Raw genomic sequence first — 57399 nt, 5'->3', positions numbered from 1 at the left:
CAGTGAGGCCTTCCGCGGCATCGAATCGCTGCTCATGAGCGGTGCCCGCCGCAACGCCTGGACGGCCGTCCTGGAGGACCGCCGCAGGGCCAAGGACCGGGTGGAAACCGAACACGTGCTGGAGGCCGCGGCGACTCGGACCCCGCAGGCCACGTAAACTTCGCCTTATGGCGAGGAAGTCAAACGCAGAGACTGCTGCGAACCCCGGGCGACTGAAGCAGATCGCCCTGACCTACAAGATGACGCGCAAGGCCGATCCGATGGTCGGTCTCATCGTCGCGGGCGTGGGAATCGTCACCTTCGGTGTCTTCCTTGCGATCGGCTTCCTGATCGGCCACCCGGTCTACCTGGGCATCCTGGGCTTCCTGGTGGCGTTCCTCGCGATGGCGATCGTCTTCGGACGGCGGGCCGAGCGGGCTGCCTTCGGGCAGATGGAGGGACAGCCGGGCGCTGCCGCGGCTGTACTGGACAACGTGGGACGGGGCTGGACGACCACCCCGGCCGTCGCGATGAACCGGAACCAGGACATCGTCCACCGGGCCGTCGGCAAGGCGGGCGTGGTCCTGATCGCCGAGGGCAACCCGAACCGGGTGAAGGCCCTGCTCGCGGCCGAGAAGAAGAAGCTGGCCCGGATCATGCCCGACGTCCCGGTCCACGACTTCATCGTGGGCGAGGGCGAGGGCGAGGTGCCCCTGAAGAAGGTCCGCACGACGCTGCTGAAGCTGCCGCGCGTCCTGGCGGGTCCCCAGATCACCGCGGTCAACGACAAGCTGCGGGCCATGGGCGACCTCATGAGCAACATGCCCATCCCGAAGGGCCCGGTCCCCGGGCGCGGCATGCGCGGCCAGCGCCCGCGCTGACCGCACGTATACGAAAAGGGAGCGCCCCGCGAGCCGACGGCTCGCGGGGCGCTCCCTTTTCGTGTCGCTTTCGTATCGCGTCCCGCGGTTCAGATCCGGACCTGGACCGCGCCCGAGAGCCGGTCGTGCAGTCCGCGGCCGTCCCGGTCCCAGACCAGCGCCGGGATGAGCAGGGCCAGCAGCACCGTACGGAGCACCACGCGGAGGAAGCCGAGACGGCCGCCGTTCTGCGAGATCACCCGGAGGCCGAGCATCCGCTTGCCAGGGGTGAAGCCCACCGTGCCCACGGTCAGGATGGCCAGGGCCACGAAGAGCCCCAGCGTCCAGTTGCCCGCCGAGGTCAGGTCGCCATGGGTGATCAGCCCGTATGCGATCAGCTGGCAGCCGATCCAGTCGATGGCCACCGCGCCGAGCCGGCGCCCGAAACGGGCCACGGACCCGGGCCCCGACTGCGGCAGGCCGAGCTGCTGGCCCGGATAGCCGAAGTCGACCCCCATGTCCTCGGCGGCCGCGCGGGGGCCGGAGAGCCAGGAACCGATTGCTTGCCTGTTGTCCACTCCACCACGGTACCGGTGCTCCTCCACGGGACCTGGACGGGACCCTGGTTAACTTGTGCGAAACAAATGGGTCATGCTTGGGAAATCCCGTCTGCTTATGGTCGGGTCAGCGTGCGGCACCGCACTGACGCACCACGAGCTATAAAGCCCGTCCCTGCCCCGGGGACCGGGAGTAGGAGGAGTTGGATGTTCAAGAACGCCGACGAAGTGAAGCAGTACATCGAGGAGAACGACGTCAAGTTCGTTGACGTCCGCTTCTGCGACCTGCCTGGTGTGATGCAGCACTTCACCATCCCGGCGCGAGCGTTCGACCCGGCGGAGGAGCTCGCCTTCGACGGTTCCTCGATCCGCGGCTTCCAGGCGATCCACGAGTCCGACATGGCGCTGCGCGCCGACATCACCACCGCGCGCCTGGACCCGTTCCGCAAGGACAAGACGCTCAACATCAACTTCTTCATCCACGACCCGATCACGGGTGAGGCCTACAGCCGCGACCCGCGCAACATCGCCAAGAAGGCCGAGGCCTACCTCGCCTCGACCGGCATCGCCGACACCGCGTTCTTCGGCCCCGAGGCCGAGTTCTACGTGTTCGACAGCGTGCGCTTCGCCACCTCGGCCAACGAGGGCTTCTACCACATCGACTCCGAGGCCGGCGCCTGGAACACCGGTTCCGAGGAGAACAACCGCGGCTACAAGGTCCGCTACAAGGGCGGTTACTTCCCGGTCGCCCCGGTCGACCACTTCGCCGACCTGCGCGCCGAGATCTCCCTGGAGCTGGACGCCCAGGGCCTCCAGGTCGAGCGCCAGCACCACGAGGTCGGCACCGGTGGCCAGGCCGAGATCAACTACAAGTTCAACACGCTGCTCGCCGCGGCCGACGACCTGATGCTCTTCAAGTACATCGTGAAGAACGTCGCCTGGCGCAACGGCAAGACCGCGACCTTCATGCCGAAGCCGATCTTCGGTGACAACGGCTCGGGCATGCACGTCCACCAGTCGCTGTGGCAGGGCGGCGAGCCGCTCTTCTACGACGAGGCCGGCTACGCGGGCCTGTCGGACACCGCCCGCTACTACATCGGCGGCATCCTCAAGCACGCCCCGTCGCTGCTCGCCTTCACCAACCCGACGGTGAACTCGTACCACCGCCTGGTGCCGGGCTTCGAGGCGCCGGTCAACATGGTGTACTCGCAGCGCAACCGCTCCGCCGCCATGCGCATCCCGATCACGGGCTCGAACCCGAAGGCCAAGCGCGTCGAGTTCCGCGCGCCGGACCCGTCCTCGAACCCGTACCTCGCCTTCTCGGCGCTGCTCCTCGCGGGCCTCGACGGCATCAAGAACAAGATCGAGCCGATGGAGCCGATCGACAAGGACCTCTACGAGCTCTCCCCGGACGAGCACGCGAACGTCCCGCAGGTCCCGACCAGCCTGGAGGACGTCCTCAAGGCCCTGGAGGAGGACCACGAGTACCTCCTCGCCGGCGGTGTCTTCACCCCGGACCTGATCGAGACCTGGATCGACTACAAGCGCACGCACGAGATCGCCCCGATCGCGCAGCGTCCGCACCCGCACGAGTTCGAGCTCTACTTCGACCTGTAAGAAGTCGGGCCCGCGAAGTCGGGAACGTGCCTGATGGAAGGCCCCCCGCCGCTCTCTCGGAGAGCGGCGGGGGGCCTTCTGCTTTTGACAGGTCGCCCGACCGGGGTAACGGTTGATTTGGGACCTAAAAGCCCCGTAAGCCCGATAAGCGAGACATGTTCGGAGGTGCATCATGATGCGCCGTAGGATCATCGGCGCCGTCGTCGCGGGCGGTGCTGGACTCACTCTGGCTCTGCTGCCCCTGAGCAGCGCGTCCGCCCACGACCACGACGGGAACTGGAACCGTTCGAGTCACTCCCGCTGGGTCAACCACTGGGACGATGACGACGACTGCGGCAACGGCAGCTGGCGTCACCACGGCAACTGGAGCGACCACGACTGGGGCCGCTGGGACAACGTCAACTGGGACGACTGGGGAGGCTGGCGCTGAACCCGCCGTACCCCTTCCCCCTTCCGGTGCCCCTGCCCCGCGCTCAGCGGAGCAGGGGCATCGCGCCGGTCAGCTCGCGCAGGCAGCGCACCGCGAGGTCGGCGGGGGAGCCCGGGCCCGAGACCGGGGCGTCGCCGGCGGACCACAGTTCCAGCGCGACGCGGATCGCGTCGGTGGCGGCCGCGGACACCAGGCGTACGGACATCTCGTCGGCCTCCGGACCCGCGAGCCGGGCCACCACCGGCACCAGGCGCTCCTCGGACTCCTGGTTCACCCGGTACCAGACGGCGCGCAGGGCCTCGTCCGTGGCGGCCGCGCGCAGCAGCCCGCGGGTGACCTCCAGGCCCTCCTCGACGGCCTTGGAGTCGCTCAGGGCGCGGGTCACGGCCCGCTCCAGGGCCTGCGCCAGGGGAGTGGCGGGGTCCTCCTCGGCGAGCAGGGCGCGCCAGGCGTCGCCGCCGCCCGCGAGCAGCGGGGCCACGGCCTCCTGCTTGTTGCGGAAGTAACGGTAGAACGTGCGCAGGGCGACCCCCGCCCGGTGGGCGATGTCCTCGGCGGTGGTGCCGTCGGGGCCGTGCGCCGCGAAGAGCTCGCAGGCGGCCCGGGCGATGTCGAGCTGGGTGGCGGCCTTGCGGCGCTCGGTCAGCGACTGGGTTCCGGGGCCGCTCTGGGGGGAGTACGGACGGGGAGATCTCACGGGTGAAGCGTACCGCCAGTCAGATCAGATGGATGCATTACGTGACAGGCTGGCAAAACGTGCCACCACCTCGGTACGCTCGCCCCATGAACCGTTACGAAGGACGTCGCGTCCTCATCACCGGCGGCGGCTCCGGCATCGGCCAGGCCACCGTGCACCGCATTCTCTCCGAGGGCGGCCGCGTCCACACCGTCGACGTGAACGAGGCCGGCCTCAAGGCCACCGCCGACCGGGCGGCCGCCGACGGCCACGCCGGCCGGCTGACCACCGCCGTACTGGACATATCCGACGAGGCCTCGGTCCGGACGGGCGTCGCCGCCGCCGTCGACGCCCTCGGCGGCATCGACGTGCTGGTCAACGCGGCGGGCATCCTGCGCTCCGCGCACACCCACCAGACCACGCTCGACTTCTGGAACAAGGTCATCGCGGTCAACCTGACCGGCACCTTCCTGATGATCCGCGAGTCCCTCCCCGCCCTGCTGGCGGGCGACCAGCCGGTCGTCGTGAACTTCAGCTCCACCTCGGCGAGCTTCGCGCACCCCTACATGTCCGCCTACGCGGCCAGCAAGGGCGGCATCCAGTCCATGACCCACGCCCTGGCCGCCGAGTACAGCAAGCAGGGCCTGCGCTTCGTCTCCGTCGCCCCCGGCTCCATCGAGAGCGGCATGACCACCGGCACCGGCCCCGGCCTGCCCGAGGACACCGACTGGTCCCTCTTCGCCAAGCTGGCCCCCGCCCTCGGCCAGGGCTTCGCCGGCCCGCAGACCGTGGCCGGCGTCGTCGCGATGCTGGGCTCCGAGGACGGCGCCTTCATCACCGGCACCGAGATCCGCATCGACGGCGGCACCCACTACTGACGGGCCTCACCCCCCGAAGCGGTCCCACAGCCGGGGGAAGCGCTCCGCCAGCACGGCTTCGTCCTCGAAGTCCAGCGGGGTGCCCTCCGGCTCCTCCGCCTGCAACGGGATCCCCAGGTCCGGGGCCACCGCCCCGGTCAGCTGCTCGTACGCCTCATCGGCCGCGTACCCCAGCTCCTCCCCGTCCCCGTCGATCTCCTCGTCGAACTCGCCCAGCAGCTCGGCCAGCTGGTCCGGATCGTGCACCCCGCCCTCGAAGACCTCCCGGCCCTGCCCGATCAGCCAGCACCGGAAGTAGTCGAACGCGTCGTCGCTGGCCCCGCCGAGCAGCACCCACGCCGCCCCCCACAGGTCCCAGGTGTACGCCCGGTTGTACCGGGACTCGAAATGCCGGGCGAAGTCCAGGACGGAGTCGGGATCCAGCTGCGTCAGCCGCTCCACGAGCAGCTCCGCATGTTCCTCGGGGTCGCCCTCGGCGGCCTCACGGGTACGGTCGACGATCTCCCAGAACTCCGTCTCGTCCATCACGCGATCCAGCATCACGGCTCCACCCCCGCGCCGCCACCGCGCATACGGCCAAAGGCCGGTGCCCGATCCCCCGCCCGGCCGCATACTCGAACCCGACGGGTGCGGGATCGGGAGGGGTGCGGATGCAGGGGGAACTGATCGACGGCCGCTACCGGCTGGAGGAGCCGCTGGGCGGGGGCGGCATGGGCGAGGTCTGGAGCGCCCTCGACACGCGGATGCTGCGGCCGGTCGCCGCCAAACTCGTCCACGCCGTTCCGGGCATGGACACCACCCAGGTCGAACACCGCTTCATGCACGAGGTGCGCTCGGCGGCCGCCCTCCCGCACCGGCACACGGTGACCGTCCACGACTGCGGCGAGGCCCTGCTCGCGGGCCGCCGGTACCTCTACCTGGTGATGGAACGCATCGACGGCGAGACCCTCGCGAAGCTGGTCAGCGGGGCCACGCCCGTGCCCTGGTACGACGTCGCGAACTGGGGCGGCCAGATCGCCACCGCCCTGTCCGCCGCCCACCGGCTCGGCATCGTCCACCGGGACATCAAGCCGCAGAACGTGATGCTCACCTCCGCCGGCGTGATCAAGGTCCTGGACTTCGGGCTCGCCAAGTTCCTCGGCGAGACGCTGCGCGTCGCGGACCTCACCGTCACCGGTACCGCCATGGGCACCTTCGCCTACATGTCCCCCGAACAGTGCCGGGGGGACTCCGGCATCGACCACCGGGCCGACCTCTACAGCCTGGGCTGCCTCCTGTACGAGGGCCTCACCGGCCACCCGCCCTTCACCAACGCCGCCCCCCACGCCCTGCTCTACCAGCAGGTGCACGAACAGCCCCGCCCGCTCCCCGCGGGCCGGGCCCCGGCCGGCCTCACCGACCTGGTGATGCACCTCCTGGCCAAGGACCCGGCACACCGCCCGCCCGACGCGGCCACCGTCGTACGCGAGCTGGACCGCCTCCTGGCCGCGTACCGACAGCCCCCGCAGCAGCCGCCCGGCGTACCGGGCGGCGGGGACGGCGCGGCGGAGGTGGCCCTGCTGCGCGCCGAGGCCGAACGGGAGATCGCTGAACTGCGGGAGCGGGCCGAACGCGACGTCCGGGCCGTCCGGGCCGAGGCCCAGCAGGACGCCCGGGCCAAGCGTGAGGAGGCCGACGCCCTCTTCGTGGAGACCCGGAACAAGGCGGCCCAGGCCGCCTCGTACTTCGAGACCAACCTGGCCAAGCGCCGCGAGCAGTCCGAGCGCGACCTGGCCGCGCGCCAGCAGAAGGCCGAGAAGCGCCTGGCCGAGATCGAGCACCGCGCCGAGCAACTGCGCCTGGAAGCCGAGAAGCTTCGTAACGACGCCGAGCGCCGGGCCCGGAGGACGGTGGAGATCGCGCAGTGCCAGGCCGAGGACATCGTCGCCGGTGCCAACGCCAAGGCCGACCACGTCCGCACCGAGTCCGAGCGCGAACTGGTGGCGCTCACCCACCGCCGCGACTCCATCAACGCGCAGCTGATCTACGTCCGCGAGATGCTGGCGAAGCTCGTCGGTGAGGCGGTGGCGGCCGGCCGGTTGCCGGAGGAAGGGATCCCGAAGCAGCAGAGCACATGAGGCGGCCCGCCCCCCAAGGGACGGGCCGCCTCACGGTCGGACGGGCTCGGGCCTACAGGCCGTAGCGCTCCCGGGCCTCCTTGACGGCGGACGCCGGGACCTCGCCGCGGCGGGCGAGCTGGGCCAGCGCGGCCACCACGATGGACTGCGCGTCGACGCCGAAGTGGCGGCGTGCGCCCTCGCGGGTGTCGGAGAGGCCGAAGCCGTCCGTGCCCAGCGAGGTGTAGTCCTGCGGGACCCACTGGCTGATCTGGTCCGGAACCTGACGCATCCAGTCGGAGACCGCCAGGACCGGGCCCGGGGCACCCTCCAGCACACGGGTGACGTACGGGGTGCGCTCCTCGCCGCGCAGCAGCGCCTCGTCGCACTCCAGCGCGTCGCGGCGCAGCTCGCCCCACGAGGTGGCGGACCACACGTCGGCGGCCACGTTCCAGTCGGCGGCGAGCAGCTGCTGCGCCTCCAGGACCCAGTGGATCGCCGTACCCGAGGCCATGAGCTGGATCTTCGGGGCGTCGGCGGCCGGGGCGGCCTCCAGGGCGGCGGCCGTGTTGAAGCGGTACAGGCCCTTGAGGATGCCCTCCTCCACGCCCTCGGGCATGGCCGGCTGGACCTTCGGCTCGTTGTAGACCGTCAGGTAGTAGAAGACGTCCTCGGGCTGCTCGCCGTACATCCGGCGCAGACCGTCCTTGACGATCACCGCGATCTCGTACGCGAAGGCCGGGTCGTAGTTGAGCGACGCCGGGTTCGTGGACGCGATCAGGTGCGAGTGGCCGTCCGCGTGCTGCAGGCCCTCACCGGTCAGCGTGGTGCGGCCGGCCGTGGCACCGACGATGAAGCCCTTGCCGAGCTGGTCGGCGAGCTGCCACATCTGGTCGGCGGTGCGCTGCCAGCCGAACATCGAGTAGAAGATGTAGAACGGGATCATCGGCTCGCCGTGCGTCGCGTACGACGTGCAGGCGGCGATGAAGTCGGCCATGGCGCCGGCCTCGGTGATCCCCTCGTTGAGGATCTGGCCGTCCTTGGCTTCCTTGTAGTACATCAGCTGGTCGCGGTCGACCGGCTCGTACGTCTGGCCCAGCGGCGAGTAGATGCCGGCCGACGGGAAGAGGGACTCCATACCGAAGGTACGGGCCTCGTCGGGGACGATCGGCACCCAGCGCTTGCCGGTCTCCTTGTCCCGCATCAGGTCCTTGACGAGGCGGACGAAGGCCATGGTGGTGGCCATCTCCTGCTTGCCGGAGCCCTTGATGAGCGGGGCGAAGGAGCGGTCGGCCGGGGCGGGCAGGGCCACGTGGTGGACCTTGCGGGCCGGGGCGGGACCGCCGAGGGCCGCGCGGCGCTCGTTCAGGTACTGCACCTCGGGGCTGTTCGCGCCCGGGTGGCCGTACGGGACCTTGCCGTCGGCGAAGGCGCTGTCCGGGATCGGCAGGCCAAGGAGGTCACGCATGTCCTTGAACTCGTCGATCGTCAGCTTCTTCATCTGGTGGTTCGCGTTCTTCGACTCGAACCCGGAGCCCAGCGTGTAGCCCTTGACCGTCTGCGCGAGGATGACCGTCGGAGCGCCCTTGTGCTCCAGGGCGGCCTTGTACGCGGCGTAGACCTTGCGGGGCTCGTGGCCGCCGCGGGAGCTGTGGAAGCACTCGGCGATCTTCGCGTCGGAGAGCAGGGCGCCGAGGGCGACGAGCTCGGCGTTGGCGCCGAAGAAGTGCTGGCGGATGTAGGCCACGTCGCGGGTCGCGTACGTCTGGAACTGCGCGTCCGGGACCTCGCGGAGGCGGCGGACCAGGGCGCCCGTGGTGTCGAGCTGGAAGAGCTCGTCCCAGGCGGAGCCCCACAGGGTCTTGATGACGTTCCAGCCGGCACCGCGGAACTGGGCCTCCAGCTCCTGGACCACGCGGAAGTTCGCGCGGACCGGGCCGTCGAGGCGCTGCAGGTTGCAGTTGATGACGAACGTCAGGTTGTCGAGCTGCTCGCGGGAGGCCAGGGCCAGGGCGGCGGTCGACTCGGGCTCGTCCATCTCGCCGTCGCCCAGGAAGGCCCAGACGTGCGAGTTGGCGGTGTCCTTGATGTTCCGGTTCTGCAGGTAGCGGTTGAAGCGCGCCTGGTAGATCGCGGAGAGCGGGCCGAGGCCCATGGAGACCGTGGGGAACTCCCACAGCCACGGCAGGCGCCGCGGGTGCGGGTAGGACGGCAGGCCGTTGCCGCCGGACTCCTGGCGGAAGTTGTCGAGCTGCTGCTCGGAGATGCGCCCGTCGAGGAAGGCGCGGGCGTAGATGCCGGGGGAGGCGTGGCCCTGGATGTAGAGCTGGTCGCCCGATCCGTCGGCCTCCTTCCCGCGGAAGAAGTGCTGGAAGCCGGTCTCGTACAGCCACGCGGCGGAGGCGAAGGTGGCGATGTGGCCGCCGACGCCGTACTTGGAGCCGCGGGTCACCATGGCGGCCGCGTTCCAGCGGTTCCAGGCGGTGATCTTGGCTTCCATCTCCTCGTCACCGGGGAAGGCCGGCTCGGCGGAGGTGGGGATGGTGTTGACGTAGTCCGTCTCCAGCAGCTTCGGCAGGGCGAGGCCGGCGGCCTCGGCGTGCTGGAGGGTGCGGCGGAGCAGGTATTCGGCGCGGCGCGTACCGGCGGCCTTGGCGACGGCGTCGAGGGAGGCCGCCCATTCGGCGGTCTCCTCGGTGTCGCGGTCCGGGAGCTGGTCGAGCTCGCTCGGAAGCTTTCCTACGGGGTCGGACATCGGTGTGCGCCGCCTTCCGGACAAAGGAGAGGAGGTGGTGAAGAAAACCCTGACGGGCAGGACAGGGCCGATGGACCCGGGTTGGGGTCCGCAGTGACTGTAAATCCCTGATCGATGATCGATCAAATAAAAGTGACGAATATTCGTCGTCGGGACGAAAGTCGGCACCGGGTGCCATGGACACAGGCACGCCGTGCCGGTTTCATCAGTACATGCCGAAAGACCGGCGATCCCCTGGAGGATCGCTCAAAACCGCAGGTCAGAAGCTTCTGGAAAGGGCTAGGCGCTGCGCGGCGCACAGCCCAGGACATGCCGCTTCACCAGTACCCCGATGTCCGGGTCCTGGCTGCGGAACGCCGCGACGAGGGCCTCGTGCTCCTCGGCGTAGGACTTCTGGACGGTTCCCAGCCACCGGATGGACAGCGCGGTGAAGACCTCGATGCCCAGGCTCTCCCAGGTGTGCAGCAGCACGCTGTTCCCGGCCGCCCGCACCAGCTCCCGGTGGAAGCCCACCGTGTGCCGCACCTGCGCCGTCCCGTCCTGGACGCGGTCGGCCTCCCACAGGGCCGCCACGTGCGGCTCCAGCGCCGAGCAGTCGGCCGCCAGCTTAGGCGCGGCCAGCTCGGCCGCGATCTGCTCCAGGCCGGCCCGGACCGGGTAGATCTCCTCCAGGTCGGCCGCGGAGAGGTTCCGCACCCGCACGCCCTTGTTCGGCGCCGACTCGATCAGCCGCAGCGTCTCCAGCTCGCGCAGGGCCTCCCGTACGGGCGTCTGGCTGACCTCCAGCTCGACCGCGATCCGGCGCTCGACGATCCGCTCGCCGGGCTTCCAGCGGCCGCTGACGATCCCCTCCACGATGTGCTCGCGGATCTGCTCGCGCAGCGAGTGCACGACGGGTGGGGTGATCATCGGGTTTCAACTCCTGTGTGTGCGGACACGCGGGGCCTGATGCCTAGACAATAAGGCCGCCGCGGCCTGCTCCGATGCGTTCGTGGTCAGGGACGCAGGGTGAGGCTCGTTACAACGACGGCGCCCCCGCCCGGACGAATCCGGGCGGGGGCGCCGTAAGCGGCAGATCCCTGCGCGCCTTTGCCTTACAGGCCGAGCTCGACCTCGAACTCGCCGGCCTCCAGGATCGCCTTCACGGCGGTGAGGTACCGGGCCGCGTCCGCGCCGTCCACCAGGCGGTGGTCGTAGGACAGGGTCAGGTACGTCATGTCGCGGACGCCGATGACGGTGCCCTCGGGGGTCTCGATGACCACCGGGCGCTTGACCGTGGCACCGATGCCCAGGATCGCGACCTGGTTCGGCGGAACGATCACCGTGTCGAACAGCGCACCGCGCGAGCCGGTGTTGCTGATGGTGAAGGTCGCGCCGGACAGCTCGTCCGGGGTGATCTTGTTGCCGCGGACCTTGGCGGCCAGGTCGGCGGTCGCCTTGGAGATGCCCGCCAGGTTGAGGTCACCGGCACCCTTGATGACCGGGGTCATCAGGCCCTTCTCGGAGTCCACGGCGATGCCGATGTTCTCCGAGTCGAAGTAGGTGATGGTGCCCTCGTCGTCGTTGATCCGGGCGTTGACGACCGCGTGGGCCTTCAGCGCCTGGGCGGCGGCCTTGACGAAGAACGGCATCGGGGACAGCTTGACGCCCTCGCGGGCGAGGAAGCCGGCCTTGGCCTTCTCGCGCAGCTTCATGATCTTGGTGATGTCCACCTCGACCACGGAGCTGAGCTGCGCCTGCGAGTGCAGGGCCTTCATCATGTTGTCGCCGATGACCTTGCGCATGCGGGTCATCTTGACCGTCTGACCGCGCAGCTCGGACACCGCGGCCGGAGCCTTGGCGGCGGCCGGGGCGGCGGCGGCCGGAGCCGGAGCGGCGGCGGCCTTGGCGGCCTCGGCGGCGGCCAGGACGTCCTGCTTGCGGATACGGCCACCGACACCGGTGCCCGTGACCGTCGCCAGGTTGACGCCGGCCTCCGAAGCGAGCTTGCGCACCAGCGGGGTCACGTAGGCGCCCTCGTCACCGGCGGAGACCGGGGCGGCGGGGGCGACCGGGGCGGCAACCGGAGCCGGAGCGGCCGGAGCCACCGGAGCCGGAGCGGCGACCGGAGCCGCGGGGGCGACCGGGGCCGGAGCGGCGACCGGGGCAGCCGGGGCCACCGGGGCCGGAGCGGCGACCGGAGCCGCCGGGGCGACCGGGGCCGGAGCGGCAACGGGAGCGGCCGGAGCCGGAGCGGCGGCGGCCGGGGCGGCGGCCGGAGCCGCGCCCGCGACACCGATGACGGCCAGACGGGCGCCGACCTCGGCGGTCTCGTCCTCGCCGACCAGGATCTCCAGCAGGGTGCCGGCGACCGGCGCGGGGATCTCGGTGTCGACCTTGTCGGTGGAGACCTCGAGCAGCGGCTCGTCGGCCTCGACGGACTCGCCGACCGCCTTCAGCCAGCGGGTGACGGTGCCCTCGGTGACGGACTCGCCCAGGGCGGGGAGCACGACGTCGGTGCCGGACGCGGCAGGCGCGGCGGCAGCGGGGGCCGGGGCAGCGGCCGGGGTCTCGGCCGGTGCGGGGGCGGCCGGGGCCTCGGCGACCGGCGCCGGGGCGGCGGCGGGCTCGGCGGCCGGAGCGGCGGCCGGGGCAGCGGCGCCCGAGCCGTCGTCGATGATCGCGAGCTCGGCACCGACCTCGACGGTCTCGTCCTCGGCGACCTTGATGGACGAGAGGATGCCGGAGACGGGGGAGGGGATCTCGGTGTCGACCTTGTCGGTCGAGACCTCGAGCAGCGGCTCGTCGGCCTCGACGCGCTCGCCCTCGGCCTTCAGCCAGCGAGTGACAGTGCCCTCGGTAACGCTCTCGCCGAGCGCCGGAAGGGTTACGGAAACCGCCATGGTTTCAGTTGCTCCTAACGAATGTGCGGATGTGGTCGGTCGTCGCGCCCATGACGATCAGTCGTGGTTGTGCAGCGGCTTGCCGGCGAGCGCCAGGTGGGCTTCGCCGAGCGCCTCGTTCTGGGTCGGGTGCGCGTGGATCAGCTGCGCGACCTCGGCCGGAAGGGCCTCCCAGTTGTAGATCAGCTGGGCTTCGCCGACCTGCTCGCCCATCCGGTCGCCGACCATGTGGATACCGACCACGGCACCGTCCTTGACCTGGACGAGCTTGATCTCGCCCGCGGTCTTCAGGATCTTGCTCTTGCCGTTGCCCGCGAGGTTGAACTTCGCGGCGATGACCTTGTCCGCACCGTAGATCTCCTTGGCCTTGGCCTCGGTGATGCCGACGGACGCGACCTCGGGGTGGCAGTACGTGACGCGCGGAACGCCGTCGTAGTCGATCGGGACGGTCTTCAGACCGGCCAGGCGCTCCGCCACCAGGATGCCCTCGGCGAAGCCGACGTGCGCGAGCTGGAGGGTCGGGACCAGGTCACCGACGGCCGAGATGGTCGGCACGTTGGTGCGCATGTACTCGTCGACCAGGACGTAGCCGCGGTCCATCGCGACGCCCTGCTCCTCGTAGCCCAGGCCCTGCGAGACCGGGCCGCGGCCGATGGCGACCAGCAGCACCTCGGCCTCGAAGGTCTTGCCGTCGGCGAGGGTGACGCGGACGCCGGACTCCGTGTACTCGGCCTTCTGGAAGAAGGTGCCGAGGTTGAACTTGATGCCGCGCTTGCGGAACGCGCGCTCCAGGATCTTGGAGCTGTTCTCGTCCTCGACCGGGACGAGGTGCTTGAGGCCCTCGATGACGGTGACGTCGGTGCCGAAGGACTTCCACGCCGAGGCGAACTCGACGCCGATGACGCCGCCGCCCAGGATGATCGCGGACTGGGGCACGCGGTCCAGGACCAGCGCGTGGTCCGAGGAGATGATGCGGTTGCCGTCGATGTCCAGGCCCGGCAGCGACTTCGGCACGGAGCCGGTCGCCAGCAGGACGTGGCGGCCCTGGATGCGCTGGCCGTTGACGTCGACGGACGTCGGGGAGGAGAGGCGGCCCTCACCCTCGATGTAGGTCACCTTGCGGGAGGCGACCAGGCCCTGCAGACCCTTGTACAGGCCGGCGATGACGTCGTCCTTGTACTTGTGCACAGCGGCGATGTCGATGCCCTCGAAGGTGGCCTTGACACCGAACTGTGCGGCTTCGCGTGCCTGGTCCGCGACCTCGCCGGCGTGCAGCAGAGCCTTCGTGGGGATGCAGCCGTTGTGCAGGCAGGTGCCGCCCAGCTTGCCCTTCTCGATCAGCGCAACGTCGAGACCCAGCTGGGATGCGCGGAGCGCCGCGGCGTAGCCGCCACTGCCACCGCCGAGGATCACTAGGTCGAAAACGGTGCTGGCGTCGTTCGCCACGTCACGTCCTCCATGCATGTGCGCCGGGCACCGGTCCTCTGTGACCGGGCGGCGGCTGGTGATCGGCCGCTTGTTTCTTCGGCCCTGTGGTGGGGGCCCTGTCCTGCCGAGAACCCATCTTCGCATTTGTCGGGGGAACGCGGGACGCCGGGCCCCGGGTGTGCACCGTCGTTCTGCCCGAAGTCCGGGTTACCCGGGCGTACGAAGCTACTGATCCTCAAGGTTTCTTCCAGAGCGAACACGCCCCGGGGCCGAGGTCTCGGTCCCGGGGCGCGTCGTGTGTCACAGAGCACGTCTCACCAGGTGGTACGTGCCCCGCGGACGGGTGGTGCCGGGGCGGGTCAGCCCAGGTCGCCGGTGGCGGTGCGCTCGGCGAGGCGCACCAGGGTGCGGACGGCGGAGCCGGTGCCGCCCTTCGGGGTGTAGCCGTACGGGGCGCCCTCGTGGAAGGCGGGGCCCGCGATGTCGAGGTGGGCCCAGGTGATGCCCTCGCCGACGAACTCCTGGAGGAAGAGGCCGGCCACCAGGCCGCCGCCCATCCGGACGCCCATGTTGGCGATGTCGGCGGTCGGGGACTCCATGGTCTTGCGCAGGTCCTCGGGGAGCGGCATCGGCCAGGAGGACTCGCCGACCTCCTCGGCGATCTCGTGGATCGAGGTGCGGAAGGCGTCGTCGTTGGCCATGATGCCGAACGTGCGGTCGCCCAGGGCCAGCACCATGGCGCCGGTCAGGGTGGCGACGTCGACGATCGCGTCCGGGTTCTCCTCGGAGGCCTTGGTCAGGGCGTCGCCCAGGACCAGGCGGCCCTCGGCGTCCGTGTTCAGGACCTCGACGGTCTTGCCGCTGTACATGCGCAGCACGTCACCGGGGCGGGTGGCGGAGCCGGACGGCATGTTCTCGGCGAGGGCGAGCCAGCCGGTGATGTTGACCTTCAGGCCCAGCTTGGCGGCGGCGACGACCGAGGAGAACACGGCGGCGGCGCCGGACATGTCGCACTTCATGGTCTCGTTGTGACCGGCCGGCTTCAGGGAGATGCCGCCCGAGTCGTACGTGATGCCCTTGCCGACGAAGGCGAGGTGCTTCTCCGCCTCCGGGTGGGTGTAGGCGATCTTGACCAGGCGCGGCGGGTTCTCGGAGCCCTTGCCGACGCCCATGATGCCGCCGAAGCCGCCCTTGACCAGCGCCTTCTCGTCCATGACCTGGGCCTTGAGGCCGAGCTCCTTGGCCGTGGCCGCGGCGATCGCGGCGAAGGCGGCGGGGGTGAGGTCGTTCGGCGGGGTGTTGATCAGGTCGCGGGCGACGTTCACCTCGGCGGCGACGACGGTCGCGCGCTCGGCGGCGGCCTTGTGCTCCTTGTCGCGCGGCTTGGCGCCGAGCAGGGCCACCTCGGCCAGCGGCTGCTTGGGGCCGCCGTTCTTGTCGGCCTTGCCGTTCTTCTTCTCGCCGCCCTGGTAGGAGGTGAAGGCGTACGCGCCCAGCAGCGCGCCCTCGGCCACGGCGGTGACGGCGGAGGCGTCCTCCAGCGGGAGGGCGAAGGCGGCCTTCTTGGAGCCGTGCAGGGCGCGGGCGGCGGAGCCGGCGGCGCGGCGCAGGGCCTCCTCGTCGAAGGACTGGTCCTGCTCGGGGGCGGGGCCCAGGCCGACCGCCAGCACGACCGCGGCCTTGAGGCCGGCGGGAGCGGGCAGCTTGGTGATCTCGCCTTCGGCGCCGGAGGCGCCGAGCGCGTCGAGCACGGCGGCGAGCTTTCCGTCGAACGCCGTGTCCACGGCCTCGGCGCCGGCGGCCACGACGAGCCCCTTCGGGCCCTTCGCCACGCCGACCACGAGGGCGTCGGCGCGCAGCGTCGCCGCGCCGGCAGTGCTGAGAGTCAGAGCAGTCACGGTGGTGAAGTCTCGCTTCCGTTTGTGTTATATGGGCGCTTCTGTCGCGTCGGGGTCGCCGGCCGCTCCGCAGCGATCGTATTCGGGCCCGACGGCCGCCGGAAACGAGCCTACGCGCAGCCGGTCATCCGTACGTCACTCGAAGGTTTGGCAAGTTGTTCGATCGACGGGCCATCAGGTTCACCCATCTGTGGACTCTGCTCCAGGTTTGCCGCCTAGACCTGACGAGGTCCGAGAGGATCGAGCCACTCTCGCAAGGGGACGCGGGGTCCTTTTGCATGATTTCCACAGAGCCTCCCCGGCCCGGCCGTCCGCCATGGGCCGAGCCGGGAGACGCCTGCGGGGGGAAAGGCCGAAATGGTCAAGAAGAACCGGATGAACAGGGCCGCGGCAGCCATGGGCGTAGCGGCGCTGATGTCGGTCGCCGTACCCGCCGCGACCGCCCACGCGGCGGCCGTCACACCGCGCATCGACCTGAAGGTGCTGGTCGTCGACGACGGCGGCACCTCGGTCGGGGCCATCACCGAGGAGCTCCGCTCCACCGGAGTCCCGTACACGCGGGTCGACCTGGGCAGCGCGAGCCGCCCCAAGATCGACGCCGCCTTCCTCAGCGACACCGTCAGCGGCCGGCCGCGCGCCAAGTACCAGGGCGTGGTCCTGCCCAACGAGAACCCCTTCGGCGCCGGCTCCGCCGAGATGGCCGCGCTCACCGCGTACGAGACGGCGTACGGCATCCGCCAGGTGGACGCCTACACCTGGGCCCACCCCGAGGTCGGCCTGGAGTACACGGACAACGGCGGCTACACCGGCACGCTCGACGGCACCCGGGCAGCCGTCACCGACGCGGGCAGGACGGGACCCTTCGGATACCTCGGCGGTCAAGTGCCCTTCGAGGACAACTCTCCCCTGATTCCGGAGAGCTACGGGTTCATCGCCAAGCCGATGGCCGGATACACCAGTTACGTCGACGCCCCCGTCGGCTCCGGACGCGGCTCGCTCGTCGGCGAGTACGCCCACGACGGACGCAGCGAACTGGTCGTCACCTTCGGCTACAACCAGTACCAGCAGCAGTTCCGGCTACTGGCCCGCGGCATCGTCGAATGGCTCACCCAGGGCGTCCACCTCGGCCAGGAGCGCAACTACTTCGCCGTCCACGTCGACGACGTCTTCGCCCCCGACGCCCGCTGGGACAAGTCCCTCGACTGCACGCCCGGCGACTACGCCTGCGCCGGCGGCGAGGGCAAGGAGTCGACGATCCGCATGACCGCCGCCGACGCCCAGTACCTGGCGCAGTGGCAGACCTCCAAGGACTTCAAGCTGGACCTGCTGTTCAACGCGGGCGCCGGCGAGGAGTGGAAGAGCGAGAACGGCGGCACCGACGCCCTCACCGCCCAGCTCCTGGCCGACAAGGCCAAGTACCGCTGGATGAACCACACCTACACCCACCTCTTCCTCGGCTGCACCCAGGACGTCAGCGTCAACCCCTGGACCTGCACCAAGGACACCCAGGGCCAGACCCTCTGGATGAGCCGCGCCGACATCTCGGCACAGATCCGCGACAACTACAACTGGGCCGTCTCCAAGGGCCTCACCACCGACCGCACCGAGCTCGTCACCGGTGAGCACTCCGGCCTCAAGACCCTCCCGCAGCAGCCCCAGGACAACCCCAACCTGGCCGGCGCCCTCGCCGACAACGGGGTCAAGTGGGCCGGCAGCGACAACTCCCGCGAACCCGACCAGCGGGCCGTCGGCGCCGCCCTCACCGTCCCGCGCTACCCCATGAACGTGTACTACAACACGGGCACCAACGCCGAGATGGCCGACGAGTACAACTGGATCTACACCAGCCGCGCCGACGGCGGCAGCGGCATCTGCGAGGACAACCCGGCGACCTCCACCTGTCTGCCGGCCCCGCTGGACGTCAACACCGGCTTCCTCGACTACGTCGTCCCGGCCGAGGCGCGCACCGCCCTGCGCCACGTCCTGGCCAACGACCCCAAGCCGCACTACGTCCACCAGACCAACCTCGCCGAGGACCGCACCCTCTACCCGGTCCTCAACCAGGTCCTCGACACCTACCGCTCCCTCTACGCGCCCAGCGCGCCCATCGTCAACCAGAGCATGAAGGCCACCGGGGTCGAGCTCCAGCGCCGCGCCGCCTGGGACAAGGCGCTCGCCGCCGGCCAGGTCACCGCCTACCGCATCGGCAAGGACGTCACCATCAAGGCGCCCTCCGGCGTCGTCGCCCCCGTCACCGCACCCAACGGGACCAAGAAGCAGCTCCTGCTCGGCACCGCCGACTTCGGCACCCCCTACGCCGGCACCCGCTCCGCCTGGACGGCGCCCGAACTCCTCCAGTCCGCGGTCACGCTCCGCCTCCTCTGAAACACGGGCCCCCGGGCCCGGCACCACCCGCTCCACCCGGCAGTACCCAGCGCCGGCGTCCCGCCCACCACGGGCGCCGGCCCCTTTTCAGTCCTGGGGGGACTCAGCACATGAGCCATGGGCGTCATGTCACCATGCTCACCGAAGGCACCTACCCGCACGTCCACGGAGGCGTCAGCACCTGGTGCGACCAGCTGGTACGCGGTATGCCCGAGGTCGACTTCAACGTCATAGCCCTGACCGGCTCCGGGCGCGAGCCGGTCACCTGGGAGCTCCCGCGCAACGTCTACCGGCACACCGCCGTCCCGCTCTGGGGCCCGCCGCCCCCGAAGGCCCGCCGGACCGCCCTGCGCGGCAAGGCCCACCGCCGCTTCACCGAGGTCTACGAAACCTTTCTGCTCTCCCTGATCGCCCCCGGGCACGGCGGTTTCTCCGAGGCCCTGGGCGAACTCGCCCGCCTCGCCCGCGCCGGCCGCCTCACCCCGGCCCTGCGCTCCGAACCCGTACTGCGCCTGCTGATGGCCGTATGGACCCGCCCCGGCCTGCTCACCGCCGCCGCCGAGCCCACCGTCCACGACGCGCTCACCGCCACCGACCTGCTGGAACACGCCCTGCGCCCGCTGTCCGTGCGGATCCCGCCCGACAGCGTCGCCCACGCCGTCAGCAGCGGCCTCGCCACCCTCCCCGCCCTCGCCGCCAAACGGCTCGACGGGGTCCCCTTCCTCCTCACCGAGCACGGCATCTACCTGCGCGAGCGCTACCTCGGCTACCGCACCGCGGCCCAGCGCTGGCCCGTCAAGGCCCTGATGCTGGGCTTCTACCGCGAGCTCAACTCCGAGGGCTACCGGCAGGCCGACCTGATCACCCCGTGCAACCAGTACAACCGCCGCTGGGAGGAACGCGGCGGCGCCGACGCCGACCGGATCCGCACCGTCTACAACGGCGTCGACCCCCACCTCTTCCCCGACGCCGGCCCCGAACCGGAGGTCCCCACCCTCAGCTGGTGCGGCCGCATCGACCCCATCAAGGACCTCGAAACCCTCATCCGCGCCTACGCGTTCATGCGCGAGGAACTCCCCGCCCTGCGACTGCGCCTCTTCGGCCCCGTCCCCGCGGGCTGCGAGGAGTACAAACTGCGCCTGGAGAAGCTCGCCGCCGAACTCGGCGTCGGCGACGGGATCAGCTGGGAGGGCCGCATCAGCGAGGTCGCCAAGGCCTACGCGGCCGGCAGCGTCGTCATGCTCTCCAGCATCAGCGAGGGCTTCCCCTTCAGCATCATCGAAGCCATGTCCTGCGGCCGCACCACCGTCTCCACCGACGTCGGCGGGGTCCGCGAGGCCGTCGCCGACACCGGCCTCGTCGTCCCGCCCCGCGAACCCGAGACCATGGCCCGCGCCACCCTCGCTCTGCTCCGCGACGACGAACGCCGCGCCGAACTCGGCCGCATGTCCCGCAAACGGGTCGTCGAGAAGTTCACCCTCCACCAGTCCGTGGACGGCTTCCGCCACATCTACCGCGGCCTCTCCGATCACACGCGTTCCGGCCAGGCCGTCCTGCCCCTCCGCCCCGGTGACGAGTGGACCCAGCGCCTCGCCGACCCCTGGTACAAGGAACTCGCGGCCGACGGGAGCCTGTGGTGAGCGGATCCCTCTGGCTCAAGCCGCCCGGGCCCGAAGGCTCCTGGGTGCACGTCGGCCACGCGGCCTCCGCCCGGCCGCGCCCCGGCGCCGCCGCGGCCGCCACCGACACCCTGCCCGTCCTCCCCAGGCCCGGCCGCGGACCGGCCGACGCCCCCGCCGACCCCATCGACGCACTCGCCGACCGCCTCGACGCGTTCGTCGCCGCCGCCGTCCACCCCGACGAGATCGCCGCCCTCCTCGAATCCGACGGCATGAGCGACGAGCACATCCGCCTCACCTACGGCCGCCACGACTCCTTCGCCCTCGCCGAGGACCTCTACGCCCGCGTACCCCGCTCCTTCCCCGAACCCGACGAGCTCCCCGACCCCTGGAAGGTCCCCCTCGCCGCCTGCCTGCTCCGCGGCCTGATCTTCGCCCTGCCCGGCCTGGCTACCTGCTGGGCGAACCCCTCCTGGGAGGCCCGCCCGACCGGCTCGGACTGCCCGCCGGGACCCTGACCCTCCTCGCCGGGGCCCTCATCGGCTGGGTCTGGGACCAGACCCTGTCCCACCGCGCCTACACCTGGCTCGGCCTCGGCGACCGGGCCGCCGCCGGGCGCACCCTGCTCGTCGGCGCCCCCGTCGGGGCCCTGCTGGGCACCGCCGCCGCCTTCGCCGTACCCGGCGGGCCGCCGTTCTCGTACGCCTTCGCCGCCGGGCAGGCCCTGTACGTGGGCGCCGCCACCGTCCTGCTGGTCCTCGGGCGGGAGCGGCTGCTGCTCGCCGCCCTCGGCCCGATGGCCGCCGGGTCGGCGCTCGCGCTGTTCACCGACCCGCCCTTACCCGTACGGGTGGCCCTGCTGCTGACGTCCCTGCTGGCCGCGTGCGCCCTGGCCCTGCGGGAACTGCCGCTGGCCGAGGGGGTACGGGCCGCCGTGCGCAGGATCCGCGGCTGGGCGGAGCGCCACCCGGGCGAGGGGGGCGCGGTGCGCTGGCGGATGCTGCGCGGCGCCGAGGAGGACTACGGCCGGCGCGGACCCCGCATCGGGGACTCGGTTCCCTACGGGGTGTTCGGCCTCGGGACCGGCCTGCTGGTGCTGTACGCCGCCCTGGGGGAGGTGCTCACCGGAGGCCCCGCCGAGGCCGTCGCGGCACCCTCGGCGGTGGCCCTCACCCTCAGCATGGGCCCCGCCGAATGGCTGCTGCACCGCTTCCGCAGCGGCAGCCTCGCCGGGCTGCGCGCGGCCCGCTCACCCCGCGCGTTCCGGCGGCGGATGCTCGCCACCCTCACCCGGTGCCTGGCCGTGTACCTGACGGTGCTGCTCCTGCTGGGCACCGCCGGAACCCTGCTGTGGCCGCAGGCCCCCGGCCTGACCTGGGACCGCGTCGCCACCCTGCTGCTGCTCGGCGCCGTGATGTGGACCGGGCTGCTCCTGCAGTCCTTCGGCGCCGTCCGGCCCGCCGCCGCGGTCTGCGCCGCCGCGGCCGGCGCCCAGAGCCTGGCCGTGCTGGCCGGGACGGGGCAGCCCCGGCTGGTCCAGCTGGCGGTGGCCGGCGCCGCGACGGCCGTGCTGTCCGTGCTGGTCTGCCTGCTCCTCGGCCGCGCGACGGCACACCGATGAGCCCTCACCCGGAGAAGGAACGCATGCTGCTGGTCCCGCTCTACGAGCATCCCGCCGACCGGCCCGAGGCATGGGACCGGCTCATCGCCTGCGCCGGCCGGCTGCACTCGGTGGTGCTCAACCCCGACAGCGGGCCCGGCCGGGCCCCCGACGCGCGGTTCGCCGCCGTCGCCGCCCGGCTGCGCGACGCCGGCGTGCCCGTCCTCGGCTACACCGACACCGACTACGGACGCCGCCCCCACGCCGACGTCGTCCAGGACCTGCTGCGCCACCGCGACTGGTACGCCGCCGACGGCGCCTTCCTCGACCAGGCCGCCGCCGGCCCCGAACTCCTGCCCCACTACGGCCGGCTCGCCGTCGCCGCCCGGGCCGCCGGCGCCCGTACGCTCGTCCTCAACCACGGCGTCCACCCGCACCCCGGGTACGCCTCGCTCGCCGACCTGCTCGTCACCTTCGAGGGCCCCTGGGACGCCTACCGGGACGGCGCCGCCACCCCGCCCTCCTGGACCGCCGACCACCCCGCCGACCGGTTCTGCCACCTCGTGTACGCCGTCCCGCCCAACGCCCCGGCCGCCGCACTGGCCGCCGAACGGCGGGCGGGCGTCCACTGCGCCGTCCCCGGAACCGGCGCACACCCGTGGGGGACCCTCCCGTACGCCCTGGAGACCGCCGGATGAAGCGTTTCGCCACCGCCGCGGTGGCCGGCCTGCTGCTGCTCACCGCTGCCTGCACGGCCGCCCCGGACGGCGACGACGAGGAGACCCCGGAGCCCGGGCCCACCCAGGCCCCGGGGGAGCGCTGGCAGCCCCGGCCCGGGACGCAGTGGCAGTGGCAGCTCAGCGGGAAGCTGGACACCTCGGTGAAGGTGCCGGTGTACGACGTGGACGGGTTCAACACGACGAAGGAGCAGGTGGCCGCCCTGAAGAAGGCCGGCCGCCGGACCATCTGCTACATCTCCACGGGCGCCTGGGAGGACTTCCGCTCCGACGCCGACGCCTTCCCGAAGCCCCTCCTGGGAGAGGGCAACGGCTGGAAGGGCGAGCGCTGGCTGGACATCCGCCAGACGTCCGTCCTGGAACCCCTGATGGCCACACGCTTCGACATGTGCCGCGACAAGGGCTTCGACGCGGTCGAGCCGGACAACATGGACGGCTACAAGAACAAGACCGGCTTCCCCCTGACGGCGGACCACCAACTGACCTACAACCGCCTGATCGCACGCCTGGCCCACGACCGGGGCATGGCGGTGGGCCTGAAGAACGACCTGGACCAGATCCCCCAGCTGCTCGGCGACTTCGACTTCGCGGTCAACGAACAGTGCGCCCAGTACGAGGAATGCGACAGCCTCACCCCCTTCATCAAGGCGGGCAAGGCGGTCTTCCACGTCGAATACGAAGTCCCGACGAACGAGTTCTGCGCCCGGTCACGCGAGCTGAAACTGAGCTCGATGGAAAAACGGTACGACCTGGGGGCGTGGCGAAAGCCCTGCTGAGGGGGGCGGGGCCGGGATCCCGGCTCGTGGCCGGGGCCGACTATCTCCCCCTAGAGGGGTGGGGGCCGGCCGGGGGCTGCCCACCCGCCTCCCCGTCTGCGGGCCGGTGGCCCGGCAGGACGCCGCCCCCACCCGCCGCCCCGCAGACGGGGAGGCGGGTGGGCCAACACCGACCCGCCCCCGGCCCCTCACGGAACCGCGAGCACCCCCGCCCCCCTCATACCGGCAGAATCGCGTGCACCCTGTACCCGCCCCCGTACCGGGGTCCCGTGAAGCAGGAGCCGCCCAGGGCGCCGGCGCGTTCGCGCATGCCGAGGAGGCCGTGGCCGCCGCCCGGGTCGCTCTGGCCCGGGGAGGAGTCCGCCGAGTCGCCGCCGTCGTCCAGGACGGTCACCTCCACCGAGGCGCCCACCCGGACCACGCTGACCTGGGCCTGCGCCCCCGGGCCCGCGTGCTTGCGCACGTTGGTCAGGGCCTCCTGGATCACCCGGTACGCCGCGAGGTCCACCGCCGCCGGCAGCGGCTCCGTACCCGTACCCGTAGCCGCCCCCGCCCCCGTCCCCAGCTGGACCGTCGCCTCCACCGGCAGGCCCGCGTGCCGGAAGGTGTCGAGGAGCTCGTCCAGTACGGCCAGCCCCGGCGCGGGCTCCGTCGGTGCCTCCGGGTCGCCGGACTGCCGGAGCAGGCCGACCGTGGCGCGCAGCTCGTTCAGGGCCGAGCGGCTGGCGTCCCGTACGTGCGCCAGGGCCTCTTTGGCCTGGTCGGGCCGCTTGTCCATGACGTGCGCGGCCACCCCCGCCTGCACGTTGACCAGGGCGATGTGGTGGGCCACGACGTCGTGCAGGTCCCGGGCGATCCGCAGTCGTTCCTCGGCGACCCGCCGCCGGGCCTCCTCCTCACGGGTCCGCTCGGCGCGCTCGGCCCGTTCCCGGATGGCGTCGACGAAGGCCCGGCGGCTGCGCACCGCGTCCCCGGCGGCCGCGGCCATCCCGGTCCAGGCGAAGATGCCGATGTTCTCCTGCGCGTACCAGGGCAGGGGTCCCGCCAGCATGGCCACCCCGGTCAGGCCCGCCATCGTCAGCAGCCCGGTCCGCCAGGTGGTGGGCCGGTCGGTGCGGGCGGCCACCGTGTACAGGGCGATCACCGCGCTCATGGCGACGGGCGCCCGAGGTTCACCGGTGGCCAGCTCCACCAGGGTCAGCCCGCAGGTGACGGCGAGCACCGTGCGCGGGCTGCGCCGCCGGAAGACCAGGGCGGCCGCGGCGAGCAGCATCAGCAGCAGCGAGACCGGTTCGGGGGCGCGGGTGCGGAAGGCGGGCCCGACCGGGCCGTGCGGGTCGACGAAGGACCCGAGGACCATGGAGACCAGCGCCCCGAGCGCCAGCACGGCGTCGGTGGCGAGCGGATGGGCCCGCATCCACTGCCGCCCCGTGAGGAAGGGCCCGGGCGGCCCGAGGTCTGTGGTCGTCACCCCGATACGGTACGGGCTCGCGCGCGCCGCCCGTACGGCTCAGGCCGGACCGGCGAAACGGGACAGCGGAGGGGACGGCGGAGGGGACGGCGGAGGCGAGGGCGGAGAGGCGGGCGGAGGCGGCGGCATCCGCCGCCCCAGCGGGGCCCGGGAGCGCGGCGGCCCCCACTTCGCGCGCACCACGCACACCGCCATCACGGCGGCGATGGCCGCGAGGTGTTCCTTGCCGGCGAGGTTGTCCTTGACCAGCACCTCCCCGATCATCACGAGGATCACCAGGGTGCCGGTCAGGTAGGCCCGGTAGCGCCAGCAGACGAAGATGGCGAGGCCCACCACCGCGGCCGAGGGGCCGGTGTCGTTGACGACGCGGTCGGTCACCGGCAGGCCGAAGGGGTGGTCGGGGCCCAGCGAGAGCCCGATGCGGGCGTAGGTGGTGCCGGCGAGGGTGGCGACGTACCCGATCAGCAGGGTCCGCCACCAGCCGATGCAGATCTCGGCGATCCCGAACACCAGCAGGATCTGCGCGAGCGCCCCCCACACCGGCAGGTCGAGGGCGGGGACGAACAGGGACAGCGGCGTGCGCAGCAGCGCGAGCCACAGGGGGTCGACGGCCTTGACGGACCCGAGGTTCTGGACGGGCTGGAAGCCCCAGGACGTGTTCTGCACGATCTGGAAGACCGAGGTGAGGCAGACGGCCCCGATCGTCATCGGGACGGCCCGCCACTTGTCGTGGACGAGTGCGTCCCTGAGGGTCCAGAACAGGGGGCCCCACTCGCGGCGGGCGAACCGCCGCGGTGAGGCCGTCGTCCACGACGTCAACGAATCGTCTCCAGATGTCTGCGGTGCAGCCACTTCGGCAGGCCGGGCGCCTCCAGGAAGCCCTCGGCCCGGCCCGCCGCGATGCCGATGCGCAGCAGGTCGGAACTCTTCTCGAAGAGCATGAACCGCGGCTCCCAGATCGGCCGGTATTTGGCGTTGGCCCGGTAGAGGGACTCGATCTGCCACCAGCGGGAGAAGAAGCTCAGCAGCGAGCGCCACATGCGCAGCACCGGACCCGCGCCGAGCTTGGACCCCCGCTCGAAGACGGAACGGAACATGGCGAAGTTCAGTGAGACCTGTGTGACGCCGATCTCCTTCGAGCGTTCCAGGAGTTCGATGACCATGAACTCCATCAGGCCGTTCTCGGAGTCCCGGTCACGGCGCATCAGGTCGAGGGAGAGCCCCTTGGGACCCCACGGCACGAAGGACAGCACGGCCCGCAGATCGCCGTTGCCGTCGGTGCACTCCAGCATCACGCACTGGCCGTCGTCGGGGTCGCCCAGGCGGCCCAGGGCCATGGAGAAGCCGCGCTCGGTCGCGCCGTCGCGCCAGTCGTCGGCGCGCTGGAGCAGGACGGCCATCTCGTCGGCCGGGATGTCGGCGTGGCGGCGGATGCGGACGGTGTAGCCGGCCCGCTTGACGCGGTTGTAGGCCTGCCGGACGGTGCGCATGGCGCGGCCCTCCAGCGTGAACTCGTCGGTCTCCACGATGGCCTCGTCGCCCAGTTCCAGGGCGTCCAGGCCGTGCCGGGCGTAGATCTGCCCGGCTTCCTCGGAGGCGCCCATCACGGCCGGCACCCAGCCGTGCTCGCGGGCCTCGGCCAGCCAGGGTTCGATGGCGCCGGGCCAGGCCTCGGGGTCGCCGATGGGGTCGCCGGAGGCCAGCGAGACCCCGCCGACGACGCGGTAGGTGACGGCGGCCTTGCCGGTGGGGGACCAGATGACGGACTTCTCGCGGCGCAGGGCGAAGTAGCCGAGCGAGTCGCGGTCGCCCTGCTTGGCGAGGAGCGCCCGCAGCTTCTCCTCGTCCTCGGGGGTGAGCGGGTCGACGGCGCGGCGCGAGCGGAAGGCCGCGAAGAGCACGGCGAGCAGCAGCAGCATGGACATGACGTTGATGAACACGTCCACCCAGGCGGGGGTGGTGATCGCGTTGTACGCCTTGTCGTCGGGGGCCAGCGTGATCAGCCGCATCACGCCGTAGCGCCAGCGGGCCAGGAACGTGGCGTCGGCCCGGTCCGGGTCGGTGTTGGTGGCGCCGACGAGGAGGGCGGCGATCAGCGAGGTCAGCAGCAGGCCGACGGCGCCGACGGCGGTGGCCAGCTTCGGGTTGGAGCGGTCGCCCTTGGCGTAGAACTCGTGGCGGCCCACCAGCAGCGCGCCGACGAAGGCGGCGGTCAGGGCGAGCGAGACCCAGTTCTGCGCGTGGTCGCGGAACTCCGGGTAGCACAGGCTGAACTCGCCGCCGGTGCACGGGGCGAACGCGGCGACCGCGAACGCCAGCAGCAGCATGCCGCTGACCACCAGGTTCAGGATCCAGGCGGCCCGCTTGCGGCGGCCCATGGTGACCGCGAGCAGCAGCGAGAACAGGCCGGAGGCGAAGCCGGCCGTCAGCAGGTACGGGGTGTAGAAGTCGGCGGTGTTGTGCCGGCGCAGGTCCTGCCCGAGCGAAAGCCACACCGCGCTGAGGAAGTTGACGAAGGTGACGGCCCTCAGGTACCAGACCGCGAAGGCGGCGCTGCGCCGCGAGCGCGGGCTGCCCCTTCGGGTCTCCGGCTTCGCGGCGGCTTCCCCTCCCTGCTCCTTCTTGTTGTTGGAACCCTTGCCGGGAGCCTGATCGAGGCTGCTCCGGTCGGTTTCTACGCTGGTCAAGCGGACCTCTCCCATGAAACGCGATGATATGGGCGTCACCGGTCCGCAGGCCGTACGAGCACTGCGGACTGGTCAGGCCCGTGGTGCCCGGTACTTTCAGTCCGTCTTCTGGTCCGTCGGCTGCTCCTCGGCCGTCTTCTCCGGAAGCTCCGCCGCGAGCGCGGCGGCCGCCTGGACCAGGGGGAGCGCCAGCAGGGCCCCGGTTCCCTCTCCCACTGTGACGCCGTGGTCGAGCACCGGGTTGAGCGCCATCCGGTCCAGTGCCTTCGCCTGGCCCGGCTCCCCGCTGCTCTGGCCGGCGAGCCACCAGTCCGGGGCGCGGAAGGCGGCCCGCTGGGCCACCAGCCCGCAGGCCGCCGAGACGACCCCGTCGAGGATGACGGGTGTGCGGCGGACCGCGCACTGGAGCAGGAAGCCGGTGATGGCGGCGACGTCCGCGCCGCCGACCGCCGCCAGCAGCGCCGTCTGGTCGCCGAGCACCGGGCGGGCGCGGCGCAGCGAGTCGCGGATGGCGGCGCACTTGCGCATCCAGGCCAGGTCGTCGATCGGCAGGCCGCCGCGGCCGGTGACCACGGAGGCGTCGGTGCCGCACAGTGCGGCGACCAGGGTGGCCGCCACGGTGGTGCCGCCCACGCTGAGGTCGCCGAGGACGACGAGGTCCGTACCGGAGTCGGCCTCCTCGTCGGCGATGCGGATGCCGAGCTTCAGCGCGGCCTCGGCCTCCTCGGCCGTGAGGGCGTCCTCGACGTCGATGCGTCCGCTGCCGCGCCGTACGCGGTGGCGGACCACGTCCTCGGGCAGCAGCCCGGGGTCGCAGTCCAGGCCCGCGTCGACGATGCGGACGCCGGCGCCGAAGCGCTGGGCCAGGACCGCCACCGGGCTGCTCCCGTCGAGCACCGCGCGCACCAGTTCGTGGGCGCTGCCCGCGGGCCGGGCGGAGACGCCCTGGGCGGCGATGCCGTGGTCGGCGGCGAACAGGACGACCCGCGGCCGCTCGATCGGCTTGACCGGAACCCGGCCCTGCGCGGCGGCCAGCCACTCGGCGAGCTCGTCGAGCCGGCCCAGGGCGCCGGGCGGCACGGCGAGGCGCCCACGACGCTCCTCGGCGTCACGTCGGACGCCCCCGTCGGGGCGTTCGATCAGATCGGAGAAGTCGTCGAGATTCAGCGTGGTCATCTGCCAGAGATTACAGCCGCCCGGACCGTGCTCAGGGGGGCGGCTGCCGATCCGTCACGACGGCTGTTCCCTCAGGGTGACCGCCTGTCCCGCGACCACGAGGAGGACGTGTTCGCACTCGCCCGCGACCTGGCTGTTGAGGCGGCCGAGCTCGTCGCGGAACCGCCGTCCGGACGCGGTCGCCGGGACCACCCCGGAGCCCACCTCGTTGCTCACGAGCACCACCGTGCGCCGGGTCGCGCGGACCGCGGCCACCAGGTCCGCCATCCGTTCGCGCAGTTCCGTCTGGCCGCCGGCCGCCCAGACGGCGTCGTCCCAGGCCCCGGCCCGGTCCATGGCGTCGGTGAGCCACAGCGCGAGGCAGTCGATGAGCAGGGGCGGGCCCGGCTGCTCCAGCAGCGGCACCAGCTCGCAGGTCTCGGCGGTCCGCCAGGTGGCGGGACGCCGTTCCCGGTGGAGGCCCACGCGCTGGGCCCATTCCGCGTCACCGTCGCGGGTGCCGCCGGTGGCGACGTACGTGACCTCGGGGAAGGCCTCCAGGCGCCGTTCGGCCTCGACGGACTTGCCGGAGCGGGCCCCGCCCAGCACCAGGGTGCGGCGGGGCACGTCCGGTACGGCGTGGTACTCGCCGGTCACCACCGTGGTGCCGTCGGGCACGGCGCGGGCCCCGGCGGCGGCGCAGCGGCGCTCCAGCTCCCGGCCGGGCGGGATGCCGTGGTCCAGGTGGACGGCGATCACGTCGGTGGCCGGGCCGACGGCCCCGGTGGCCCGCAGCCGGGCCAGGGCCTCGGGCCGGCCGAGCACGTCCGCCAGGACCACGTCGTACGGGCGCTGCGCGAGGGTGCCCTCGGTGCCGGCGGGGGCCCCGCCGGGCGGCAGGTACAGCAGCCGGCTCCCGTCCGGGCCGGTGACCTCGTACCCGGTCCCCGGCGCGTCCATCGGCACGGCCCGCACCCGGTGCCCGCTGATCACCGCGAGCTCCCGCCCGTCCGGCACCCGCCCGGCGGCGGGCAGTCCGGGCGGCAGCTCGACGGCCGGCCCGTCGTGCGGGTGCGTCAGCAGCACCTGCCGTACGACGGCCAGCGAGTGCCCGGCGCGGGCCCCGGCGAGCACCGCCCCGGGGGTGAGGTCGAGGAGCAGGGCGCCGTCGACGAGGACGGAGGTCGCACCGCGCGCCCGGGTGCCGACGGAGACCGCGCAGACGGCGCAGGGACAGCCGGGGCGGGGCAGTCCTTCAGGGGTACCGGTGCCGAGGAGAGTGAGTTCCACACGGAGATCCTCTCGCTTCGCCGGTACTGGTGCGCGCCCGGTTACGCTGCGGGCACACTCAAGGCGAGTAGCGGACGAGCAACGGAGGCGGACATGGCGTGGACGTGGCGGTTCGAGGCGGCCGACGGCACGGAGGTGGCCCCGGCGGTGGAACCGGAGGAGTTCACCACCCAGGGCGACGCGGAGTCCTGGATCGGCGAGGTCTGGAAGGAGCTCCTGGACGGCGGTGCGGAGCGGGTGACCCTGTTCGAGGACACGTCGGAGATCTACCAGATGAGCCTCAGCGCGGCAGCGGAGGCGTGACGTCCTGACGTGCGGAACCCCCGGGGCGGACCCCGGGGGTTCTCCGTTGCGCCGGCTCCGTCAGCCCCGCACCCCGCACAAGTGCAGCAGCGCCGCGACCGACCGGTACGGATCGGTCCGGCCCGCCCGCTCCTCGGCGGCGAGCAACCGCTCCAGCTCCTCCTCGGGCGGCAGCTCGGCGGCGGCCTCGGTGCCGTCGGTGAACACCCGCACCCCGTACCAGGTGTGCAGCGGCGCCCCGATCCCCGAGAGCGTGGCCGTCAGGTCGGCCAGCCGGTCGGCCCGTACCTGCAGGCCGAGCCGGTTCGTGTAGTCGACGGTGTCGAAGGCGGCCAGCGCCCCCGCCCAGTCCCCGGACAGCCCCGGCCGCAGCGCGAGCGCGTCGCCGTTGCGCACCAGCAGGGACAGGAGTCCGCCCGGCGCCAACATCCGGGCGAGCCCGGCGAGCATGGCGTCGGCCTCGGACACGTACATCAGTACTCCGTGGCACAGCACCACGTCGAAGCTGCCGGGCCCGAAGTGCGCGCCGGTCTCCCGGCCGTCGCCCTCGATCAGCTCGACCCGGTCGCGGATCCCGGCCGGCTCGGCGGCCAGCGCCGCGTGGGCCACCGCCAGCATGGCGGCGTCCTGTTCCAGACCGGTGACCATGTGCCCGGCGCGGGCGAGGCGCAGTGCCTGGGTGCCCTGGCCCATGCCGACGTCGAGGACGCGCAGCCGCTGTCCCACCGGGAAGCGCTGCGTGATCTGTTCCTCGACCTGCCGGCCCACGAGTTCCTGGCGGACGGCGTTGCGCAGTCCGCCCAGGCCCTCCAGCCACAGTCGGGCTCCCCCCGAGAAGCCCTCCCCCTTCGACGCCCCAGACGTGCCGGGCGTCGCTCCGGTCAGGGCCGTTCCCCGCGCTTGACCTGCGGCTTGGGCAGACGCAGGCGGCGCATCTGGAGGGTGCGCATCAGGCCGTAGGCGACGGCGCCGCGGCGGGGCTCGTTCGCGAACCGCTCGTTCAGCGCCTTGCGCAGGCGGAAGACCAGGCCGATCGAGTCCAGGACGATCAGGACGATCACGCCGAGCCACAGCAGCAGCGCGACGTTCTGGATCGACGGGACCCGGATCATGCTCAGGACGAGGATGATCACGGCCAGCGGCAGGAACATCTCGGCGACCGAGAAGCGGGAGTCCACGAAGTCGCGGACGAACCGGCGGACGGGGCCCTTGTCCCGGGCGGGCAGATAGCGCTCGTCGCCGTTGGCCAGCGCTTCGCGCTGCCTGGTCATCTCTTCCCGGCGGCGTTCGCGGGCCCGCCGCGCGTCCTCCTTGCGGTTGCCGGTCGAGGCCACGACGGCCTTGCGCTGCGACTGGGCCACAGCACGCTTCGGCGTCGGGCGGCCCTTGGGGGCCTGCGGGTCACGGGGCTGCGAGAGGCCGGCGCTCACCTTTTCGGTGGCGGAGGCCTTCTCTTCCTTGGAGGAGCGGCTACCAAACACAGACACAACCCTACGTGGTCGAGGCCGGGCGGCCCACCTCGGCGGGGAACGATCCGGCAACGGCGGGCGTCTACTCCGTACGAGGCTCCTGAGGCCCTCGGGGGTCACCTACTCCTTACGCCTGATACGGCGCTGGGGTACTCGTCCTGGAGGAGGAGCGCATCCGTACTCGAACAGTGCGGTAATGGAAGCAGGGCCCGTACTGTGGGTCCTGTCGGTGACCTGGAGCACAGTCCGTCTAGAAGGGGGCGCGCGAAGCCCATGAGCGGTGTCATGAAGCGTATGGGGATGATCTTCCGCGCGAAGGCGAACAAGGCCCTTGACCGGGCCGAGGACCCGCGCGAAACCCTCGACTACTCCTACCAGAAGCAGCTGGAGCTCCTGCAGAAGGTGCGCCGCGGCGTCGCCGACGTGGCGACCTCCCGCAAGCGCCTGGAGCTGCAGCTCAACCAGCTGCAGAGCCAGTCCGCCAAGCTGGAGGACCAGGGCCGCAAGGCCCTCGCCCTGGGCCGCGAGGACCTGGCCCGCGAGGCCCTGTCCCGCCGTTCCTCCCTCCAGCAGCAGGTCAGCGACCTCCAGGTGCAGCACCAGACCCTCCAGGGCGAGGAGGAGAAGCTGACGCTCGCCTCGCAGCGCCTCCAGGCCAAGGTGGACGCCTTCCGGACGAAGAAGGAGACCATCAAGGCCACCTACACCGCCGCCCAGGCCCAGACCCGGATCGCGGAGTCCTTCTCCGGCATCTCCGAGGAGATGAGCGACGTCGGCCTGGCCATCCAGCGGGCCGAGGACAAGACGGCCCAGCTCCAGGCCCGTGCGGGCGCGATCGACGAGCTGCTGGCCTCCGGCGCCCTGGACGACCAGAGCGGGCTGGGCTCCAAGGACGACATCCAGGCCGAACTCGACCGCCTCTCCGGCGGCAACGACGTCGAGCTGGAGCTCCAGCGGATGAAGGCGGAGCTGGCCGGCGGCCCGTCCGCGCAGCAGCAGGCCATCGAGGGCGGCGCCCCGGGCACCGCCCAGCCGCAGCAGACCCAGCACCGGTTCGACAAGCAGTAGGACAGGGGCCCGTCATGATTGTCCGCATCATGGGGGAAGGCCAGGTGAAGGTGGACGACGGCCACCTCATCGAGCTCAACAAGCTGGACGACGAACTCCTGGAGGAGATGGAGTCCGGCGACGAGCCGGGCTTCCGGCGCACGCTGGTCGCGCTGCTCCACGCCGTACGCCGCCTGGGCACCCCGCTGCCCGACGACGCGCTGGAGCCCTCCGAACTGATCCTCCCCGGGCCCGACGCGACCCTGGCGGAGGTCCGGGACATGCTCAGCGACGACGGCCTGATCCCGGGCTGACGGCGCCCGCGCGCGCCGGCCCACCGACACCAGCGCGCCACTCACCGACCTGAGGAAGGGTCCGCCCCCGCGCCGGGGGCGGACCCTTCCGCGTCAGCCGCAGCCGTGCCCCGGACCGCCGCCGGAGCCGCCGCTCTTCTCCCGGTCCCGGTCCCGCTCCGGATCGGACAGTCCGCTGATGAAGTTCTCGAACCTGCGCCGGGGCCGGGCCCAGCGCCGGTCGTGGTGGAAGGCCCGCAGCCCCGCCCTGGCGCGGGCGCGCGGCCGGTGCGCGTAGAACCGCCTCGCGTACGGGGACCCGGGCCGGGCCAGCCGGATGGCGCCGATCAGCGCGACGAAGGGGATGACCGTCCCGAAGACCGCCGTACGCGGCTTTCCCTTCCACAGGGCGATCAGCGCCAGGAAGAAGTTGGTGGCGGTGTTCATGACCACGATCCCGCGGCTGTGCCGCTCCCCGGGGGTCAGCTCGTTGACCCCGAACGGCAGGAACCCGCCCAGCACCAGCGCGACCACCGCGGCCGTCAGCACCACGATCTCCACGCTCTTGCGGCCCTGCTCGCTCCAGTAGACGTCGTCGAGGTGCAGGATCAGCGCGAACTCGTCCAGCACCAGCCCGGCGCCCAGCCCGAAGAGCACCGCCGACAGGCCCGCGCCGAAACTGTGCCCGCCGCTGCCCACCGCCCCGAACCCGCCGATGATCACCAGGACCACGCCCGGGACCACGTGGTGGACGTGCAGACCGCCCGGGGTGATGTTCTTGAACGGTCCGCGGCCCGCCCGGATCAGCCGGGTGATCACCCGTGTGACCAGGAACGACAGCACGAACGACAACAGGGCGAGCAGCAGCGGGAGCTTGCCCGGCTCGACGATGTTGCGCTCCCACCAGTGACCCACGACACCCGCTCCCGATATGACACGTAATGAGCAATTTACCGCTCACGGTAAGCGGGTAGCGTTCGCGCCGATGACAGATTCGACCGATGATCGACCGCCGCCCCCGCCCACGGAGCGCGCCTCGCTGGCCGACGGGATCCGCTTCGCCTTCGGCACGCTGACCGTCCTGCCCGCCCGCATCACCCGCTGGGACCGGCCCGCCGCCCGCACCGGCATGGCCTGCGCCCCGCTGGCCGGCCTCGCCGTGGGCCTGCTCGCCACCGTACCCGGCACGCTGCTGATGCTGCTCGGCGGCGGACCCCTGCTCGCCGCGGCCGTCACCGTCGCCGTCCCGGCGGCCCTCACCCGCGGACTCCACCTGGACGGGCTGGCCGACACCGCCGACGGGCTGGGCAGCGCCAAACCCGCCGACGACGCCCTGCGCATCATGAAGCAGTCCGACATCGGCCCCTTCGGCGTCATCTCCCTGCTGTTCGTCCTCCTGATCCAGGTCGCCGCCCTCGCCGACGCGTACGCCGACGGCTGGATCCGGGGCGCGCTCGCCACCGTGACCGCCGCCGTCACCGCCCGGCTCGCCATGACCCTGGCCTCCCGCCGGGGCGTGCCCGCCGCACGGCCCGAGGGGCTCGGCGCGGCCGTCGCGGGCGTGGTCCCGCACCGCGCGGCCGCCGCAGTGGCCGGCCTCGTCGTGGCCGCCGCCGCCCTGGCCGCCCTCCCCTCCGGAGCGCCCGCGGCCGCCCAGCACGCGGCCGCCGTCCTCGCGGCCCTGCTCACCGCCGAACTCCTGCTGCGCCGCTGCGTGCACCGCTTCGGCGGGGTCACCGGCGACGTCTTCGGAGCCGTCTGCGAGGCCGCCGCGACGGCCGTCCTGGTGGTCCTCGCCCTCGGCTGATCCGGCGCCCCACCGCCCGCGTACCCTCGGGGGGTGGACGAGACCCAGGCTCAGGAGCGGGGCGGGGCCCCCATCAAGGTGCTGCTCGCCGACGACCAGGCGCTGCTGCGCAGCGCGTTCAAGGTGCTCGTCGACTCCGAACCCGACATGCGGGTGGTCGGGGAGGCCTCCGACGGGGCCCAGGCCTACGCCCTCGCCCGCGAGCGGGGCGCGGACGTCGTCCTCATGGACATCCGCATGCCCGGCACCGACGGCCTCGCCGCCACCCGCCTGATCAGCGAGGACCCCGACCTCGCCGGGGTCCGGGTCGTCATGCTGACCACCTTCGAGGTCGACGAGTACGTGGTCCAGGCCCTGCGCGCCGGAGCCTCCGGCTTCCTCGGCAAGGGCGCCGAACCCGACGAGCTCCTCAACGCCATCCGCGTCGCGGCCGCCGGCGAGGCGCTGCTCTCCCCGGCCGCCACCAAGGGGCTGATCGCCAGCTTCCTCGCCCAGGGCGGCCGCGCCGACGCCCCCGCCGCCGGCTCGGCCCACGCCGAACGGCTGGCCGCGCTGACCGGCCGCGAGCGCGAGGTCCTCGTCCTGGTGGCCGCCGGCCTCTCCAACGACGGCATCGCCGCCCGCCTGGAGGTCAGCCCGCTGACCGTGAAGACGCACGTCAACCGGGCCATGGCCAAGCTCGGGGCGCGCGACCGGGCGCAATTGGTGGTCATCGCGTACGAATCGGGCCTGGTCCGCCCCCGCGTCGACTGACCTGCGGCGCGCCGCGCCGTGCGCCGCAGGTGCCCCGCCCCGCTGCGGCGCGCGCGGCCCGCAGTAGGACGGCGTACTGCGGGCGCGGTATGCCGCGCATAAGGACGGGACCTGGGGCCGACGCAGCCGCGGTCCGGCGTGGGTGAGGCTGGAGGACCCTCGCCCACGTCACAGCAGAGAGATCCCACACCCATGTCCTGGCTGTCCCGCTTCAGCCTGGCCCAGAGAGCCCTGATCGGCCTCGTGTCGATCGTCGCGCTGCTCTTCGGCGCCATAGCCATCCCGCAGCTCAAGCAGCAGCTGCTGCCGTCCATCGAACTGCCGATGGTCTCCGTGCTCGCGCCGTACCAGGGCGCCTCGCCCGACGTGGTCGAGAAGCAGGTCATCGAGCCGATCGAGAGCACCCTCAAGGGCGTCGACGGCATCACCGGCATCACCTCCACCGCCAGTGAGGGCAACGCCCTCATCCGGGCCACCTTCGACTACGGCGACAGCGGCACCAAGCAGCTCGTCGCCGACGTCCAGCAGGCCGTCAACCGGGCCCGCGTCCGGCTGCCCGCCGAGGTGGACCCGCAGGTGGTCGCCGGCTCCACCGACGACATCCCGACCGTCGTCCTCGCCGTCACCTCCGACAAGGACCAGCAGGCGCTCGCCGACCAGCTGAACCGTTCCGTCGTCCCCGTCCTGGAGGACCTCGACGGCGTCGGCCGGGTCAGCGTGGAGGGCGTCCGCGACCTCCAGGTGACCATCGCCCCCGACAACGCCAAGCTCGCCGCCGCCGGCCTCGACGGCGCCGCCCTCGCGGAGGGCCTCAAGGCGGGCGGGGCGGCCGTCCCCGCCGGCTCCTTCGACGAGCAGGGCAAGAACCGCACCGTCCGCGTCGGCTCCGGCTACACCTCCCTCGCCCAGCTGGAGGACCTCCGGCTGACCGCCGGCCCCGGCAGGCCGGTCGTCCGCCTCGGCGACGTCGCCGCCGTCCGGCAGGAGCCGGCCAGGGCCGACTCGATCACCCGCACCAACGGCAAGCCCAGCCTCGCCCTCGTCCTCACCATGGACAAGGACGGCAGCGCCGTCGCCATCTCCGACGCCGTCAAGGACAAGCTCCCCGAGCTGCGCTCCCAGCTCGGCTCCGGCGCCGAGCTGACCGTCGTCAGCGACCAGGGCCCGGCCGTGGCCCGCTCCATCTCCGGCCTGACCACCGAAGGCCTGCTCGGTCTGGCCTTCGCGGTCATCGTGATCCTGGTCTTCCTGGCCTCGATCCGCTCGACGCTGGTCACCGCCGTGTCCATCCCGCTGTCCGTGGTCCTCGCCCTGATCGTGCTGTGGACCCGCGACCTGTCGCTCAACATGCTGACGCTGGGCGCGCTCACCATCGCCATCGGCCGGGTCGTCGACGACTCGATCGTGGTCCTGGAGAACATCAAGCGCCACCTCGGCTACGGCGAGGAGCGCGAGGCCGCCATCACCGCCGCCGTCAAGGAAGTCGCCGGCGCGGTCACCTCGTCCACGCTCACCACCGTCGCCGTCTTCCTGCCGATCGGCCTGGTCGGCGGCATGATCGGCGAGCTCTTCGGCTCCTTCTCGCTCACCGTCACCGCCGCCCTGCTGGCCTCGCTGCTGGTCTCCCTGACCGTCGTCCCGGTGCTCTCGTACTGGTTCCTGCGCGCCCCCAAGGGCACCTCGCAGGACCCGGAGCGGGCGCGCCGCGAGGCCGAGGAGAAGGAGGCGAAGAGCCGTCTCCAGCGCCTCTACGTGCGGGTCCTGGGCTTCGCCACCCGGCGCCGCCTGACCAGCGTCGCGATCGCGGTCGTCGTGCTGGTCGCCACCTTCGGGATGACCCCGCTGCTGAAGACCAACTTCTTCGACCAGGGCGACCAGGACGTCCTGACGGTCAGGCAGGAACTGCCCGCCGGCACCTCGCTGGCCGCCTCTGACGAGGCCAGCCGCAAGGTGGAGAAGGCCCTGGCCTCCGTCGAGGGCGTCAAGGACTACCAGGTCACCGTCGGCTCCTCCGGCTTCCTCGCGGCCTTCGGCGGCGGTACGGGCTCCAACCAGGCCTCCTTCCAGGTCACCCTCGACGACGCCGGCCAGTCCGACGCCGTCAAGCAGCGGATCCAGGACGCCCTGGGCAACCTCCAGGGCATCGGCGACATCTCCCTCTCGGCGGGCGGCGGCTTCGGCAGCCAGAACCTGAGCGTGGTCGTCAAGGCCGGCGACGGCGCCGTCCTCGCCAAGGCCGCCGAGCAGGTCCGCGCCGAGGTGGCCACCCTTGAGGACGTCACCGACGTCCAGAGCGACCTCGCCCAGTCGGTGCCCCGCATCTCGGTCACCGCCACCCCGAAGACCGCCGAGGCGGGCCTGAACCAGGCCGCGCTGGGCGCGCTCGTCGCCCAGGCCGTCCGCGGCAACCCGGTCGGCAAGGCCGTACTGGACAACACCGAGCGGGACGTCGTCATCCGCTCCGCCCACCCGGCCACCACCCTGGCGGAGCTGCGGGACCTGCCCGTCGGCCCGGCCAGGCTGGGCGACATCGCCGAGGTCAAGGAGGTCCCCGGCCCGGTCGCGATGACCCGGATCGACGGCGCCCGCGCCGCGACCATCACCGCCAAGCCGGTCGGTGACAACACCGGCGCGGTCAGCGCCGCCCTCCAGACCAAGCTCAAGGCCCTGGACCTGCCCGACGGGGCCACGGCCTCCATCGGCGGCGTCTCCCAGGACCAGGACGAGGCCTTCGGCTCGCTGGGCCTGGCCATGCTCGCGGCCATCGCGATCGTCTTCATGCTGCTGGTCGCGACCTTCCGCTCGCTGGTCCAGCCGCTGATCCTGCTGGTCTCCATCCCCTTCGCCGCCACCGGCGCGTTGGGCCTGCTCATCGCCACCGGCACCCCGATGGGCGTCCCGGCGATGATCGGCATGCTGATGCTCATCGGCATCGTCGTGACCAACGCCATCGTCCTGATCGACCTGGTCAACCAGTACCGGGCCCAGGGCCTGGGCGTGGTCGAGGCGGTCGTCGAGGGCGGTCGGCACCGGCTGCGCCCGATCCTGATGACGGCCCTGGCGACGATCTTCGCCCTGCTCCCGATGGCGCTCGGGGTCACGGGCGAGGGGGGCTTCATCTCGCAGCCGCTCGCCGTGGTGGTCATCGGCGGCCTGGTCAGCTCCACCCTGCTGACGCTGCTGCTCGTGCCGACGCTGTACACGGTGATCGAGCTCCGCAAGGAGCGCCGGCGGGAGCGCCGCTCGGCCAGGCGCGAGGCCAGGCTGACGGTGGTCCCGTCCCCGGACGAGGACCGGGTGACGGTCTGATCCCGTGAACGCCGAAGGGGCGCCCCCACCGGGGGCGCCCCTTCGTGCGCGTTCCTGCCGCTGCCTACGGGAGGGCGAGCATGCGCTCCAGCGCGAGCTTGGCGAAGCTCTCGGTCTCCTTGTCGACCTGGATCTGGTTGACGAGGTTGCCCTCGGCCAGGGACTCCAGGGTCCACACCAGGTGGGGGAGGTCGATGCGGTTCATCGTCGAGCAGAAGCAGACCGTCTTGTCGAGGAAGACGACTTCCTTGTCCTCGGCGGCGAAGCGGTTCGCCAGCCGCTTGACGAGGTTCAGCTCGGTGCCGATGGCCCACTTGGAGCCGGCCGGGGCCGCCTCCAGCGCCTTGATGATGTACTCCGTCGAGCCGACGTAGTCCGCGGCCGCGACGACCTCGTGCTTGCACTCGGGGTGCACCAGCACGTTGACGCCCGGGATGCGCTCGCGCACGTCGTTGACCGAGTCAAGGCTGAACCGGCCGTGCACCGAGCAGTGGCCGCGCCACAGGATCATCTTCGCGCCGCGCAGCTGCTCGGCGGTCAGCCCGCCGTTCGGCTTGTGCGGGTTGTAGACCACGCAGTCGTCCAGGGACATGCCCATGTCGCGGACGGCGGTGTTGCGGCCCAGGTGCTGGTCGGGGAGGAAGAGCACCTTCTCGCCCTGCTCGAAGGCCCACTCCAGGGCCTTCTTCGCGTTGGACGACGTACAGATCGTGCCGCCGTGCTTGCCGGTGAAGGCCTTGATGTCGGCGGAGGAGTTCATGTACGAGACGGGCACGGTGCTGCCGGCGACCCCGGCCTCGGTCAGCACGTCCCAGCACTCGGCGACCTGCTCGGCGGTGGCCATGTCGGCCATCGAGCAGCCGGCCGCGAGGTCGGGCAGGACGACCTTCTGGGCGTCGGAGGTCAGGATGTCCGCGGACTCGGCCATGAAGTGCACACCGCAGAAGACGATGTACTCGGCCTCCGGCTTGGCGGCCGCGTCGCGGGCCAGCTTGAAGGAGTCGCCGGTGACGTCGGCGAACTCGATGACCTCGTCGCGCTGGTAGTGGTGCCCGAGGATGAAGACCTTGTCCCCGAGCTTCTCCTTGGCCGCGCGGGCGCGGGCCACCAGGTCCGGGTCCGACGGCGAGGGCAGGTCGCCGGGGCACTCCACGCCGCGCTCGCTCTTGGGGTCGGACTCGCGCCCGAGCAGCAGCAGGGCAAGGGGCGTCGGCTGGACGTCCAAGGGCTGGGCGGTGGTCACGACACGCACCCTTTCTGTTCAACGACTGGGTGCCTTCCGAAGAGGGCTTCCGAAGGCGTCACTTCGACTTCTCGTCTATATGACGTTATCTATCATAACCGCTTCATGTCAGTTTGACGATGGCGATAGTGTCGATGTGACGCATTCGCCTCGCTCCGGAACGGCGCACTCCAGCGGCCCTCCGCGAGGGGTCCACCGCCGCCCGCAGGTGTGCGAGCATGAATATCTGAAACAAGGCGCCGGACCCGGAATGAAACCGCGGTCCCGCTGGTTGCCATCGACGGCAAGAGTCCGACGTTTCCCCAGCCTCAAGGCGGGGAGCCGCCCACTTCGGGAGTGAATGCAGATGTCCGTACAGGACGACAAGACCACTGTGAGCGACGGCATCCTCCTGTCCGACGCCGCCGCCGAGAAGGTCCGTACCCTGCTGGAGCAGGAAGGCCGCGATGACCTGGCGCTGCGCGTCGCCGTCCAGCCCGGCGGCTGCTCCGGCCTGCGCTACCAGCTCTTCTTCGACGAGCGCTCCCTCGACGGCGACGTCGTCAAGGACTTCGACGGTGTCAAGGTCGTCACCGACCGCATGAGCGCCCCGTACCTGGGCGGCGCCTCCATCGACTTCGTCGACACCATCGAGAAGCAGGGCTTCACGATCGACAACCCGAACGCCACCGGCTCCTGCGCCTGCGGCGACTCCTTCAGCTAAACCCGGCTGAACGCGCACGAAGAGGGCCCGGGCCCCGGTCGATCCGACCGGCGCCCGGGCCCTTGCGCGTGCCACCCTCCTGCGTGCGCTCCTACTGCCGGGGGAGGGGCTTGCCCGTCGTCGCGTCGACCACCTTGCGGTCGCCCAGCGGCTGCTGCAGCTGCGCCGTGACCGACATGTCCTTCGCGATCATGATGTAGTTCTGGCCGGGCTTGTTCGGCGTCTCCGTGATCTTCACCAGCACCGACCCGGCCTCCTCGCGGGCCTCCAGGGCGTAGGTGCTGCACACCCCGCCCCAGAAGTTGACCGTCAGCGTCCGGTCGGCCTGCGCGTACGAGAACCCGGGCACGGTGCGGCCCTGCGGGGGCACCGGAGCGGGGGTGCCACCGTCCTCCTTGGCCGCGGCCGGCTGGACCACCGTACGGCCCGGCTTCCCGTCCGCGCCCGCGACCTCGAACAGCCAGGCCGGTACGAGGCCCCGCCCGCCGTCCACCGTCCCCGCGGTCAGCCCGAGCACGGCCCCCTTCACGCTCTCCGTCCGCGGCGGCTTCATCGGGCGCGGCTCCGGGTTGCAGGGCAGGGTGTCCGTGGCCCCCGTCGCGGTGTCCGGGGTCAGCGGCACCGAGGTCGCGCAGCCACTCGGGCCCGGACCCGTCCCGTCACCGCCGCCCTTGCTCGCGGCGTTCAGGCGGTCCAGCGCCTCGGCGGCCCCGACCACGGGCTGCTCGGCCGTGCGGACCGGTGCCTTCAGCTCGCCGCTGCCCGCCACCACCTGGCCGTCCGCCCCGACGCTGATCCGGCTGGACCAGCCCTGCGTGGGCAGGCCGCCCACCACCGGGTCGGCGACCACCACCCGGACCGAACCCGTCACCAGACGGGCGTCCACCTTCGCGTCGCCCTGCCCGGCGGCCGCGAGCACCGGCGCCGCGGCGGCCTTCGCGGCCTGCTCGGAGACGGGCTTGCCGGCGCCGGAGTCCTGCGGGGCGGCCTGCTTCGCCGCGCCCGAACCCTCCTGGGGGAGCGTGGCCGGGCCGCAGGTGTCCTTGCCGCGCACGCAGTCGTCCCCCGCACCGGGGCCCTGGAAGCGGGAGAAGCTCCAGGTGCCCGGGGCCTTGCGGGTGACGCTCAGCCGGGGCCCCGCACCGTCGACGGTCTCACCGGCCAGCCACTGCTCCCCGCTGAGGCGGGGCGCGCCGGAGATCCCCAGGGCCTGCGCGAGCCGGGCCACCTCCTCCGAGGTCACCTCCCCGGACGCGGCGAAGGAGGGCGCGCTCGCCGGGGCCGGGGGCAGGGGGACGTCCGCCCGGTAGGTCACCCCGCCGCCGTTCGGGTCCGGCTCCCCGGGGGCGATCCCGGGCCGGGAGGGGGTCCCGGCGGTACGCGGGGCGACGGCCGCGGTGTCACCCGTACGGCTGCCGCCGCCCCGGGCGTCCCCGTACGCCGTCGACGCCCAGTAGGCCGTGCCGCCGCCGGCCAGCAGGACGGCGGCCGCGATGGAGCCGATGGCCCAGGCCGGCCGCCGTCGTGTGGCGCGTGATGTGTCGGGTTGTTCGCTGGTCACCGCTCGCTCCTTCGCGTGTCCCGCCGTACGTGATGCGGGTGTGACGCGCCGACCGCGAATCCGGTTCCCTTCCCCTTTCCTCCTCCTACTCCCCGTACTCCGCTGTGGCGGCGATCAGCCGGGCGGAGGCCGGCGGGACGCTGATCCCGTGGATCTGGGAGGGTGCCACCGGGCCGGGCCGGGCCTCCGGCTCGACCGCCCAGTGCGGGGCCATCCGGGCGCAGTCGCCCAGCAGCCGTGCGAAGCCGGGGCGCGCGTCGGCGGTGTACTCGGCGTAACCGAAACCATCGGTATAGGTCATGGGGGCACGGTAGACACGCCAGGTCGGGCGAAGGAAGTCCTACTACGGGGTAGTTTCAGCCGTTCGGCCGGGGGCCGGGGACCGGTAGCTCGTACGAGTGAACGAGGAAGGGTGCCGGTCAAGGACAATCGGCGGGCAGAGCGCAAGCGCGCACTGACGAAGACGTCTTCGTCCCGGTGGGCGGGGTCCATCACCCGTGTGTCCGAAGACCAGTACCAGCTCTCCCTGCGATGCCTGTTCGACGAACGTGCGTTTCTACGCCGGGCCGTCGCGAAGATCCGAGCACGTCTGGCGGCGCCCTGCGGTCGGCGTGCAGGCGGCGTCCTCGGCTATGCGAGCGGGGATGAGCGTGCACAGAAGCAGCGCCGGTTGCAGATCCTCACCACCCGCCTCACCGAGGTGGAGTCGCGGATCGAGGCCGGTCATCCGTCGATCGTCGTTGGCGGCCGAAGGCTCGCGAAGGGTCGACACCACCTCGCCGCCGCTGGGATCACCGAAGCCGCGTGGCGCGAGCGATGGGACGCGCGGCGCATGTTCCTGACCGCCGACGGCGAGTCCGGGGCGCCGTACGGGAACTACACGATCACCGTGGACCCGGCCACCGGCACGGTTGCCTTCGTTCTGCCCGCACCTTTTCGACATCTGGCGAACGCGCCGCGCGGCCGCTACCGGCTCGCCTGCTCCGTCTCCTTCAGCCATCGCCGGGACGAATGGCTGGACCGCGCCATCGCCGACCAGGCGGTGCGCTACGACATCGTGTTCGACCCGGAACGTGACCGCTGGTACCTCGATGCCTCCTGGGCTACGCCGAAGACGGCGCTGCCGACCCCTGCCGAACTGGCCGCCGCAGGAATCCGGCTGCTGGCAGTGGACCTCAACGCCGGGCACCTCGCCGGCTGCGTCGTGGACGTGCACGGTAACCCGGTCGGCCGGCCGATGACAGTGCCCACTGATCTGACGGGCCCCGCATCCCAGAGCGACGGTCGGCTGCGGGCTGCCATCACGGAACTGATCGGCCTCGCCAAGACACACGGCTGTGGCGGTCTGGCGATCGAAAACCTGGGCTTTTCCGAGGCCCGTGACGTTGGCCGGGAAACCATGGGGCGCGGCAAACGCGGCAAGGACTTCCGCCGCACGGTCACCGGCCTCCCGACGGCGAAGTTTCGTGAGCGGCTACGCGGCATGGCCCACCATGCCGGTCTCGTCGTCGTTGCGGTCGATCCCGCCTACACCTCCCGCTGGGGAGCCCAGCACTGGAAGGAGCCGCTCCAGCGACAATCGAAGACGACGCTCGTCACCGGCCACCACGCGGCCGCTGTGGCGATCGGCAGGCGCGCCCTCGGACACGGGGCACGGCGTCGGCCAGGTGTGACCGCACACGACCAGAGGATCGTGACGCGGAGAGCTACCGGCCAGGCCGTCCCCCAGCCGAGGGCACGCGGGGGCACGAGCCCGCCGAGGACCGCAGGCACACCCCGACCAGGGGGCCAAGACCTGCCGGGACCGAAGCGACCAGCCCGTACTGTTCCCCGTCTCCCAAGACCGTACGGGGAGACCACCGGCCAGCCCGGTGCACAGCGATCCGGCCGATGGTGACCGGCATCGAAAGGAACGGTAGCTTTGGATGTCACCCGCCGTCATCCGCAGGAGCATCCACGCCGTGCGCATCGCAGTCACCGGCTCCATCGCCACCGACCACCTCATGACCTTCCCGGGCCGCTTCGCCGACCAGTTCGTCGCCGACCAGCTCCACACGGTCTCCCTCTCCTTCCTCGTCGACAACCTCGACGTGCGGCGGGGCGGCGTCGGCCCGAACATCTGCTTCGGCATGGGCCAGCTCGGCAGCCGCCCGATCCTGGTCGGCGCGGCCGGCTCGGACTTCGACGAGTACCGCGCCTGGCTGGACCGGCACGGGGTGGACACGGCCTCCGTGCGGATCTCCGAGGTGCTGCACACCGCGCGCTTCGTCTGCACCACGGACGCCGACCACAACCAGATCGGCTCCTTCTACACGGGCGCGATGAGCGAGGCCCGCCAGATCGAGCTGAAGGCCGTCGCCGACCGCGTCGGCGGACTGGACCTGGTCCTCATCGGCGCCGACGACCCCGAGGCGATGCTCCGCCACACGGAGGAGTGCCGCACCCGCGGGATCCCCTTCGCGGCGGACTTCTCGCAGCAGATCGCCCGCATGGACGGCGAGAACATCCGCACCCTGATGGAGGGCGCGACCTTCCTCTTCTCGAACGAGTACGAGAAGGGCCTCATCGAGACGAAGTCCGGCTGGACGGACGAGGAGATCCTCGCCAAGGTCGGCACCCGGGTCACCACCCTGGGTGCGCAGGGCGTGCGCATCGAGCGGGTCGGCGAGGAGCCGATCCTGGTCGGCTGCCCGGAGGAGACGGCGAAGGTCGACCCGACGGGTGTCGGCGACGCGTTCCGGGCCGGGTTCCTGACCGGGCTCGGCTGGGGCGTGGGCCTTGAGCGGGCGGCGCAGCTCGGCTGCATGCTGGCCACGCTGGTCATCGAGACCCTGGGCACCCAGGAGTACACGCTGGCGCGTGCGCACTTCATGGAGCGCTTCACCAAGGCCTACGGCGAAACCGCCGCCGCCGAGGTCCGCGCCCACCTGGAGGCGTAGTTCCCCGGGGCAAGCCCAGGCCCTCCCCCAGCTACCGCTGGGGGAGGGCCTGGGGGCGGAGCCCCCAGGCGCAGCGGAACCGGCGTCAGACGGCCCGGCGGACGCCGTAGGCCACCGCGTCCCCGCGCGGGGTTTCGCCCAGGTACACGTGCCCCCGCATCGCGCACCACGCCGGAATGTCCAGCCGCGCCACCTCGTCGTCCGACAGGACCGTCACCGTCCCGCCCACCGGCACCGTCCCGATGGCCCGGGCCAGCTCGATCACCGGCTGCGGGCAGCGGAGCCCGAGGGCGTCGACCTCGACCGAGTCGCCCACCGGCGGGCCGGAAGCGGCCGGCTCCACGACGCCCAGCTCCTCCCGCACCCCCGCCACCGCCCTCGGCAGCACCTCCAGGAAGCCGTTGACCTCCTCCGCCGTCGTGCCCCGCGGGAGCGAGACCCGTACGTTTCCCTCCGACAGCACCCCCATCGCCCGCAGCACGTGACTCGGGGTCAGCGTGGAGCTCGTGCACGAGGAGCCCGAGGAGACCGAGTAGCCCGAGCGGTCCAGTTCGTGGAGCAGCGTCTCGCCGTCGACGTACAGGCAGGAGAACGTGACCACGTGCGGCAGGCGCCGGTCCGCGTGGCCGACCACCTCCACGTCCGGCACCAGCCGGGCCACCCGCCGCCGGATCCGGTCCACCAGCACCCGCAGCCGTGCCGCCTCCGCGTCCGCCTCGGCCCGCACGGCCCGCAGCGAGGCCGCCGCCGCCACGATGGCCGGGAGGTTCGCGAAGCCGGGGGAGCGGCCCGACTCCCTTTCGTCGGCGGGGCCTTGGGGGGCGAAGCGGACCCCCTTGCGGACTGCCAGCAGGCCGACCCCGGGCGGGCCGCCCCACTTGTGCGCGCTGGCCGCCAGTACCGACCAGCCGCCCTCCACCGGGCCCCAGCCCAGCGACTGCGCCGCGTCCACGAGCAGCGGGACCCCCGCCGCCGCGCAGACCTCGGCCACCTCCGCCACCGGCTGGACCGTGCCCACCTCGTGGTTGGCCGACTGGAGGCACGCCAGAGCCGTGGTCGGGCCGACCGCGGCCGCGTACCCCTCCGGGGCCGCCATGCCGAGCCGGTCCACCGGAACCTCCGTCACCGTGCCGCCGGCCGCCGCGTGCGTCTCCGCGGCGTGCAGGACGGAGCTGTGCTCGACCGCCGATACGACCAGACGGCCGCCGACCCGCCGGCGCCCGGCGAGGGCCCCCGCGACGCCCGCGTGAACCGCGTGCGTCCCCGAAGGAGTGAACACGAGCTCGTCGGCGCGACATCCCACGGCCTCGGCCGCGGCCTCCCGGGCCGCGTCCAGCAGCAGCCGGGCCCGCCGCCCCTCCCGGTACAGCCGGGCGGGATCCGCCCAGCCCTCGTCCAGTGCGGCCTGCAGCGCCTGCCGGGCCACGGGGTGCAGCGGGGCGGCGGACGCGGTGTCGAAGTACGGCATCCGGCCACCGTAAGGCAGGGGCGGCGGGGGAAGGGGTGTTGAGGGGGCGGGGGCGCGGGCCGGCCGCCGGGTGGGCGGACCCCGCCCAGGTCGCGGCGGGTTCAGGGGCCGTCAGATGCCTTCCGGAGCCCGCCGTTCAGGGCCGTACGGGCCGTCCCCCGTACGGCGGATCCATCCCTTCGGGGGCAGTAGCGGCGCGTTGGGCACCCTCCCCGCGCGGCCTCAAATAGCGTCCAGTAGGGTTTGGTCCGCATAAACATCCAAACCCCTGCCTGCGTCAGGGCCGGCGACCGACCCGAACACGGCCGCGGCCGGCCGCGCGGGCCGAGACTCTCGGGAAGGCGCTACGTGAGTCCCTACGGCTCCGACCGCTCGCCGCGGCGCCCGATGCGGCGGAAGCTGCTGCAGGCGCTGACTGCGGGCGTGGTCCTGGCGACCGCCACTGGTTGCTCGTACACCTGGAAAGACTTCCCCCGCCTCGGAATGCCCACCCCGGTCACGGAGGAGGCGCCTCGCATCCTCTCCCTGTGGCAGGGATCCTGGGCGGCCGCTCTCATCACGGGCATCCTGGTGTGGGGCCTGATCATGTGGAGCGTCATCTTCCACCGGCGTAGCCGGACGAAGATCGAGGTCCCCGCGCAGACCCGGTACAACATGCCCATCGAGGCGCTGTACACCGTGGTCCCGCTCATCATCGTCTCGGTGCTCTTCTACTTCACCGCGCGTGATGAGTCGAAGCTGCTCACCCTCTCCAAGACGACGCCGGCTCACACCATCAATGTGATCGGCTTCCAGTGGAGCTGGGGCTTCAACTACGTCGAGAACGTCGACGGTGACGGCGCGACCCCGAAGGCGGGTGCGGTTCCGAAGGAGCTCGCCTCCCTCCCGGACCGCTTCACCAAGCAGTTCCCGGCGGGCGCCGAGGGCGTCTACGACAAGGGTGTCCCCGGCGACCGGAACGCGGACACGAACAACCCGGGGCCGACCCTCTACCTGCCCAAGGGCGAGAAGGTCCGCTTCATCCTGTCGTCGAACGACGTCATCCACTCCTTCTGGGTGGTGCCCTTCCTGTTCAAGCAGGACGTCATCCCCGGTCACACCAATGTCTTCGAGGTCACCCCGACCCAGGAAGGCACCTTCGTGGGCAAGTGTGCCGAGCTCTGCGGTGTCGACCACTCCCGCATGCTCTTCAACGTGAAGGTCGTCTCCCCCGCGGAGTACAAGGCCCACCTGAAGCAGCTGGCGGAGAAGGGTCAGACCGGCTTCCTGCCGGCCGGCATCAAGCAGACTGACCCCGCCCGGAATGCGGAAGTGAACAAACTGTGAGCATCCTCAACGAATCCCAGGGTGCCGCCGCCGACTCGTATGAAAACGAGCTGCCGGTGCGGCGCAAGCAGCCGGGCAACGTGGTCGTCAAGTGGCTCACCACCACCGACCACAAGACCATCGGCACGATGTACCTGGTCACCTCGTTCGTGTTCTTCCTGATCGGCGGTCTCCTGGCGCTCTTCATGCGCGCCGAGCTGGCCCGTCCGGGCACGCAGATCATGTCGAACGAGCAGTTCAACCAGGCGTTCACCATGCATGGCACGATCATGCTGCTGATGTTCGCGACCCCGCTGTTCGCCGGCTTCGCCAACTGGATCATGCCGCTGCAGATCGGCGCGCCCGACGTGGCGTTCCCGCGGCTGAACATGTTCGCGTACTGGCTGTACCTCTTCGGTTCGACCATCGCGGTGGCCGGCTTCGTCACCCCCTCGGGTGCCGCCGACTTCGGCTGGTTCGCCTACTCCCCGCTGTCGGACGCCGTCCGTTCGCCGGGCATCGGCGCCGACATGTGGATCATGGGTCTGGCCTTCTCCGGCTTCGGTACGATCCTCGGCTCGGTCAACTTCATCACCACGATCATCTGCATGCGCGCCCCGGGCATGACGATGTTCCGCATGCCGATCTTCACCTGGAACGTGCTGCTGACCGGTGTCCTGGTCCTGCTCGCCTTCCCGGTGCTGGCCGCCGCGCTCTTCGCGCTGGAGGCCGACCGGAAGTTCGGTGCACACGTCTTCGACGCGGCCAACGGCGGCGCCTTGCTGTGGCAACACCTCTTCTGGTTCTTCGGACACCCAGAGGTGTACATCATCGCCCTGCCGTTCTTCGGAATCGTCTCCGAGATCATCCCGGTCTTCTCGCGCAAGCCGATGTTCGGTTACATCGGCCTGATCGCCGCGACGATCGCGATCGCCGGCCTCTCGGTGACGGTGTGGGCGCACCACATGTACGTCACCGGCGGTGTGCTCCTGCCGTTCTTCTCCTTCATGACCTTCCTGATCGCGGTCCCGACCGGTGTGAAGTTCTTCAACTGGATCGGCACCATGTGGAAGGGCTCGCTGTCCTTCGAGACCCCGATGCTCTGGACGATCGGCTTCCTGGTCACCTTCACCTTCGGTGGTCTGACCGGCGTCATCCTGGCCTCGCCCCCGATGGACTTCCACGTCTCCGACTCGTACTTCGTCGTCGCGCACTTCCACTACGTCGTCTTCGGCACCGTGGTGTTCGCGATGTTCGCCGGCTTCCACTTCTGGTGGCCGAAGTTCACGGGCAAGATGCTGGACGAGCGCCTCGGCAAGATCACCTTCTGGACGCTGTTCATCGGCTTCCACGGCACCTTCCTGGTGCAGCACTGGCTGGGCGCCGAGGGCATGCCGCGACGTTACGCGGACTACCTCGCGGCCGACGGCTTCACCACGCTGAACACGATCTCGACGATCAGCTCCTTCGTGCTCGGCCTGTCCTTCCTGCCGTTCATGTACAACGTCTGGAAGACCGCCAAGTACGGCAAGAAGATCGAGGTCGACGACCCGTGGGGCTACGGCCGTTCGCTGGAGTGGGCGACCTCCTGCCCGCCGCCGCGGCACAACTTCCTCACCCTGCCGCGCATCCGCAGTGAATCGCCGGCGTTCGACCTGCACCACCCGGAGATCGCGGCCCTCGACCACCTCGAGGACCACGCCCCGGCGAAGGCCGTCACCGGTGGCAAGGAGGCCGGCAAGTGAAGATCCAGGGCAAGATGTTCCTCTGGCTCTCCGTCTTCATCCTGATCATGACCGTCGTCTACGGCGTCTGGTCGAAGGAGCCGGTCGGAACCACCGCTCTCGCGCTGGCCTTCGGCCTGAGCGCCATGATCGGCTACTACCTGGCCTTCACGGCCCGGCGCGTGGACGAGATGGCCCAGGACAACCTGGAGGCCGACGTCGCCGACGAGGCGGGCGAGCTGGGGTTCTTCTCCCCGCACAGCTGGCAGCCGCTCTCGCTGGGCATCGGTGGCGCGCTCGCGTTCATGGGTGTCATCTTCGGCTGGTGGCTCATGTACTTCTCGGCCCCGATCATCCTGATCGGCCTGTGGGGCTGGGTGTACGAGTACTACCGCGGTGAGAACCAGAACCAGTAGGCGGTAGCGGAACGAGCAGTACAGAGGGGCCCGGACACCTTTCGGAGGAGTCCGGGCCCCTCGTTTGCAGTCACCCCGCGCGACGTAATAGTCATATGTTCATAGCGTTGAGCGCATGAACCACTCACCGCGTCTTTGGACGGTACTCAGCTGCTCCCTGCTGGTCGCGTCCCTCGGTGCCGGCGCCACCGCATGCGGGGGGTCCGCAGACAACCCGCTGTCAGCCCGCCCGTATGACGCGGGGGACCGGATCGCCTTCAACCAGCCGCCCGCCGGCCGCGCCGCCGACCCCGACAAGCCCCTCGAAGTCACCGCCAAGGGCGCGGAGTCCCGTATCACCGACGTGACGGCCGTGGACACCCACGGACGCCGCCTGGCGGGCGAGCTCTCCGCCAAGGGCGACCGCTGGCACAGCACCACTCCCATGGCCGCGGGCGTCCACTACACCGTCACCGTGAGCACGGAGGACCAGCAGGGCGCCCCGGGACAGCGCACGCTGGCCTTCGACACCACCCCGGCCAAGAAGGTCCTCAAGGTCGAATTCGGCCCGGACGAGGGCAAATACGGGGTCGGACAGCCCATCACGGCCGAACTCAGCGAACCCGTCAAGGACAAGGCCGCCCGCGCCCTCGTCGAACGGGGCCTGGTCGTCGACACGCCGGCCCCCGTCGAGGGCGCCTGGCACTGGGTGGACGACAAGAACCTGCACTTCCGCCCCAAGGACTACTGGCCCGCCCACTCCTGGGTCTCCGTACGGAGCAACCTGGAGGGCGTCAAGATCGAGGACGACCTCCACGGCGCCGCGTCCAAGCCCCTCAAGCTGGAGATCGGCGACCGCGTCGAGGTCACCACCGACGCCGCCGCGCACACCCTCACGTTCGAGCGCAACGGAGAAGTGATCAACACCATTCCGGTGACCACCGGAAAGCCCGGCTTCTCCACCCGCAACGGGGTCAAGGTGGTACTGGGCAAGCAGTACTTCGTCCAGATGCGCGGGGACACCGTCGGCATCGGCGGCAGCGAGTACTACAACCTGCCCGTCTACTACGCCACCCGGGTGACGTGGAGCGGCGAGTACGTGCACGCCGCGCCCTGGTCGGTCGGCTCCCAGGGCTACGAGAACGTCAGCCACGGCTGCACCGGCATGAGCACCGCCAACGCCGCCTGGTTCTACGAGAACATCACCGAAGGCGACGTCGTGAAGGTGATCAACAGCATCGGCGAGGAGATGGACACCTTCGGCAACGGCTTCGGCGACTGGAACATGGACTGGAAGGACTGGCGCGAGGGCAGCTACCTCCTCAAGGGCACCCAGGAGGGCCGCAGCGCCATCGACCAGGCCCGCCTGCGCCCCACCGTCTGAGGGGCCCTCGCAGGTCCCGTACGGCCACGAGGGCCCGCGGACGGCCGCACAGCCGCCCGCGGGCCCTCGTCCGCGCCTCAGGCGGCGTTGGGGGCCAGACGGGAGCGCAGGAGGCCCGCCAGGGCCTCGGGGAACTCCACCGGGTCCACCGGAAGGGTGACGGCCGCGTCCGCGCGGCTCCAGGTGGCCAGCCAGGCGTCCTGGGGGCGCCCCATCAGCAACAGCACCGGGGGACACCGGAAGATCTCGTCCTTGATCTGCCGGCACACACCCATGCCCCCGGCGGGGACCGCCTCGCCGTCCAGCACGCACACGTCGATGCCGCCGGCGTCCAACTCCTTGAGGACCGCTGGAAGAGTGGCGCACTCCAGGAACTCCACCGGCGGCAGGTCCGCCGCCGGCCTGCGCCCGGCGGCCAGCCGCACCTGCTCCCGGGTGCCCGCGTCGTCGCTGTAGACCAGAACCCGCGCAGTCGCCCGCATTTCGTTCCTCCACGTGTCCGTGAATCACGCTGATGATGCGCGGGATGCTACTCCTCCCGCCCCGGTGTCAACATCGGTTCCGCACGCCTCGTACGGGAGGTCGCCCGGGGGTGATCTGATGGGCCGTTCGGGCCTTGCACACCCCCCTGACACTCCGAACGGCACCCCCCGGGGTGAGGGCGGGATAAGCGACCGACATAATGTCGGTCGTGGCGACAGCAACGACAGTAGATACCGGGCACGCGCACCCGACGGTCAACCGGCCGAACCTCGTCAGCGTCGGAACCATCATCTGGTTGAGTTCCGAGCTGATGTTCTTCGCGGCCCTCTTCGCGATGTACTTCACCCTGCGATCCGTGATGGGCGCCGAGCACTGGGCAGAACAGGCCGAGGCCTTGAACCTGCCCTTCTCGGCGACGAACACCACGATCCTGGTGCTTTCCTCCCTCACCTGTCAGCTCGGCGTGTTCGCCGCCGAGCGCGGTGACGTGAAGAAGCTCCGGACGTGGTTCATCATCACGTTCGTCATGGGTGCGATCTTCATTGGCGGCCAGGTGTTCGAGTACACCGAGCTGGTCAAGCACGAGGGCCTGAGCCTCTCGTCCGACCCGTACGGCACGGTGTTCTACCTGACCACCGGCTTCCACGGTCTGCACGTGACGGGCGGTCTCATCGCCTTCCTGCTGGTCCTCGGCCGGACGTACGCGGCCAAGAGGTTCACCCACGAACAGGCCACGTCGGCCATCGTCGTGTCCTACTACTGGCACTTCGTCGATGTCGTCTGGATCGGCCTCTTCGCCACGATCTACCTGATCAAGTAGCGAAACGTCGCCGGGCCCCGCCCGGCGCACCATCCAGAAACACCGACGCAGAAGATCCTGACACCGGGGTAATCCGTGAAAAAGCTCTCCGCACGACGACGCCATCCGCTGGCGGCGGTCGTCGTTCTACTCTTCGCGCTGGCGGTCACTGGGGGGCTGTACGCCGCCTTCGCGCCCGCGGGCAAGGCGCAGGCCGATGAAACCGCCCAGTCCCTCGCCATCGAGGAGGGCAAGAAGCTCTACGCCGTGGGCTGCGCAAGCTGCCACGGAACCGGCGGTCAGGGTTCCACTGACGGCCCCAGCCTGGTCGGCGTCGGCTCCGCGGCCGTCGACTTCCAGGTGAGCACGGGCCGCATGCCCGCCCAGCAGCCCGGCGCCCAGGTGCCGAAGAAGCGGAACATCTATTCCCAGGCCCAGATCGACCAGCTCGCGGCGTACATCGCCTCCCTCGGCGCCGGCCCGATCACGCCGGCCGAGAAGCAGTACGACCCGGCCGGTGCCGACATCGCCGCCGGTGGCGAGCTGTTCCGCAACAACTGCGCGCAGTGCCACAACTTCACCGGCGAGGGCGGCGCGCTGACGAACGGCAAGTACGCCCCCAACCTGGAGGGCGTCGAGCCGAAGCACATCTACGAGGCCATGCTCACCGGCCCGCAGAACATGCCCTCCTTCCCCGACAGCACGATGCCGGAGAAGCAGAAGAAGGACATCATCGCGTACCTCCAGAACGTGAACGGCGAGAAGTCGGTCAGCCCTGGCGGCCTGAAGCTCGGTGGCCTCGGCCCCGTCTCCGAGGGTCTGTTCGGCTGGATCTTCGGTCTGGGTGCGCTGATCGCTGTCGCCGTCTGGGTCGCGGCCCACACCGCTAAGGCCAAGAAGTCATGAGTAGCCAAGACATTCCCGAAGACAAGCACCTGCCGAGCGAGCAGGGCGACGCGCACCACGGTGCCGTAGCGGTCGCGGACGACCCGTTCGCCGACCCCGGCCTCCCGGTCCACAAGCCGCGCATCCAGGACATCGACGAGCGGGCCGCCCGGCGGTCCGAGCGCACGGTCGCGATGCTGTTCACGCTGTCGATGCTGGCCACCGTCGGCTTCATCGCCTCGTACGTCTCCATCCCCGTCGAGAAGATCATCTACGTCTTCCCGATCGGGAAGGTGAGCGCGCTGAACTTCGCCCTGGGTCTGACCCTGGGCGTGGCCCTCTTCTGCATCGGCGCGGGCGCGGTCCACTGGGCCCGCACCCTGATGTCCGACGTGGAGGTCGCCGACGACCGCCACGAGATCGCGGCGCCGGCGGACGTCAAGGCCAAGGTCATGCAGGACTTCGCCGACGGTGCGAACGAGTCCGGCATCGCCCGCCGCCCGCTGATCCGCAACACCATGCTCGGCGCGCTGGCCCTGGTGCCGCTCTCCGGCGTGGTCCTGCTCCGCGACCTGGGCACGCTGCCCGAGGACAAGCTGCGCAAGACCATGTGGACCAAGGGCAAGCTGATCATCAACCAGAACACCATGGAGCCGCTGCGCCCCGAGGACGTTCTGGTCGGTTCGCTGACCTTCGCCATGCCCGAGGGCCTGGAGGAGGACCAGCACGACTTCCAGAACCAGATCGCCAAGGCCGCCCTGATGCTCGTCCGGATCAAGCCGGAGGACATCAAGGACAAGCAGGAGCTGGAGTGGTCCCACGAGGGCATCGTGGCCTACTCGAAGATCTGCACCCACGTCGGCTGCCCGATCAGCCTGTACGAGCAGCAGACGCACCACGTGCTCTGCCCGTGCCACCAGTCCACCTTCGACCTCTCCGACGGCGCCCGTGTCATCTTCGGCCCGGCCGGTCACGCGCTTCCGCAGCTGCGGATCGGCGTGAATGACGAAGGCTTCCTCGAAGCGCTCGGCGACTTCGAAGAGCCCGTCGGTCCTGCATTCTGGGAGCGCGGATGAGCACTGCCACCACCACCGAGCGCAAAGCGCCGCGCGGTGAGCGCGTAGCCGACTGGGCGGACGGCCGCCTGGGGATCTACAGCCTCGCCAAGGCGAACATGCGCAAGATCTTCCCGGACCACTGGTCCTTCATGCTGGGCGAGATCTGCCTCTACAGCTTCATCATCATCATCCTCACGGGTGTGTACCTGACGCTGTTCTTCCACCCGAGCATGAACGAGGTCGTGTACCACGGCTCGTACGTGCCGATGCAGGGCGTCCAGATGTCCGAGGCCTTCGCCTCGACGCTGGACATCAGCTTCGACGTCCGCGGCGGTCTGCTCATCCGGCAGATCCACCACTGGTCGGCGCTGATCTTCGTCGCCGCGATGGTCGTGCACATGATGCGCGTCTTCTTCACCGGCGCGTTCCGCAAGCCGCGCGAGGTCAACTGGCTCTTCGGCTTCCTGCTGCTGGTCCTCGGCATGTTCACCGGCTTCACCGGTTACTCCCTGCCGGACGACCTGCTCTCGGGCACCGGTGTCCGCTTCATGGAGGGCGCGATCCTGTCCGTGCCGATCGTCGGCACGTACCTGTCGTTCTTCCTCTTCGGCGGCGAGTTCCCCGGCGGCGACTTCGTGGCCCGGTTCTACTCGATCCACATCCTGCTGCTGCCCGGCATCATGATGGGCCTGCTGGTGGCCCACCTGATCCTGGTCTTCTACCACAAGCACACCCAGTTCGCGGGTCCCGGCAAGACGAACGACAACGTCGTCGGCATGCCGCTGCTGCCGGTCTACATGGCCAAGGCCGGAGGCTTCTTCTTCCTGGTCTTCGGTGTCATCTCGGCCATCGCGGCGCTCGCCTCGATCAACCCGATCTGGGCGCTCGGCCCGTACCGTCCGGACCACGTGTCCACCGGTGCGCAGCCCGACTGGTACATGGGTATGCCGGAAGGCCTGATCCGTGCCATGCCCGGCTGGGAGATCAACCTGTGGGGCCACACGCTCGTCCTGGGCGTGTTCATCCCGCTGCTGCTCTTCCCGCTGGTCCTCGGCGCGATCGCCGTCTGGCCGTTCATCGAGTCCTGGGTCACCGGCGACAAGCGCGAGCACCACATCCTGGACCGCCCGCGCAACGTCCCGACCCGTACGGCCTTCGGTGTCGCCTGGATCGCGGAGTACATCGTGCTCCTCATCGGCGGCGGCAACGACATGTTCGCCCAGTACTTCCACCTGTCGATCAACGCGATCACCTGGTTCGTCCGGATCGGCTTCTTCGCCGTCCCGGTCCTGGCCTTCATCGCCACCAAGCGGATCTGCCTCGGCCTCCAGCGCCGGGACCACGACAAGGTGCTGCACGGTCGCGAGACCGGCATCATCAAGCGTCTGCCGCACGGTGAGTTCGTCGAGGTCCACGAGCCGCTCCCGCAGGGCAAGCTGCACACGCTCACCGCGCACGAGCAGTACAAGCCGGTCGAGATCGGCCCGACGGTCGACGAGAACGGCGTCGAGCGCAAGGTGACGCGCGGCGAGAAGCTGCGCGCGAAGCTCAGCAAGGGCTTCTACGCGGAGGGCAACCAGATTCCGAAGCCCACCGCCGAGGAGTACAAGGAGATCCAGTCGGGCCACGGCCACCACTGATCTCCGGCACGACCGCTTGAGGGACCGACGCTGGTCGGTCCTGGTGTCGCCACGGCATGAGCCCCCGTCCAGGGTCTGGACGGGGGCTCATTGCCGTCTCCGGGGCTGGATAGGCTGAGATCCTTCCCATTCGACGTGGGCCCCGACATCGGAAACCCGACGAGCAGCAGGAGCTGACCATGAACGTTGCGACCCCGGCAGGCGGCGACAGCGTGGCGGCCCGCGGCTGGCCGGGCATCCTGGAGGCCCTGCTCAGCGGCCGGGACCTCGCCAGCGAGGACACCGCCTGGGCGATGGAGCGGATCATGCGCGGCGAGGCCACCGACGCGCAGATCGCGGGCTTCGCGGTGGCCCTGCGGGCCAAGGGCGAGACCGTGGAGGAGTACACCGGGCTGGTCCGGACGATGTACGCCCACGCCAACCTGATCGAGGTGCCCGGGCGGACCGTGGACATCGTCGGCACCGGCGGCGACGGCGCCAAGACGGTCAACATCTCGACCATGTCCGCCATCGTCGCGGCCGGCGCGGGTGCGAAGATCGTCAAGCACGGCAACCGGGCCGCGTCCTCCGCCAGCGGCTCCTCCGACGTCCTGGAGAAGCTCGGGGTCAACCTGAAGCTGACCCCGGAGCGGGTGGTGCAGGTCGCGGAGGAGGCCGGGATCACCTTCTGCTCCGCGGTGGTCTTCCACCCGGCCCTGCGGTACGCGGCCTCGGCCCGCCGGGACCTCGGGGTCCGCACCGCGTTCAACGGCCTCGGCCCGCTCACCAACCCCGCCCGGGTCAAGGCCCAGGCGGTCGGCGTGGCGGACGGCCGGCTGGCGCCGATCATGGCCGGGGTGCTCGCCGAGCGGAACACCTCCGCCCTGGTCTTCCGCGGTGACGACGGCCTGGACGAGCTGACCACCACCGGGACCTCCCGGGTGTGGTGGGTACGCGACGGCAAGATCACCGAGCACGGCTTCGACCCGCGGGACGTGGGCATCGCCACCGTCGACATCTCCGCCCTGCGCGGCGGCGACCCCTCGTACAACGCCGACGTGGCCCGCCGCCTGCTG

50 protein-coding genes and 2 pseudogenes (1 of these 52 only partly in view) are annotated in these 57399 nt (G+C 71.2%); 31 read left to right on the top strand and 21 right to left on the bottom strand.

The window, feature by feature from the left end:
- Positions 1-157 carry the 3' portion of a hypothetical protein gene (locus tag AB0F18_RS08465; protein WP_079426347.1) on the top strand. The gene continues 41 nt to the left of window position 1, outside the view, so the window shows 157 of its 198 coding nt (coding positions 42-198); the start codon falls outside the window, past its left edge; it ends in the stop codon at positions 155-157.
- Positions 158-167: 10 nt separating this feature from the next.
- Positions 168-860 carry a DUF4191 domain-containing protein gene (locus AB0F18_RS08460; protein ID WP_362056324.1) on the top strand — a complete coding sequence of 231 codons (693 nt, stop codon included), beginning with the start codon at positions 168-170 and terminating at the stop codon, positions 858-860.
- Between the two features lie 89 nt (positions 861-949).
- On the opposite strand, the gene AB0F18_RS08455 is transcribed toward AB0F18_RS08460, so the two are convergent.
- The gene (locus AB0F18_RS08455) at positions 950-1417 is read right to left on the bottom strand and encodes an RDD family protein (protein ID WP_362056323.1); all 468 of its coding nucleotides are present in this window, start codon (positions 1415-1417) and stop codon (positions 950-952) included.
- Positions 1418-1603: 186 nt separating this feature from the next.
- On the opposite strand from AB0F18_RS08455, the gene glnA reads away from it, so the two are divergent.
- Together glnA and AB0F18_RS08445 are read left to right on the top strand one after the other, a co-directional pair.
- Entirely contained in the window at positions 1604-3013 is a 1410-nt protein-coding gene (gene glnA / locus AB0F18_RS08450; protein WP_362056321.1) for a type I glutamate--ammonia ligase, read from the top strand.
- 175 nt (positions 3014-3188) lie between these two features.
- Positions 3189-3443, top strand: coding sequence for a hypothetical protein (locus AB0F18_RS08445; protein WP_362056319.1), 255 nt, complete (start codon positions 3189-3191; stop codon positions 3441-3443).
- 43 nt (positions 3444-3486) lie between these two features.
- Here the strand turns inward: AB0F18_RS08445 and AB0F18_RS08440 are convergent, their stop codons facing one another.
- Complete coding sequence (locus AB0F18_RS08440) at positions 3487-4140, bottom strand: TetR family transcriptional regulator (protein ID WP_362056317.1); 654 nt, start codon at positions 4138-4140, stop codon at positions 3487-3489.
- Positions 4141-4226: 86 nt separating this feature from the next.
- Between AB0F18_RS08440 and AB0F18_RS08435 the strand changes: the two genes are divergently transcribed.
- Positions 4227-4997 carry an SDR family NAD(P)-dependent oxidoreductase gene (locus tag AB0F18_RS08435; RefSeq protein WP_362056315.1) on the top strand — a complete coding sequence of 257 codons (771 nt, stop codon included), beginning with the start codon at positions 4227-4229 and terminating at the stop codon, positions 4995-4997.
- A 6-nt stretch (positions 4998-5003) separates the two neighbouring features.
- Here the strand turns inward: AB0F18_RS08435 and AB0F18_RS08430 are convergent, their stop codons facing one another.
- A complete protein-coding gene (locus AB0F18_RS08430; protein ID WP_362056386.1) occupies positions 5004-5522 on the bottom strand; it encodes a DUF4240 domain-containing protein in 519 nt (172 codons plus the stop codon).
- 125 nt (positions 5523-5647) lie between these two features.
- Here AB0F18_RS08430 and AB0F18_RS08425 point away from each other — a divergent pair.
- A pseudogene (locus AB0F18_RS08425) lies at positions 5648-6430 on the top strand (serine/threonine-protein kinase); the annotation flags it as partial.
- Positions 6431-6559: 129 nt separating this feature from the next.
- Positions 6560-7114 (top strand): annotated as a pseudogene (locus AB0F18_RS08420) (cellulose-binding protein); the annotation flags it as partial.
- Between the two features lie 52 nt (positions 7115-7166).
- Here the strand turns inward: AB0F18_RS08420 and aceE are convergent.
- From aceE to AB0F18_RS08395, 5 genes are all read right to left on the bottom strand, one after another.
- The gene (gene aceE, locus AB0F18_RS08415) at positions 7167-9848 is read right to left on the bottom strand and encodes a pyruvate dehydrogenase (acetyl-transferring), homodimeric type (protein WP_362056313.1); all 2682 of its coding nucleotides are present in this window, start codon (positions 9846-9848) and stop codon (positions 7167-7169) included.
- Positions 9849-10127: 279 nt separating this feature from the next.
- Entirely contained in the window at positions 10128-10754 is a 627-nt protein-coding gene (locus AB0F18_RS08410; RefSeq protein ID WP_362056384.1) for a GntR family transcriptional regulator, read from the bottom strand.
- Between the two features lie 188 nt (positions 10755-10942).
- Positions 10943-12730, bottom strand: a complete 1788-nt coding sequence (gene sucB / locus AB0F18_RS08405; protein WP_362056311.1) for a 2-oxoglutarate dehydrogenase, E2 component, dihydrolipoamide succinyltransferase — start codon at positions 12728-12730, stop codon at positions 10943-10945.
- 57 nt (positions 12731-12787) lie between these two features.
- On the bottom strand, positions 12788-14176 hold the full coding sequence (gene lpdA, locus AB0F18_RS08400; RefSeq protein WP_362056309.1) for a dihydrolipoyl dehydrogenase: 1389 nt from the start codon (positions 14174-14176) through the stop codon (positions 12788-12790).
- A gap of 341 nt (positions 14177-14517) precedes the next feature.
- Positions 14518-16056 carry a leucyl aminopeptidase gene (locus AB0F18_RS08395; protein WP_362056308.1) on the bottom strand — a complete coding sequence of 513 codons (1539 nt, stop codon included), beginning with the start codon at positions 16054-16056 and terminating at the stop codon, positions 14518-14520.
- Between the two features lie 357 nt (positions 16057-16413).
- Here AB0F18_RS08395 and AB0F18_RS08390 point away from each other — a divergent pair, with 357 nt between their 5' ends.
- The 6 genes from AB0F18_RS08390 to AB0F18_RS08365 all read left to right on the top strand — a co-directional run bounded on the left by AB0F18_RS08390 (position 16414) and on the right by AB0F18_RS08365 (position 23173).
- Entirely contained in the window at positions 16414-18441 is a 2028-nt protein-coding gene (locus AB0F18_RS08390) for a hypothetical protein (protein WP_362056306.1), read from the top strand.
- A 110-nt stretch (positions 18442-18551) separates the two neighbouring features.
- Positions 18552-20081, top strand: coding sequence for a GT4 family glycosyltransferase PelF (gene pelF, locus AB0F18_RS08385; RefSeq protein WP_362056304.1), 1530 nt, complete (start codon positions 18552-18554; stop codon positions 20079-20081).
- Positions 20078-20578, top strand: a complete 501-nt coding sequence (locus tag AB0F18_RS08380; protein WP_362056302.1) for a hypothetical protein — start codon at positions 20078-20080, stop codon at positions 20576-20578. Before pelF ends, AB0F18_RS08380 begins: the two co-directional genes overlap by 4 nt.
- A 212-nt stretch (positions 20579-20790) precedes the next feature.
- Positions 20791-21681 (top strand): hypothetical protein, encoded by an 891-nt coding sequence (locus AB0F18_RS08375; protein ID WP_362056300.1) that lies wholly within the window; start codon positions 20791-20793, stop codon positions 21679-21681.
- Entirely contained in the window at positions 21678-22358 is a 681-nt protein-coding gene (locus AB0F18_RS08370) for a spherulation-specific family 4 protein (RefSeq protein ID WP_362056298.1), read from the top strand. Before AB0F18_RS08375 ends, AB0F18_RS08370 begins: the two co-directional genes overlap by 4 nt.
- On the top strand, positions 22355-23173 hold the full coding sequence (locus tag AB0F18_RS08365; RefSeq protein ID WP_362056296.1) for an endo alpha-1,4 polygalactosaminidase: 819 nt from the start codon (positions 22355-22357) through the stop codon (positions 23171-23173). Before AB0F18_RS08370 ends, AB0F18_RS08365 begins: the two co-directional genes overlap by 4 nt.
- Before the next feature lie 217 nt (positions 23174-23390).
- Here AB0F18_RS08365 and AB0F18_RS08360 read toward each other — a convergent pair whose 3' ends face one another.
- From AB0F18_RS08360 to AB0F18_RS08340, 5 genes are all read right to left on the bottom strand, one after another.
- The gene (locus tag AB0F18_RS08360; protein ID WP_362056382.1) at positions 23391-24590 is read right to left on the bottom strand and encodes a histidine kinase; all 1200 of its coding nucleotides are present in this window, start codon (positions 24588-24590) and stop codon (positions 23391-23393) included.
- A gap of 93 nt (positions 24591-24683) precedes the next feature.
- On the bottom strand, positions 24684-25463 hold the full coding sequence (locus tag AB0F18_RS08355) for a hypothetical protein (protein WP_362056294.1): 780 nt from the start codon (positions 25461-25463) through the stop codon (positions 24684-24686).
- Entirely contained in the window at positions 25460-27346 is a 1887-nt protein-coding gene (locus tag AB0F18_RS08350) for a phosphatidylglycerol lysyltransferase domain-containing protein (protein ID WP_362056292.1), read from the bottom strand. The genes AB0F18_RS08355 and AB0F18_RS08350 overlap by 4 nt, the downstream gene beginning before the upstream one ends.
- A gap of 81 nt (positions 27347-27427) precedes the next feature.
- Positions 27428-28507 carry a nicotinate-nucleotide--dimethylbenzimidazole phosphoribosyltransferase gene (cobT, locus tag AB0F18_RS08345; protein ID WP_362056290.1) on the bottom strand — a complete coding sequence of 360 codons (1080 nt, stop codon included), beginning with the start codon at positions 28505-28507 and terminating at the stop codon, positions 27428-27430.
- A gap of 54 nt (positions 28508-28561) precedes the next feature.
- Entirely contained in the window at positions 28562-29776 is a 1215-nt protein-coding gene (locus AB0F18_RS08340) for a bifunctional adenosylcobinamide kinase/adenosylcobinamide-phosphate guanylyltransferase (RefSeq protein ID WP_362056288.1), read from the bottom strand.
- Positions 29777-29869: 93 nt separating this feature from the next.
- On the opposite strand from AB0F18_RS08340, the gene AB0F18_RS08335 reads away from it, so the two are divergent.
- The gene (locus tag AB0F18_RS08335; protein WP_362056286.1) at positions 29870-30079 is read left to right on the top strand and encodes a hypothetical protein; all 210 of its coding nucleotides are present in this window, start codon (positions 29870-29872) and stop codon (positions 30077-30079) included.
- A 60-nt stretch (positions 30080-30139) separates the two neighbouring features.
- On the opposite strand, the gene AB0F18_RS08330 is transcribed toward AB0F18_RS08335, so the two are convergent.
- Both AB0F18_RS08330 and AB0F18_RS08325 read right to left on the bottom strand, forming a co-directional pair.
- Positions 30140-30847 carry a class I SAM-dependent methyltransferase gene (locus AB0F18_RS08330; RefSeq protein WP_362056284.1) on the bottom strand — a complete coding sequence of 236 codons (708 nt, stop codon included), beginning with the start codon at positions 30845-30847 and terminating at the stop codon, positions 30140-30142.
- Positions 30848-30960: 113 nt separating this feature from the next.
- Positions 30961-31560, bottom strand: coding sequence for a DUF3043 domain-containing protein (locus tag AB0F18_RS08325; RefSeq protein WP_362056282.1), 600 nt, complete (start codon positions 31558-31560; stop codon positions 30961-30963).
- A 261-nt stretch (positions 31561-31821) separates the two neighbouring features.
- On the opposite strand from AB0F18_RS08325, the gene AB0F18_RS08320 reads away from it, so the two are divergent.
- Together AB0F18_RS08320 and AB0F18_RS08315 are read left to right on the top strand one after the other, a co-directional pair.
- Positions 31822-32616 carry a PspA/IM30 family protein gene (locus tag AB0F18_RS08320; RefSeq protein WP_362056280.1) on the top strand — a complete coding sequence of 265 codons (795 nt, stop codon included), beginning with the start codon at positions 31822-31824 and terminating at the stop codon, positions 32614-32616.
- A 14-nt stretch (positions 32617-32630) separates the two neighbouring features.
- Positions 32631-32909 (top strand): hypothetical protein, encoded by a 279-nt coding sequence (locus AB0F18_RS08315; RefSeq protein WP_362056278.1) that lies wholly within the window; start codon positions 32631-32633, stop codon positions 32907-32909.
- Between the two features lie 93 nt (positions 32910-33002).
- Here the strand turns inward: AB0F18_RS08315 and AB0F18_RS08310 are convergent, their stop codons facing one another.
- Positions 33003-33803 (bottom strand): hypothetical protein, encoded by an 801-nt coding sequence (locus AB0F18_RS08310; protein ID WP_362056276.1) that lies wholly within the window; start codon positions 33801-33803, stop codon positions 33003-33005.
- Between the two features lie 70 nt (positions 33804-33873).
- Between AB0F18_RS08310 and AB0F18_RS08305 the strand changes: the two genes are divergently transcribed.
- From AB0F18_RS08305 to AB0F18_RS08295, 3 genes are all read left to right on the top strand, one after another.
- Positions 33874-34695, top strand: coding sequence for an adenosylcobinamide-GDP ribazoletransferase (locus AB0F18_RS08305; protein WP_362056274.1), 822 nt, complete (start codon positions 33874-33876; stop codon positions 34693-34695).
- 33 nt (positions 34696-34728) lie between these two features.
- Positions 34729-35448: a response regulator transcription factor gene (locus AB0F18_RS08300; RefSeq protein WP_362056272.1), complete on the top strand. Its 720-nt coding sequence runs from the start codon at positions 34729-34731 to the stop codon at positions 35446-35448.
- Positions 35449-35640: 192 nt separating this feature from the next.
- Positions 35641-38757 carry an efflux RND transporter permease subunit gene (locus tag AB0F18_RS08295; RefSeq protein ID WP_362056270.1) on the top strand — a complete coding sequence of 1039 codons (3117 nt, stop codon included), beginning with the start codon at positions 35641-35643 and terminating at the stop codon, positions 38755-38757.
- 64 nt (positions 38758-38821) lie between these two features.
- On the opposite strand, the gene nadA is transcribed toward AB0F18_RS08295, so the two are convergent.
- Positions 38822-40009, bottom strand: a complete 1188-nt coding sequence (gene nadA, locus AB0F18_RS08290) for a quinolinate synthase NadA (protein WP_362056268.1) — start codon at positions 40007-40009, stop codon at positions 38822-38824.
- Positions 40010-40346: 337 nt separating this feature from the next.
- Between nadA and AB0F18_RS08285 the strand changes: the two genes are divergently transcribed.
- The gene (locus AB0F18_RS08285; RefSeq protein ID WP_030029080.1) at positions 40347-40703 is read left to right on the top strand and encodes an iron-sulfur cluster assembly accessory protein; all 357 of its coding nucleotides are present in this window, start codon (positions 40347-40349) and stop codon (positions 40701-40703) included.
- A 91-nt stretch (positions 40704-40794) separates the two neighbouring features.
- Here AB0F18_RS08285 and AB0F18_RS08280 read toward each other — a convergent pair whose 3' ends face one another.
- Positions 40795-42264: a hypothetical protein gene (locus tag AB0F18_RS08280; protein WP_362056266.1), complete on the bottom strand. Its 1470-nt coding sequence runs from the start codon at positions 42262-42264 to the stop codon at positions 40795-40797.
- Between the two features lie 85 nt (positions 42265-42349).
- Positions 42350-42565 carry a hypothetical protein gene (locus tag AB0F18_RS08275; protein WP_362056264.1) on the bottom strand — a complete coding sequence of 72 codons (216 nt, stop codon included), beginning with the start codon at positions 42563-42565 and terminating at the stop codon, positions 42350-42352.
- 198 nt (positions 42566-42763) lie between these two features.
- Between AB0F18_RS08275 and AB0F18_RS08270 the strand changes: the two genes are divergently transcribed.
- Both AB0F18_RS08270 and AB0F18_RS08265 read left to right on the top strand, forming a co-directional pair.
- Positions 42764-44161 carry a hypothetical protein gene (locus AB0F18_RS08270; protein WP_362056263.1) on the top strand — a complete coding sequence of 466 codons (1398 nt, stop codon included), beginning with the start codon at positions 42764-42766 and terminating at the stop codon, positions 44159-44161.
- 64 nt (positions 44162-44225) lie between these two features.
- A complete protein-coding gene (locus AB0F18_RS08265) occupies positions 44226-45203 on the top strand; it encodes a carbohydrate kinase family protein (RefSeq protein WP_362056261.1) in 978 nt (325 codons plus the stop codon).
- Between the two features lie 85 nt (positions 45204-45288).
- On the opposite strand, the gene AB0F18_RS08260 is transcribed toward AB0F18_RS08265, so the two are convergent.
- Entirely contained in the window at positions 45289-46671 is a 1383-nt protein-coding gene (locus tag AB0F18_RS08260; RefSeq protein ID WP_362056259.1) for an aminotransferase class V-fold PLP-dependent enzyme, read from the bottom strand.
- A 348-nt stretch (positions 46672-47019) separates the two neighbouring features.
- Between AB0F18_RS08260 and coxB the strand changes: the two genes are divergently transcribed.
- The 4 genes from coxB to AB0F18_RS08240 all read left to right on the top strand — a co-directional run bounded on the left by coxB (position 47020) and on the right by AB0F18_RS08240 (position 51479).
- Positions 47020-47997 carry a cytochrome c oxidase subunit II gene (gene coxB / locus AB0F18_RS08255; protein ID WP_362056257.1) on the top strand — a complete coding sequence of 326 codons (978 nt, stop codon included), beginning with the start codon at positions 47020-47022 and terminating at the stop codon, positions 47995-47997.
- Positions 47994-49721: a cytochrome c oxidase subunit I gene (ctaD, locus tag AB0F18_RS08250; RefSeq protein WP_362056255.1), complete on the top strand. Its 1728-nt coding sequence runs from the start codon at positions 47994-47996 to the stop codon at positions 49719-49721. Before coxB ends, ctaD begins: the two co-directional genes overlap by 4 nt.
- Complete coding sequence (locus AB0F18_RS08245) at positions 49718-50116, top strand: cytochrome c oxidase subunit 4 (protein ID WP_042813651.1); 399 nt, start codon at positions 49718-49720, stop codon at positions 50114-50116. Before ctaD ends, AB0F18_RS08245 begins: the two co-directional genes overlap by 4 nt.
- Positions 50117-50231: 115 nt before the next feature.
- Positions 50232-51479, top strand: a complete 1248-nt coding sequence (locus AB0F18_RS08240; protein ID WP_362056253.1) for an Ig-like domain-containing protein — start codon at positions 50232-50234, stop codon at positions 51477-51479.
- 77 nt (positions 51480-51556) lie between these two features.
- On the opposite strand, the gene AB0F18_RS08235 is transcribed toward AB0F18_RS08240, so the two are convergent.
- Entirely contained in the window at positions 51557-51961 is a 405-nt protein-coding gene (locus AB0F18_RS08235) for a hypothetical protein (RefSeq protein WP_358897528.1), read from the bottom strand.
- A 200-nt stretch (positions 51962-52161) separates the two neighbouring features.
- On the opposite strand from AB0F18_RS08235, the gene AB0F18_RS08230 reads away from it, so the two are divergent.
- From AB0F18_RS08230 to trpD, 5 genes are all read left to right on the top strand, one after another.
- Complete coding sequence (locus AB0F18_RS08230) at positions 52162-52782, top strand: heme-copper oxidase subunit III (RefSeq protein ID WP_362056251.1); 621 nt, start codon at positions 52162-52164, stop codon at positions 52780-52782.
- Between the two features lie 75 nt (positions 52783-52857).
- Positions 52858-53667 carry a c-type cytochrome gene (locus AB0F18_RS08225; protein ID WP_362056249.1) on the top strand — a complete coding sequence of 270 codons (810 nt, stop codon included), beginning with the start codon at positions 52858-52860 and terminating at the stop codon, positions 53665-53667.
- Entirely contained in the window at positions 53664-54722 is a 1059-nt protein-coding gene (locus tag AB0F18_RS08220; RefSeq protein WP_362056247.1) for a Rieske 2Fe-2S domain-containing protein, read from the top strand. Before AB0F18_RS08225 ends, AB0F18_RS08220 begins: the two co-directional genes overlap by 4 nt.
- Positions 54719-56344 carry a cytochrome bc complex cytochrome b subunit gene (locus AB0F18_RS08215; protein ID WP_362056245.1) on the top strand — a complete coding sequence of 542 codons (1626 nt, stop codon included), beginning with the start codon at positions 54719-54721 and terminating at the stop codon, positions 56342-56344. The genes AB0F18_RS08220 and AB0F18_RS08215 overlap by 4 nt, the downstream gene beginning before the upstream one ends.
- A 179-nt stretch (positions 56345-56523) precedes the next feature.
- Positions 56524-57399, top strand: an 876-nt coding sequence (gene trpD / locus AB0F18_RS08210; protein ID WP_362056243.1) for an anthranilate phosphoribosyltransferase, incomplete at its 3' end; no start/stop codon positions are given.

Source organism: Streptomyces sp. NPDC029216 (assembly GCF_040648015.1).
Taxonomy (GTDB): Bacteria; Actinomycetota; Actinomycetes; order Streptomycetales; family Streptomycetaceae; genus Streptomyces.
The sequence above is the reverse complement of the archived record's forward strand: the minus strand, read 5'-3'. Positions and strand labels throughout refer to the sequence as shown.

What these genes read in the sequence shown, in the direction of transcription:
- AB0F18_RS08295 (WP_362056270.1), top strand. Translation starts at nt 35,641, where the DNA reads ATGTCCTGGCTGTCCCGCTTCAGCCTGGCCCAGAGAGCCCTGATCGGC.
- AB0F18_RS08350 (WP_362056292.1), bottom strand. Translation starts at nt 27,346, where the DNA reads ATGGGAGAGGTCCGCTTGACCAGCGTAGAAACCGACCGGAGCAGCCTC.
- AB0F18_RS08435 (WP_362056315.1), top strand. Translation starts at nt 4,227, where the DNA reads ATGAACCGTTACGAAGGACGTCGCGTCCTCATCACCGGCGGCGGCTCC.
- AB0F18_RS08430 (WP_362056386.1), bottom strand. Translation starts at nt 5,522, where the DNA reads ATGGACGAGACGGAGTTCTGGGAGATCGTCGACCGTACCCGTGAGGCC.
- AB0F18_RS08230 (WP_362056251.1), top strand. Translation starts at nt 52,162, where the DNA reads ATGTCGGTCGTGGCGACAGCAACGACAGTAGATACCGGGCACGCGCAC.
- AB0F18_RS08285 (WP_030029080.1), top strand. Translation starts at nt 40,347, where the DNA reads ATGTCCGTACAGGACGACAAGACCACTGTGAGCGACGGCATCCTCCTG.
- AB0F18_RS08305 (WP_362056274.1), top strand. Translation starts at nt 33,874, where the DNA reads ATGACAGATTCGACCGATGATCGACCGCCGCCCCCGCCCACGGAGCGC.
- AB0F18_RS08320 (WP_362056280.1), top strand. Translation starts at nt 31,822, where the DNA reads ATGAGCGGTGTCATGAAGCGTATGGGGATGATCTTCCGCGCGAAGGCG.
- pelF (WP_362056304.1), top strand. Translation starts at nt 18,552, where the DNA reads ATGAGCCATGGGCGTCATGTCACCATGCTCACCGAAGGCACCTACCCG.
- AB0F18_RS08370 (WP_362056298.1), top strand. Translation starts at nt 21,678, where the DNA reads ATGAGCCCTCACCCGGAGAAGGAACGCATGCTGCTGGTCCCGCTCTAC.
- AB0F18_RS08240 (WP_362056253.1), top strand. Translation starts at nt 50,232, where the DNA reads ATGAACCACTCACCGCGTCTTTGGACGGTACTCAGCTGCTCCCTGCTG.
- AB0F18_RS08335 (WP_362056286.1), top strand. Translation starts at nt 29,870, where the DNA reads ATGGCGTGGACGTGGCGGTTCGAGGCGGCCGACGGCACGGAGGTGGCC.
- sucB (WP_362056311.1), bottom strand. Translation starts at nt 12,730, where the DNA reads ATGGCGGTTTCCGTAACCCTTCCGGCGCTCGGCGAGAGCGTTACCGAG.
- AB0F18_RS08260 (WP_362056259.1), bottom strand. Translation starts at nt 46,671, where the DNA reads ATGCCGTACTTCGACACCGCGTCCGCCGCCCCGCTGCACCCCGTGGCC.
- aceE (WP_362056313.1), bottom strand. Translation starts at nt 9,848, where the DNA reads ATGTCCGACCCCGTAGGAAAGCTTCCGAGCGAGCTCGACCAGCTCCCG.
- AB0F18_RS08360 (WP_362056382.1), bottom strand. Translation starts at nt 24,590, where the DNA reads ATGCGGGCCCATCCGCTCGCCACCGACGCCGTGCTGGCGCTCGGGGCG.
- AB0F18_RS08445 (WP_362056319.1), top strand. Translation starts at nt 3,189, where the DNA reads ATGCGCCGTAGGATCATCGGCGCCGTCGTCGCGGGCGGTGCTGGACTC.
- AB0F18_RS08315 (WP_362056278.1), top strand. Translation starts at nt 32,631, where the DNA reads ATGATTGTCCGCATCATGGGGGAAGGCCAGGTGAAGGTGGACGACGGC.
- AB0F18_RS08220 (WP_362056247.1), top strand. Translation starts at nt 53,664, where the DNA reads ATGAGTAGCCAAGACATTCCCGAAGACAAGCACCTGCCGAGCGAGCAG.
- AB0F18_RS08235 (WP_358897528.1), bottom strand. Translation starts at nt 51,961, where the DNA reads ATGCGGGCGACTGCGCGGGTTCTGGTCTACAGCGACGACGCGGGCACC.
- AB0F18_RS08275 (WP_362056264.1), bottom strand. Translation starts at nt 42,565, where the DNA reads ATGACCTATACCGATGGTTTCGGTTACGCCGAGTACACCGCCGACGCG.
- glnA (WP_362056321.1), top strand. Translation starts at nt 1,604, where the DNA reads ATGTTCAAGAACGCCGACGAAGTGAAGCAGTACATCGAGGAGAACGAC.
- AB0F18_RS08460 (WP_362056324.1), top strand. Translation starts at nt 168, where the DNA reads ATGGCGAGGAAGTCAAACGCAGAGACTGCTGCGAACCCCGGGCGACTG.
- AB0F18_RS08390 (WP_362056306.1), top strand. Translation starts at nt 16,414, where the DNA reads ATGGTCAAGAAGAACCGGATGAACAGGGCCGCGGCAGCCATGGGCGTA.
- AB0F18_RS08215 (WP_362056245.1), top strand. Translation starts at nt 54,719, where the DNA reads ATGAGCACTGCCACCACCACCGAGCGCAAAGCGCCGCGCGGTGAGCGC.
- cobT (WP_362056290.1), bottom strand. Translation starts at nt 28,507, where the DNA reads ATGACCACGCTGAATCTCGACGACTTCTCCGATCTGATCGAACGCCCC.
- AB0F18_RS08365 (WP_362056296.1), top strand. Translation starts at nt 22,355, where the DNA reads ATGAAGCGTTTCGCCACCGCCGCGGTGGCCGGCCTGCTGCTGCTCACC.